Raw genomic sequence first — 57,671 nt, 5'->3', positions numbered from 1 at the left:
CTACTTCGGACGTGACAAAGCCATCCTGAAACAACGGGAAAGGATCAAACGAAAGACGCTCGAAACGCGACGCTTGCATCACAGACAATGCGCCGCATAATGAAACAAACCAGATGAGCCGGACACTCTCCTAATTTAAGCTGCCATTGGTTCCAAAAACCCTGACGACGAACACTCACAAAGAAATCGGGGCTTGTTCAGGCAGAACTCGCTCGCCGCGCAGGTTTGAGTTGGAACACTTTCAACAGATAACACGGCGGCCGCATTCGCCGCCCCGCTGACAAACTCAATGCGCTTGCCGAACTTTTCTCGGTACACCCAAATGATATCGACGAAGGGCGTCTCACTCTTTGAAAAAGATCAGATACCATCTCTGCTGAACCATATCGCATCAGAATATCGTCAAATGGGAATCAAGATTTTTGTACACCTGACACTCAGCGTAGGTGTCCGTATAAGCGACAAGTCGCGGATACTTGAGTATCGTGACAAAAGCACTGAAAAAATCAGCTCCCGAACCACGTGCAAAGGTTTTTTTCCGTATACTGCAAAAGTATTCTGGGATTCGAATATCTGACGCGCCAACAAATGGTAAGCTCGGCTTATAGTAGCCAGAGAAACCATTATAGTCCGCTAAAGGGCCACCGGTGCGCTGACTACAGTCAGCATAGCAGTTGTGAAAAGAATCCAGAGCACGAGACCCACCTCCCACCTGATGGACATTTGCAACCTGTCACGAGCATCGATATCACCGCGGAGCAAAGCGGGAGTGAGTTGCATTTTGTTCCACGCGGCGAGAGTGATGATTGCCAAAAAGGCGGTCAGCTTCAGAAGAAAAAACTGTCCGTAAGACGTAAATGCCGCGGTAATGGGATTGCCGATAAAGAGCCCAAGAGCGATGCCGCCTGCGACTGTAAGACTGGCCACGACATAAACTGCTTTGCGCCCGAACTCATGGGCGAGCCGCCCTCCGTGATCCATTCTAGCCGCGCGATATAAAGGCACAAACGCTCCGATCCAGAAGGCCAGCCCAAGCAGGTGTACGGTGATCAACGCACCCAGCAGAAGCCGCGGCTCTTGCAGTGCGTGGCCCCGCAGCACGAATGAGACGGCAACAAGGAGCACACCGAGACCCGCTGCGACCCTGCCTGTGCGGACGGATAAAAGCAGCATGAGGATCAATGCAAGACCGGTCAGACGCACCGCCATACTTGTTCCCAAGGGGCTCTGCGCCACCATGCCGAGGATCATCGGGTCTGTTGCCCCCTGCCATGTGCCGCCCATCAGGAAACCCGCGCGCAGGGGTATGCGGACAAGCGACAAAACCGCAGCGGCAAGTGCCAGCCATACTGCGAACCGTTTGAGCACAATCACCTCGGACGCTGGAAGAGCACGTAGGAAGATAATGCATAAGGCACTCCCCGCTGCTGTCAGCGAGGTTGCATAGACCAGCGCCTTAACGCAGATGGAAAGCCATGTGAGGGCATCAGCGGAGGCTATTTCGTTCAGCATGGCGGGTTACTCGGACACTTCAAAGCTGAACGCCCCCTGCATTGGATGCCCGTCATCCGCCAACCCGCGCCACGCTACAGAATAGTGACCTGCTGGTAACTTCGGAACGGCTGCACTGAATTCCGATATGGGTTGCATATTATCGGTGCGGATCACCTCGTGGGTTACGTTGTCCTGATCCGTAAGCATGATCAGCGTCACGCGCAGCGGCATATCAAATGTCATCGCAATCGTTTCGGGCGACGCCTCAAGGACGGCACCATTCAGAGGCTGCGTCATCTCTTTTTTCGAATGCGCCGCAGCTTGGCCAATCCCAAGCGCCAGCGTGAAGAGTGCAACCCAGATCATTTTCCTGTTCATATTAGATACCCCTTAATTGATGCCATTGGCACGCTGGATTGCGCGGACGTAGGCTGTGATGTTTGTGATGTCAGAGGGGGTGACCCCCTCGACGGCAGGCATGTTCCCAAAGGGCCAGTGGTGCGCGCGCACGCCGTTCATCGCGGCCAGTTGAAACGACATGTCGCCGTGATGGCTCGGCTCGTAGATTTTGTGGATCAGGGGTGGCGCTATACCGTCCTGACCTGCGCCATTGATACCATGACAGGCTGCGCATTTTGCGTTGAAGGCAGTCTCGCCCATCTGTTCCTGCGGGGTAAAACTGGCGGGAAGGACGACCTCAACCATCGCGGCACCTTCCGTAGTGTTCGATTGCTCAGCAACGTCCTGAGGCTTCAGGAAGATCCACCAACCGCCGATGATCAACAGGCTGATGGCCGCGAGAGATATTATTTTACGCATCGTTATGGCTCCTTCTGTGCTGCCGCGTGATGTCCGGGCCAGAGACGCCGCCTCCGGCCCCATTCACTGCTTATTCAGGCATGATCGCGCCAATTGCATACATGCCGTCGTCGCCCTTGATCAGCATGAGGGTGACGGCATCCCCTTGTGCAACTTCGCCCATCATCTTGGCGTCTGGCAGCAGAGTCAGGTCCATCGTCATCGCAGGCCAGCCGATGTCGGGGATAGGTTCATGGCTGACATTTGCGGTGCCGCCGCCAAAGCTGTTTACGATAGCTTTGGTATGCACAGCGCCTTCCATCTTCTCTGCGCTCATCGTCATGTTTGAATGGTCCATCGTTGAATGGTCCGTGCTGGAGTGGGTCGTCTGTGCCATGGTGAGCGGTGCGTTAAGAGCCAGAACACAGAGTGCAAGGGAGAGAGTTTTCATAAGTCGTCCTTTAAGGTTGGGTTGATTATTCGGCAGGCTGTGGCGCTGCGCCCCCCTCTTCGGGGTGCAGCATGGCGCGGTTGACCCTTTTGAGGGCGAGCCGCTTCCAGATCACGAAGATCGATGGAATAACAAAAAGTGTGAGCAGGGTCGCAGTGGCCATTCCGCCCACCATAGGGGCGGCGATCCGTTGCATGATTTCGGAGCCAGTTCCGGTGCCGTACATGATGGGGATGAGGCCCGCGAAGATGGTGGCGACAGTCATAACCTTAGGCCGCACGCGCAGCAGAGCACCCACAAAGACGACCTCTTCCACATCCAGCGGCGTCATCTCCCGCCGCTCGGCAGCAGCCTGTTTGCGGCGCTTGTCCCATGCGAGGTTGAGGTAGAGCAGCATGACAATCGCCGTCTCGACCGCCACACCCGCAAGGGCGATAAACCCCACCAGCACAGCCACGGAGATATCAAAGCTGAGATACCACAAGAACCAAACGCCCCCTGCCAATGCCACAGGCAGTGCGGCAAGGATGATGCCCACTTCAATCACACGGTTGAACGCCATGAACAGCATCAACGTGATGATAAGCAGTGTCGCAGGAGCCACCAGTTTAAGCCGCTCCTGCATCCGCTGGATATATTCATATTGTCCCGACCATGTGATCGAATAACCCGCAGGCAAAACCACTTGTTCCGCCACAGCCGCGCGTGCCTCCTCGACATAGCCGCCCAGATCGCGGCCTGCGATATCGATGAACACGAACCCCGTGCGCCGTGCATTCTCGGAGCGGATCATGCCCGGTCCGTCGACCACCTTGATCTCGGCCAGCGTGCCCAGCGGAATATGTGCGCCAGAGGGCGTCACCACAGGCAGATCGCGCAGTCGTTCGGGGCTGTCGCGCCAATCCTGTGGATAGCGCAAGTTGATCGGGAACCGCTCGAGACCTTCGACGGATTCCGAGACTTGCATGCCGCCGATGGCCGTCTGCACCACATCCTGAATGTCGCGCACGCTCATCATATACCGCGCAGCGGCCTCGCGGTCTGGATTGATCTCGATAAACCGCCCGCCAATGGGGCGTTCGGCATAGGCGGAGGTCGTGCCCTCAATCCCGCCTGCAATCCGCTCCACCTCAATGCCGATTTGTTCAATCACGCGCAGGTCAGCGCCAGATATTTTGACCCCCACAGGCGTTTTGATACCCGTGGCCAGCATATCGATGCGGTTCTTGATCGGTTGGATCCAGACGTTCGTGACACCGGGGATTTGCACCACACGGTCAAGCTCTGCGCGGATGTCGTCCATGGTCATCCCCTCGCGCCAGTCGGCCTCGGGTTTGAGTTGGATCGTCGTCTCGATCATCGTGAGCGGTGCGGGATCCGTCGCCGTATCGGCACGCCCCAGCTTGCCGTGCACCGTCAGCACTTCGGGCACTGTGGCGATCAGACGGTCAGTCTGTTGCAACACTTCACGCGCTTTGCCGATGGACACGCCAGGATAGAGCGACGGCATATATAGGAAGTCGCCCTCGTTCAGCTCCGGCATGAACTCGCTTCCGATGCGTTGCAGCGGCCACCACATTGAGGCAACCAGCAAGCCCGCGAGCATCGTGGTGGCCCAAGGCCATGCGACGGCAGCGTCAAGGAACGGGCGGTAGATAAAGATCACCAAGCGGTTGAGCGGGTTGCGATGCTCCGGCACGATGCGGCCGCGCACGAAATAGCCCATGAGCACAGGCACCAGCGTGATCGACAGGATCGCAGCGGCGGCCATGGCATAGGTCTTGGTGAAGGCGAGCGGTTTAAACAACCGGCCCTCCTGACTTTCCAGCACAAACACAGGCAGGAAACTCACCGCGATAATTGCGAGGGAGAAGAAGAGCGCAGGGCCCACCTCCAAACAACATTCCGTGACAATTCGCCAACGGTTCTTGTTGGTGAGAGTTTCCTTCTCCAGCCTTCGGTGCATCGCCTCGATCATCACAATCGCCGCATCCACCATTGCGCCAATGGCAATGGCGATGCCGCCCAGCGACATGATATTGGCGTTCACGCCTTGCAGCTTCATGATGATAAACGCCGCGAAGATACCTAGCGGCAGCGACAGCAGGATCACCAACGAAGAGCGGACGTGCAGCAAGAACGCGGCACAAACCAGAATGACGACGATAAATTCTTCGGTCAGCTTCTTTTGAAGGTTGTCGATGGCCCGCTCGATCACGCCCGCGCGGTTATAGGTCGTCACGATCTCGACGCCCTCGGGCAGGCTCTGGCGCAGCTCGTCGATCCGCGTCTCGATCGCCTTGATCGTCGACAACGCATTGCCGCCCCAGCGCAGGATAACCACGCCGCCTACGGCATCACCCTCGCCATCAAGTTCACCAACGCCACGCCGCATTTCCGGCCCCAGCCGGATGTCGGCCACATCGCCAAGCGTAATCGCTGCACCACGCTCGTTGACCATCAGCGGCGCTTTCGCCAGATCGGCGATCTCGTCCACATAACCTGTCGAGCGGACCATAAACTCGGCCTCGCCCATCTCGATCACACTGCCGCCTGTCTCGCGGTTGGCGCCCTGAATGGCGGCCTGAATTTGCGCCAGCGTGATGTCATAAGCGCGCAATTTGTTGGGATCGACCACGACCTGATACTGTTTGACCATGCCGCCGATCGTGGCGACCTCGGACACACCATCGACGGTCTGCAATTCGTATTTAAGAAACCAGTCTTGGATCGTGCGCAGCTGCGCCAGATCATGACCACCCGTGCGGTCGATCAGGGCATATTGGTAAATCCAGCCGACGCCAGTCGCGTCCGGCCCAAGCTGAGGAGAAACACCTTCAGGCAAGTTCGCCGTGATCTGTCCAAGGTATTCCAGCACCCGCGTTCGCGCCCAATAAAGATCAGTGCCATCCTCAAAAACCACATAGACATAGCTATCCCCAAAAAAGGAAAAACCACGCACATCACTGGCGCCCGGCACGGCCAGCATTGCGGTAGCGATAGGATAGGTGACCTGATCCTCGACGACCTGCGGCGCTTGGCCTGCATAGGGCGTGCGCACGATCACCTGCACATCCGACAGATCGGGGATCGCATCTACTGGCGTTGTGCGGATCGCCCAGATGCCCGTCACCGCCATCATCATCGCCAGCGCAAGAATGATGATCCGGTTGGCAATCGAGCCGCGAATAATGGCAGCGATCATTGTCCGACCTCCGCCGCTTTTGCGGTCCCGACCAGCGTCATTGAGAAGTCGGGGTTGCGGTGCAGTTGAAGCACAACCTCCTCACCCACAGGCAAAGATTTAGGATCTATTGTGGGGTCAACCGCGAAATCCATCGTCATCCCCGGCATCCCGATCTCCATCATCGGGCCATGGGTGATATTGGCCATACCCGTTTCAGGGTCGATTGCGTTGATCGTGCCGGACACTTCCATTGGAGGAACCACAGGCTCAGCCACCGCAAGCAGCATCGTCATCCCGTCAGGGCGCGCAAAGGTCAGCATCATCTCTTCACCCATGATGAGCGTTTCGGGATCCAAAGTATCCTGCAGAGCAAAGCCCATCGTCATTCCGGGCATACCAATCTCCATCATCGGACCATGGGTGATCGTGGCTATGCCTGTCGCAACGTCCAGAGCATCAATAGTGCCTGACACGATGATTGGCGGGATGATGGCGTTAGATTCTGGAGCCATCGGTTCGGCGGCAGGCATCTCTGCCTTCACACCTTCACCGCGCAAAGCGACGATGGTGAACAAGCCGTCCTCCCCCTTGGTCAGGTCAAACTCCAAGGGCTGGTCCAATGCCACATCGGCTACGTCAATACCGGCTACATCCATGTCCATCTGCATCGCAGGCCAGCCGAGTTCAGGGATCGGGTCATGTTCCATGGTGAGCTTGCCGTCTGCGGTGACTGCTAGAACCTTGCCTTTGCCCGTCGCGGCGATCCCGTCGTCAGAACCAAGTTCAATCAGGCTCAGCAAACCGTCCGCGCCGCGCGAAGCACGAAATGCGACCTGCTGGCCAATCTCCAACCGTTTCAGCGCGATATCGCGGCGCAGCGCAAAGCGGGATGTCATCGCAGGCCAGTCCAGCGTCTCAAGCGCTGCATGCCGGATCGTGGCCATGCGCGTTTCGGGATCGAGCGCCAACAGCTCACCTGTTCCGCGTGCTGGTGCCTCATCAGTCGGGGCCATCCGCATCAAACCAGCGCTCAGCGCACTCTCGCTATCGATCAGAAACTGTGCGGAGGCCACAACTTCCTCGCCCGGAGCAAGACCTTGAACGACTTCAGTGCGCCCACCGCCGCCAAAACTATCGCGCAGGCCTGTGGTGATCAGGCGCGGTTTGAAAGTGCCCTCACCTGTCTTGAGAATAATCCGCTCTGCCGTGCCGGTGCGAATGATCGCCTCAGTTGGCACGGTAAGCGCCATCCGTGTCTGGTTTGGGATCAGGCTGACGTTGCCGAACATATTGGGGCGCAAAAGCCCATCACTGTTATCAAACCGCAATCGCACGGGCAGCGTTCGCGTCTGCGCATCCAATGCGGGATAGACGTAGTCGATGACGCCCTCAAAAGTATGTCCATTCAGATGCTCGAACGTTGCGACCGCGCGCATGTCATCGGTCATGCGTGCAATATCACGCTCGAACACATCAACGATAAGCCAGACAGCGCTGAGATCAGTCAGCGAGACGGCCCGCACACCAGGCTGAAGAAACATACCATCGGCGGCTTCAAGCGCTGTGACAACACCGTTTTGCGGGGCAATTACTTCGATGTTGCGGGCGATCTTGCCGCTTTTCTCTATGCGGGTAATCTGTGCGTCGGACATGCCGTGGCTGCGCAGCTTGCCCCGTGCGGCATCGATGATCCGTTTATCCCCTGCCTCAATGGCGCGCAGCAAATCAAACGAGGATGAGCCGATCACTTGGCTGAACATCTCGAACAGGACATCGCCCTTGCGCACGGGGTCCCCAACCGCACGTACATTCAGCTCTTCAATCCATCCATCGACGCGGGTGTGGACATGACTTGTCAGATGCTCGTCATAACCGACAAAACCTACCGTCTCGATCCGACCCGATATCTCGGCGGTTTGTGCAATCGCCGTGCGCACACCAATGGCGTTGATCTCTGCGGCCGAGAGCATGACTTCGGACGGATCACCTGAGGGTTCTTGACCCGCCATGACAGGGATCAGGTCCATCCCCATCGGTGATTTCCCCGGTCCGGGCTGGCGAAAATTCGCATCCATCGGGGCCACCCAATAGAGGATTTCAGGTCCGTTATTTGCTGTCATATCCGACGGATTGAGATACAACCGCTCCAGAAAAACACCGCCACCAACGCCCGCGCAGAGTGCAAGCACACTCAGGGCTGAATATCGTCCACGCATGGTCACCTCGACCCCGACTGCGCAACGCGCACAGCCGTTTCCAATCAATAACAATCACGCAACCCCAATGAGGGGCGCGCACCGACAATCGATCAGATGTATTGTGGAGGGCGGTCTTTTGATATGCGCAGGTGCGATGGCAGGATCAGTGCCTGTTCAATGCCTCTGTCACTGGGAAGCAAAACGTCCGAGGCAATCAGCTTGAAAGGCGCTGAATTCTCGTGAAAGCAGCACATGAAGGCCAAGCAATGCGCAGCACCTTGGTGTTGCGCATCCATTGTAGCCATATCGTGATCCATCTCACCAGCGCCGGCATGCGCCATATCGCTGTGATCCATAGTCATGTGATGCTCAGTCGTGGAAGCAGCGACGGGCGCTGCAACCGCGGGAGCAACAAACTGAAACACCATAACGCAAATCAAGAGCACAAAGCCCAGCGGCCGAAAGGCCGTTCTGATATGCGAATGATGGATTGCGTTGCTCATGAAAAAGTCATGCAACCGATCAGCCACACTTTCAAGTCAGAAATTCGTGAGGTCCGGATCAAAGCAACAGTTCGCTATCTCACCAGTTGAACCCGCCCACGTGCAGGCCGAATGACACGCCCGTCCTTTTCAAGCTGCGTCAAAGCACGGTAGAGTGCGGGGCCCGTCACGCCCAGATCATCGGCCAAAGACAGCAGCGTCACCTCTTTTGGCAGTGCGCCATCCGCTTTCACCACTTCCGCCAACCGTGCCAGCATCCCCTCGCCCAGCGGCCTCATGGCGCGCAATTCCAGCATGCGTCGCGTCGCCATCAACGATTGCGCCAGATACGCAGAAAACCGGTTTGACAGGTCCGGCTCTGACGCAAACGCCGCCAAGACTTCCACTTTCGGCAAAATGCAGACCCCGGAAGCAACCCTGGCGACAGCGTCACAATGGCAAGTCTCTGCAAAGAGAGATGCTTCGGCAAAGGTCTGGCCCTGTTTGGCAGTATGGATGCGCACCCCACCCCCGCGTTGCGTCCAGCGCACAAGCTCAAGCTCCCCGCTCTCGACAAGGATCAGCCCGATAGGCGCGTCGCCTTGGTGAAACAACGCCTCACCTGCCTGCAACGCCACCTGCTTTGCGGTGGCAGCCCCGCAGCGGGCCAGTAAATCGTTAAAGAAATTCAAGGATGACATGATCATGATCATATAGGTGACTTGCTTCGAATGCTATCCTCTGGATGAAATCCAAAAGGAACCCCCATGAAAATCATCCCGCATGTCTGCGCCGCCCTACTCCTCACATTCAGCATGACCAGCGCAGCGTTTGGCCAGCATGCCGGACATACGGGTCATGGCTCCACTCAATCTGGCTCGACACTGCCGACCGAGCGTGGCGATGCAACTTTTGCAGCAATCGCCGAGATTGTGCAGATACTCGGCCAAGATCCGGAGACCGATTGGAGCCGTGTCGACATCGATGCTTTGCGGACCCACCTAGTCGACATGAGCGTGTTGACCAGCAGTGCCACCGTATTGACGGACGTTACCCCGAACGGCATTGAAATGCAGGTGTCACGGAGCGGGCGCGCAGGCGAAGCTGCCTCTCGGATGGTACCTGCGCATGGTACCGTGCTGGCCGCTGAAACTGGTTGGACCTCAGAGGTCCATCTCAGCGATGAAGCAATTACATGGACCGTCACCGCACAGACCGAAGCGCAGGCGCAACAGATCAAAGCTCTCGGCTTTTTCGGCTTGATGGCTACAGGAGATCACCACCGCGCCCATCATATTGCCCTCGCCAAAGGTTCTCCCTCACATTGAACGACTTGTCTTTTGAAAAACCTTTCAAACTGGGGAAAAGGTATGCATCCAGATCGCCATACCAACCATCATGAGATTTTCGGTAAGGGACACAAAGCCAAGCGGCACTTTGCCGTCGTCACCGGCACAAGCGCATTTCAGGTCACGTTTGTCGGTATAGGCGGCTTTAAACACGCTGATCGCGTCAATGTTTGCAACGAACAGCGCGGCGGGAGCTGACGCCGTGTGACCACATCCTCGACACCCGCCATGATAACCTCACCGAATTTTTGAGGGGAGATGAGGCACTGACAGCATGGGAACTTGCGATCCCCTCCACAGAAGCTGGACGCATACTTTGTCTTTAAATGAAAAATTGTTGGTTGAAAGCTGCTGACCTGAGAAGCTGGATCAAAGGCCGAGGCAGAGATCGAAAATCGAGGCCTACAACCACAAGCACTCCTCACGTGCCGGTAGGCCACTTGTCGTGGTCCGGTTGCAGAGCATTATACTGCCAAGTACGAGCAGTAGATGCTTAGCGATAGCGTAAATCATTGCAGTTGAAGAAGATTTTACCACTCAATACCTGCGCTACGTCGTCTTTCGAGGAGATTCAGATCAGGCCGCGTTATCTGTCCGTCGGTCAATCAATAGTGACGGCTCATGATCCTGCCGAGGCATTGGGAATGACGTACCATGACGACAAGACCGCATCAAAACACTGAGTAGGTCCCGACCCTAAGCCAGTCCTCCAGCGCCATATTTAAGGATGACCGGGACGACGATCTCCTCTTCATCCACAAGATGGCGGTCAAGTGTTTTGTTCAATTCCAATAGGTTTTCATGCAACAAACCAATTGCAGGTTCCCCCGCCGCTTTCGCATAGAGCGCACCGTTTGCCCGCGTCACAAAGGCGCTAATGCGAACGTCAAGTGCATGATGATCGTGGTCAAGGAGTGCAAACCCACGTGCGATGCGGACGTCTTTACCGCTTAAGACCGGAAAGTAATGCGCGTCTTCAATTCCGTGATGACCGCGCAATTCCTGTACAAATGTGGACCCGAGTTCCGCGATTTGTTGGCGGAACAGACCGGGATCGATATGACCGTCCAACGTCCCCTCAGTCTGGGTTTGCATCCGCTCCAATATGCGGCGAAACATCATGTGACGGTCCAACCAGAACCGGATCAAACCATCATACCCCGCATGCGCCTCCCAGCCGGCACGTGGATATTCATCCAGCAAAACGCGCAGAGCATCAGGCAGACCAGTGCGCAGATCAAGGTCCAGTTTTTCGCCATTTAGAGCGCGGTTCATATTTGCTCAATTTCCATCTTTTAGGTAGGCGCTTCGCAATGCGTGACACTGATCAGTGTCGTTAGAAACGTAAGAGTCGGACACCGCTGGGATGCCCGACCCTTCATAATTCAGGCCCAAGTCAATTCGCGTTCGCCGCGATAAAGTCTTTTGCACTTTGAACCAGCGCGGCACCGTCTAGTCCCTTTGCATCCATTTCCACGATCCAGTCTGCAGTTACCTGATCGCCCACTTCGATCCAGCGATCCTTCTCCGCGTCGAGTTCTGTGATCGTGTTGCCTGCATCCGTTGCGACTTGACGGCCCACGATATCAGCAGCATCCATCGCTGCGCCAAATAGGGCTGAAACTTCGGGACCTGAGTTGGCATCCACGACGGCTTTCAAATCATCAGGCAGGGCGGCATAGCTGTCCTTGTTCATCGTCATAATAAAGGTGGCAGTATAGAGACCTGGCTGGGACGCAAAACCGGAATGAAACTCGGTCAGCTCGCTGATGCGTAGCGGCAGGGTGACTTCCCACGGGATGATGGCTCCATCAACAACACCTTTGGACAGCGATTCAGGTACAGCAGGAACTGGCATGCCAACAGCAGTCGCCCCCAATTTACCAAGGAACTGTGTGGTCACACGCGTCGGTCCGCGCAGCTTTTGCCCTTCCATATCGTCGAGGGTCTCGACGTTGATGTTGCTATGGATCCAGCCGGGGCCGTGGGTATGCAGGACAATCGGATGCGTGTCACTAAACTCTTCCATGCCGTTGGCGATGACGTATTCATGAAAAGCCTTGGACGAAGATGCGCTATCGCCAACCATAAAGGGCAGCTCAAACGCTTCAGTTTTGGGGAAACGACCGGGGGTATAGCCGATGACCGTCCATGTGATATCGGCAATCCCGTCTACAGCTTGATCATAAAGTTCTGGCGGTGCGCCCCCAAGTTGCATGGAGGGGAAGTGCTCAATCTTTATGCGTCCGCCCGATTCTTCTTGCACCTTCTTGATCCATGGCTCGATCGCTTTTGCAGGGATGGTCGCCTGCATGGGCAATAACTGGTGCAGTTTCAGCGTGACATCCTGCGCCCACGCCCCTGATGCCGACAGGGCCAAAAGCGATGTGAGCATCGCCGTCTTTTTCAATAGTCCAATCATATCAATCCTCCCAGATTGTTGGTGTTATTTAAGTGTTACAGGAAAATTCAGCGCCCCCCGAAAGCCAAAGCCACTGAAACGCACCAGCGAAGGCTCCTGCAAGGTCATGTCGGGAAAACGGTCAAACAGTCGTGGCAGCAAGATATCTGCCAGCATGCGCCGCGCGATATGTTTACCCTGACAAAAATGCGGCCCGTTGCCAAAGGCTTGATGGGGGCGTTTGCTGCGCGTGGCGTCAAACAGATGCCCGTCTGGCCAGATATCCTCGTCATGATTTGCGGATGCTTGTACCGTCATGACCGTCTCGCCCTTAGGGACTCTAAGGCCTCTGATCTCTGTGTCTTCGGTCACCAGACGTGAGCTGACCTGAATGGGTGCGACCCAACGCACCCCTTCGTCGAAGGCATCGCCCCATGCGCTCTCTCGCACCACATGGTCACGTTGCTCGGGGTTGGTCAGAAGACCGTAAAGGATCGTAAGCAGCGCATCGCGCGGCTCGTTCAATCCACCGCCAATCGCGATTTTGATGTTTGAGCGGATCTGGCTCAACGCGATGGGATCATCCGCCGTGACCATTGCACAAAGTGCGCTGGGGTTCGGCTCCGCGAGATGGCGGGGGATGACCTGATCCATGTAGGCGTCCATTTCGGCATTCGCGCGGTCACTGTCCTCGAACAAGGCGGGGTCCCAACCGAAATTACCCGCCCCGTCAATCAGGGTTTGCGACCAGCGCTGCATGTCATCGTCACTGGCGTCTGGCAGCCCCAACAGCTGTGCTAAACAGCGCGCCGCGAAGGGTCCCGCCAATGTTGGGAACAAGTCCACAGTCTCTCCCTTTGGCAGGCCTGCCACAAATTCATCCGCGATCTTTTCATAAAGCGGCATCCAGTATTGGGTGATGTTTTTGGCGCTGTAGGCGGAGGCCATCGCCATCCGCTCGCGCATATGCTCGGCCCCGTCTTTGCGCATCAGGGTATGGGCGAGGAAGGCCCGCTTCATCGGGGTGTTGGGATCATCGGAGCTGAAAATCTCGGGATCGTCCTTCACCCATTTTGTATCCTCGGCCTTGGTAAGCAGAATACGTCCTACGGATGCCACCTTGATCACAGGATGGTCGGCCCTCAACCGTTGATAGATTGGATAGGGATCACGCACCAAATCAGGAATGGTAATCTGGGTATCTACTGGCACAGCCGTCATTTCAGAATCCTATTCTCAATCCGACGCAACCAGCGCCAGCCCCGGAACATTACGCGTTAACATCGGGCGGCTCTTGTTCAGGTGGTTAAAGTTGATCAAGGCAAGACGCGCATGCTCGCGGGTGAGTGCTTCTGCTCGCGCGCCTTCTCCTGCGGTAACTGCCTCAAGGATGGCGCGGTGCTGGCGTTGGGCATAGCGAAGAGATTCCTGGAAATCTGGGATCATTGCCTGATCGCTAAGGAATGCCGAAGGCGAGGCAAGCGGCAGCAAGCTCATCCGCTGTATCTCCCGCGCGACGATGGGACTGTTGGGAAACTTTGCGAGCAAGTCGTGAAAGGCGGCGTTTTGGGTGACATAGCGGTCAAAATCCAAACCGTCAGGCGCTGCCAATGCTTGGTCAATTCTGTCCAGAATAGCACCGGCTTGCGCAAGCAAGGCGGCATCCACTCCTCGCTCTGCTGCAAGCCGCGCGGCCGTGCCTTCAATAACGCCGCGCATCTCGATAGCATCAGAAATATCATCCTTGGTGAAGGAGGCGACGCGGCACCCGCCCGTCTCGATCCGCTCCAACAGGCCTTCGGCCACTAAACGGTCCATCGCCTGCCTAAGCGGCGTGCGCGACAGGCCCAACTGTGCAGCCATCGCAACTTCGGACAAGCGCTGACCCCCCACATATTCTCCACTCAGAACGAGCGAGCGCAACCCCCTAAGGGCGCGGTCCAACTGGCTGAGGCTTCGGCTCGGCATAATATGTTCCAAAAGTTACACGAGAAAGGTACAGGCACGCTATCAATCCAGAATTGTATACAATATTACAAAAATCAAATGGAATCTTGGCCAATTTCCGCAAATATTTTGATGCAATGTATACACGCCTCATGAAATCCCCCGAATTCAAACCTTTGCACCGGTAAAATTTTCGCAAGACCTTACTGCGCTGCACAATTTTTCAAATTCTTTAACCTCATTTCTGACCTCAATATCTCGCTCAAGGTCAACCGTAAGGTTCGCGTAAGGTTGCCGTGGTGAAAGGCGCTGAAACAGTAGCAAAGAGCGTCGCGATGACCCGTTTTACCGATATTAAAAGCCGCTTCTATACTCTGCGGGAGGCCTATCCCCTCGCGCCAATCGGGTTAACTGCCCTCACGATCTTGTATATTTTCGCAACAATGAACGCCACGTTCTGGTCAATCGGAGCAGAAGTATTTGCAGGACATCCCTTGTCTTTTGCAAGTTATATTCTGGCCGTGTTTTTCCTCACGTTTGCCTTCTTCTCCACCTTCAGCTTTCCTTGTTTGGTCAAACCTTTTCTCATCTTCATGGTTATTCTGAGTTCGGTAACGTCTTACTATATGGATACACTGGGCGTGATCATAGACCGCGACATGATCCAGAATGTCATGGTCACAACAGTGACTGAGTCAAAACACCTTTTCACATCTGGTTTTATGACCCAAATCGTTGCCTTTGGCCTGCTTCCCGCGAGTACGATTGCCTGCATAAAGGTCAAAACACCGGGCAGACTTCGAACATTTGCGCTCCCCGTGCTCACAGTTGCAATGAGCCTCGCGCTCGCGGCGGGTTTGTTGATGTCAGACCTCAAATCCTACTCGTCCATCCTGCGCGAGCGCAAAGATTTCATGAGCAGCTTTCAACCCGGCGCACCCGTTGTCGGTGCAGTCCGCTATGCGAAGATGATGGCGGGCTCGGTAAATGTAGTCGTGGCACCCGTGGGTGAGGATGCCGTTCAGGGCATAGCTTACAGCGCAAACCGCAAGCCTGTTTTGACCATCATCGTTGCCGGAGAAACCGCACGCGCCCAGAACTTCAGCTTGAATGGCTATACAGTTGACACCAATCCTGAGCTGGCCAACTTGCCTGTCATCAGCTTTACAGATGTTACCTCCTGCGGGACTGCGACAGCCACATCGCTGCCCTGCATGTTCTCCAGTTTCACGCGGGAGGAGTACTCCTATCAGAAAGGGATTTCGCATCAGAGCGTTCTGGACGTGCTGGATCATGCGGGCCTTCACGTTGAATGGTGGGACAATAACACTGGCGACAAAGGCATTGCTGCGCGCGTGATCACTCGCTCCCTCACCCACACTGACGACCCCGAACTTTGCGCAGCGGGTGAATGTATGGATGGCGTCTTTATGCAGGCGCTGAAAGAATATGCTGGCGCGATTACTCAAGATACGGTTCTGGTCCTGCACCAGATCGGCAGCCACGGACCGACTTATTATTTACGCTATCCCGAAGAGTTCGAGAAATTCAAACCCGCCTGTCGCACGGCAGAGTTTAAGAACTGCACACAAGAAGAAATCACCAATGCCTATGACAACACCATCGCCTATACGGACGCGATACTGGCACAGACAATCGCCTTCCTCGAGGATCAAGACCAGCTTTCGACAGCACTTCTGTATATCTCTGATCATGGGGAATCTTTGGGCGAAGGGGGGCTCTATCTGCACGGCTCACCTTACTTTATGGCTCCCGAAAACCAGATCAAAGTACCGATGATCTTGTGGATGTCGCAGACTTTCCAAGACCAGTTTACGCTTAGCCAGAACTGCCTCACCGCAAAAGCGGACAGCCCATTGTCCCACGACAATCTATTCCACTCCCTGCTTGGTATGTTGGATATTCAAACTGATGTGCGCAACCCCGACCTTGATCTGTTTGCGTCCTGCCGAAACAACCAGAAGGTAGCCAGAAATTGAGCATTCCTCCCTTGGACATCCGCCAAAAACCTGCCCGCATCACCGGCATCGCCCATATTTTTGCCGCCGCAGGGTACTCCATTGGCGGGGTCCGGCGTCTGTGGCAGGAAACCGCGTTTCGCCATATCACAGTGGCCCTGCCAATCAGCATCGCCATTCTCGCTTTGGCCGGCGCCCGCATCGGTGATTACTGCATCTTGCTGATCTTGTTCTTGGTGCTGGTCGCAACCGAAGCGCTGAACACAGCGATTGAATGCATCGTCGATCACCTCGCTCCTGATTGGGAGGAATTTGCCCGCGATGCAAAAGACCTCGGCTCCCTGGCCACCATGTGTCTGCTTGGCGCGAACGCGTTGTTTATCGGCAGCGTGGTGTTTCGTGCGGTGGTGAATGGATGATTGCGCCCTGTGTCAATAGCCTACACCATAACAGCCGCGCATCGCGTATATCTGGCATCCCGCCGCATTTGTTATATGATGCTATTCAATTCCATCCAAAGGCTCCGACCCGCCCATGCGCATTTTGCTGATTGAAGACGAGGCAGGACTGGCCCGTCCCTTGCGCGAACATCTGGAGGCGGATCGCCATATTGTTGAGTGGTTTACAACGCTGGACGAAGCGCACAGCGCAATTGCCACGCTTGAATACGATGTGGTGTTGCTGGATCTGCAACTGCCTGATGGCGACGGCCTCACCTTCCTGAGCACGCTGCGCGACCAACATATCCGCACACCAGTGATCATTCTGACCGCGCGGGACAAAGTCTCAGACAGGATTGACGGCTTGAACCGCGGGGCGGATGATTACGTCATCAAACCCTTTGATCTGGACGAAGTGAAGGCACGTATCCACACAGTCTGCCGCCGCAGCGCGGACCAGATGACCCAGACAACAGTAGTGCGCGATCTGAGCATTAAGTTTGAAGACCATAGCGTGACCCGCGCAGGAAATCCTGTCCGCCTGACCGCAAAAGAGTGGAGCATTCTTGAAGTGCTCTTGCGCCGCAAATCCAAGATCGTTCCGAAAGAAAGCCTTGAGGCTGCTGTCTATGCCTTCGGGGACGAAGTCGAAAGCAATGCGATCGAGGCCCATATCAGCCGCCTGCGCGCCAAGCTCGGAAAAGATCTGATCGTCACCCATCGCGGCATCGGTTATATGCTGCACCCATGAGAAAACCCACCACCAGCCTGCTTAACACTCTGTTCAAGTCTCTGCTTTTGCCGGGGATTGTCGCGGCTGTCCTTGGGGTATTGATCGTCCATAGCCTCGTCAAAGAAGAATATGACGAGCTGCAAGACCTCAGCCTGATCAGTAAAGCCCATTTGTTGTTGCAAGTCTTCGAAGCCCGAAACCCGAATGCCAGTGCCTCGGCCCAACAAAGTACCATGAACCCGCTGGCGTTTGAACCTGCTCTGATGGAGCCTGACGAACAAAGCGCGTTCTGGATACTTGATGCGGATGATGATGTGATCGCGCGGTCAATCGGCGCGGATGATACGCTCTTGGCGGCGCGGGTTCAGGGCGGCATTATCACCGACCTTGGCTACCGCATCGCTGACGTGAGTAGAGCGGACACCCGATTGAGCGTCGTAACTGCCGTCCCCATGATAGAGCGGAACGAGGCGATCAGAGACGTGTTGATCGGTGTGAGCACAGGTTTTGTCCTACTTGGCCTGTTCGTGGCCTTTGCCGCATATCGCGCTGTGCGTCGGACTTCTGATGTGATTGTAGATCTGAGTGCAGAAATCGGAAGCAAAAACGCGCACGATCTGTCCCCCGTTGACCGCAAAAACACCTTTACCGAGATCGAGCCAGCGATAGACAAGATCGACGCACTGATGGGTCGGCTGGATGCCACGCTGATAGCAGAGCGGGCCTTTGCCACCAATGCCGCGCATGAGTTGCGCACGCCCGTCGCGATAAGTCTGGCACATGTCCAGCGGTTGCGGGCCAAACTGTCCGATCCCGTCACCTCCGAAAGCGCTTTGGAAATCGAACAAGGGCTCAAACGTCTGACCCGCCTCATCGAGAGATTGCTGCAAATGTCACGTGCGCAATCAGGACTGGGAACTGCCGCTACACCGGCCGACATCGCACCTGTGATCAACCTGCTGATGCGCGAGCTTCGCGACCGCGTACCCTCTCCTGAGAGGCTTGTCATGGCGGCGCCAGAAGGAGAGTGGAAAAGTGCAGTCGACCCTGATGCCATCGGTATCATGCTGAACAACCTGTTTGAAAATGCGCTTAAACACGCCACAGGGAACACACCAATGCAGGTGGATGCCAGCACGAAAGGCCGCATCGTAGTGTCAAACGACTGCGCCGCATTGGCTCCTGACGCACTGGAGAAGATCAAACAGCGGTTTGTCAGAAATGCTGCCAGCTCGGAGGGGTTCGGCCTTGGCCTCTCAATTGTTCGGGAACTTTGCAAGCAGTCAGGCAGCACGCTGGAGCTGGCCTCGCCCTGCGTTGGCAAGAAACGCGGTTTCAGCGCTACACTGACGTTACCGATTGCGCGCTAGGACCGCTGCCCGCCGCAGGCAGACCGCCTGTACGGGAGTAGCTACGGGCAGAGGTACCCCGCCCGCAGCAATACTTTCTTTGGCAGTTACTTCCAGCCAACTTCGTTGAAAATCTTTTGCGCGGCGGCCACGTTCTTGGCCACTTTACTCAGATCAACCGCGTCGGGACGAAACAGCCCCAATGACGCGACTGAGGGGCTGAGGGAGACACCGGGTACGGCGGGATATTCGTCGTTTCCTGCCGAAAAATACTGCTGGGCCTGATCGCCTGCGAGATATTCCATGAACAGGATGGCGTTCTCCTTGTTCGGGGCATGCGCTGCGACACCGCCACCTGACAAATTCATATGTGCGCCCTCTGCATTCTGGGCAGGGAAAACCCATCCGATGTTTGCCCGCGCGTCTTCGGGAAGGCCGCTCACTTCTGTCCGGACGGAACGGGCAAAGTAGTATGTGTTGGCAATCGAGATATCGCACTGACCCGATACAATACCCCGCAGCTGGTCAGTATCGCCACCTTCGGGATCACGTGCAAAGTTATCGACAACACCCTGCGCCCATGTCTTTGCCGCCTCTGCGCCGTGGTTTTCAATCACCGCAGCCAGAAGGGTCTGGGAGTAGACATTCGAAGACGAGCGGTGGCAAACCAAGCCCTTATAGACTGGATCAGCGAGGGAAACATAATCCTGCGGCGGGTTGGCCACATCGGTTTTGTCATAGAAGATGATCCGCGCACGCTGGCTAAAGCCGAACCATTGATTATCGGAATCCTGCAAGTTTGCTGGTATGCGCTCTTCGAGGATATCACTTTCGATCGACTGGAGGACCCCGACTTCTTTAGCACGCTCAAGGCGCGATGTGTCGACCGTCAACAAGATATCTGCGGGCGAGTTCGCCCCCTCGGCGCTCATCCGCGCGATCAACTCATCTGCTTTGCCTTCAATGCGGTTGATCTTGATGCCAGTGGCCTGCGTGAAGTCCGAATAAAGACGCTCATCCGTGTCATAGTGACGTGAAGAGTAGAGGTTCAGTTCGCCCTCAGCGAAAGCAGTCGCAGGCCCAATTGCGACTAATGCAGTGGTCATCGTAGCGGTCAAAATGGTCAAAGAACGTTTCATAGTTTTACCTATCAGAGTTGTTTACAGAAACACTCAGATACTATTTCAAAACAAGATGCAATGTTTCCGACAAAAATTGTCAGATATATTTTGACCGCGCAAATTCGCCGTTATCTAGTCCTGCGCGGGGCATAAAAACCCACCCCCGCACAGAATTCAGACATCTATCACGGCCACTCTGCGCAGCCCTGCATCCCTTGTGACACAAGGACGAATACACCCCCCAAGCCGCGACCTACTCTGCTGCCTCCAGATACTCGTCCATCGGTGGGCAGGTACAGGCAAGGTTCCGGTCCCCCCAAACATTGTCCACGCGGTTCACAGGCGGCCAGTATTTGTCCACGCGGAACGCACCGCGCGGGAAGCAGCCCTGCTCGCGCGTGTAGGGGCGATCCCAGTCTTTCACCAGATCCTCCATCGTATGAGGGGCGTTCTTGAGCGGGTTGTTCTCCGCATCGATCGTGCCATTTTCGATATCCATAATCTCGCCGCGAATGGCGATCATCGCATCGCAGAAACGGTCCAACTCGGCTTTCGTTTCGGACTCCGTTGGCTCGATCATAAGTGTGCCTGCCACAGGCCAACTCATCGTCGGCGCATGAAACCCGCAGTCCATCAGCCGCTTGGCAATATCATCCACCGTCACATGCGCTGAATCGGCAAAGGGGCGCGTGTCGATGATACACTCATGGGCAATCCGCCCTGTCGGCCCTTTGTAAAGAACCTCGAACGATCCTTCCAAGCGTTTGGCGATATAGTTGGCGTTCAAGATCGCCACCCGCGTCGCTTGAGTCAGGCCATCCCCGCCCATCATCAGGCAATAGGCCCACGAGATCGGGAGCAAGGAAGGTGAGCCAAAGGGCGCGGCTGACACTGCACCCTCCCCAGAAGTCGGATCACCGGGCAAATGCTCGATCAGATGCGCCTTCACTCCAATCGGCCCCATGCCGGGTCCACCACCACCATGCGGAATGCAAAACGTCTTGTGCAGGTTCAGGTGGCTCACATCACCGCCCAGATCACCGGGCCGCGACAGGCCAACCATGGCATTCATGTTCGCCCCGTCGATATAGACCTGCCCGCCGTTGGCATGGGTGATGTCGCAAACATCGTTCACCGTCTCCTCAAACACCCCATGCGTCGAAGGATAGGTGATCATACACGCGGCCAAGTTATCCTTATGCTCCGCGACCTTGGCGTTAAAGTCCTCCAGATCAATATCGCCATTCTCGGCTGACTTGATCGGTACAACTTTCCACCCCACCATTTGCGCAGACGCAGGATTGGTGCCATGCGCACTCATCGGGATCAGACAAATATTGCGATGCCCCTGCCCGTTCGCACGGTGGTACCCCGCGATGCTCAACAGCCCCGCATACTCCCCCTGTGCGCCCGAATTGGGTTGCATCGAAATCGCGTCATAGCCTGTCACATCACACAGCTTGGCAGACAGATCATCAATCATCTGGGTATACCCCGCCGCCTGATCCGCAGGAATATAAGGGTGCAACAACGCAAACTCATCCCAGCTCACAGGCATCATTTCCGCAGCCGAGTTCAGCTTCATCGTGCAAGACCCCAGCGGGATCATCGCACGATCCAGCGCCAGATCACGGTCCGCAAGGCGGCGCATGTAGCGCATCATTTCCGTCTCCGCGCGGTTCATATGAAATACAGGATGCGTGAGGTATTCAGATGTACGGATCAGCTTGTCAGGCATGTGGTAATGCGGTGTGTAATCCTTGTCCTCCCGCTCAATCCCGAAGGCCCGCCAAACCGCCTCGATCGTCGCAGAGCGTGAGCGCTCGTCTAGCGTAATCCCAACTTGAGTGCTGCCCAACTTGCGCAGGTTGATTCCCTCATCCACCGCCGATTTCATCACCGCATTTTGCAACGGCCCGACCTCAACCGTGATCGTGTCAAAGAACGCCGCAGGACGCACATCAAAGCCCGCAGTTTTCAGCCCCTCGGCCAAACGCGCCGTCTTGCGGTGTATCCGCTGCGCAATCGCCTTGAGCCCCTCAGGCCCATGGAACACCGCATAAAACCCCGCCATCACGGCCAGCAATGCCTGCGCCGTACAGACGTTGGAGTTCGCCTTCTCACGGCGAATATGCTGCTCGCGTGTTTGCAGCGACAGGCGGTAGGCGCGGTTTCCGTGACTGTCAATCGACACGCCGACAATCCGGCCGGGCATGGACCGCGCATAAGCTGTCTTTGTCGCCATATAAGCTGCGTGCGGACCACCGTATCCCACAGGCACCCCAAACCGCTGGGTCGAGCCGACAGCAATATCCGCCCCCATCGCACCGGGTTCCTTAAGCAACGTCAGCGACAAAGGATCAGCCGCAATAACGCCTACGGCCTTGTGTTCATGCAGCGCCGCAATCTCCGCCGTGAAATCCCGCAAATGTCCAAACGTACCTGGAAACTGGAAAATCGCCCCAAACACAGCGGAGGCGTCCAGATCATCAGGATTACCTACAATCACTTCAATGCCCAGCGGTGCGGCCCGCGTCTTCATCACATTTATGTTCTGCGGATGGCAATTCTCGTCAATAAAGAACCCCATGACTTTGGTCTTGGCCACGCGCTTTGCCATGGTCATGGCTTCCGCACAGGCCGTCGCCTCATCCAGCAACGACGCATTGGAGATATCCAGCCCCGTGAGGTCTGTTATCATCGTCTGGAAGTTCAGCAGCGCCTCAAGCCGCCCTTGGGATATCTCGGGCTGATAAGGCGTATAAGCTGTATACCACGCGGGGTTTTCAAAGATATTCCGCTGGATCGCTGGTGGCGTGACCGTCCCGTGATATCCCTGTCCGATGAGCGACGTCAGCACCTTATTCTTGCCCGCCACCTCTTTCATATGCCGCAGCAATTCCTGCTCCGACAGTGGCTTGCCAAAATCGAGCGGCTCCGCCTGACGGATCTTCGCAGGCAGCGTATCGTCAATGAGCGCATCAAGGTCCTTTGTCCCCACAACGTCCAACATATCCGCCATCTCGGACACGGACGGCCCGATGTGTCGGCGGTTGGCGAAATCATAAGGCAGGTAATCTGTGGGCGTAAAAGTCATGATGCTCTCCGAAAGGTCAGGCAATAAGGGCGTTGTAGGCGGCTTCATCCATATAGGCGTCCATCTGCGCAGGGTCCGATGGTCTGATCTTCATGAACCAGCCCTCGCCCATTGCATCGTCATTGGCCAGCGACGGCGTATCGCCCAATGCCTCGTTGATCTCGACAATCTCGCCGTCAATCGGCGCAAGGATATCAGAGGCGGCTTTCACACTCTCGATCACCACAACTTCGTCGTCTTTGGCGACCACGGTGCCCACGTCAGGCAGCTCCACAAAAACGATATCGCCCAACTGGGCGCTGGCGTGGGAAGTGATCCCCACCACAACCAGATCACCCTCGGCGCGCAGCCATTCATGCTCTTCAGTAAATTTCATCTCATCGTCTCCGTTTGGTTAACGTTTAAAATTCGCAGGTACAAAAGGCAGCGCCGTCACGGTCAGCGGCAAGCGCTTGCCCCGCAACGCGCCAAACACAATTGTTCCATTTGTGGTAAATTCCGCAGCGACCATCCCCATCGCAATAGGCCCACCGACTGTGGGTCCAAAGCTGCCCGACGCGATTGTGCCAATCGGCGCATCACTCTCGGCATCGCTATACAAAACAACACCCTCGCGCATCGGCGCAGGCCCGTCAGGCAACAACCCCACACGCTTGCGCACAGCGCCATTGGCCAGCTCTCCCAGAATGATGTCGGCACCCGGGAAGCCGCCAGCACGCGCACCGCCCGTGCGCCGCACTTTTTGGATCGCCCAGTTCAGCGCAGCCTCAGTCGGGGTCGTTTCCACATCAATGTCATTGCCATACAGACATAAGCCCGCTTCGAGCCGCAGGCTGTTGCGCGCCGCGAGGCCAATCGCCTCCACATCATCATGCGCCAGTAGCGACCGCGTCAATTCCTCCGCCTGTGCCGCAGGAACAGAAATTTCATACCCGTCCTCGCCCGTGTACCCAGAGCGCGAAACCCAACACTCCGCACCGTTCAAGGTCAGCGTCGCCACATCCATAAACCGCATCTCGGCCGCACGAGGGTCAAACGCTGCCAGCACCGCCTCCGCCGCCGGCCCCTGTAGGGCGAGCAACGCGCGGTCCGTTACTTCTGTGACACTCACCCCGTCCAGATTGGCAGTCATATGGGCAATATCCGCCGCCTTACACGCCGCATTCACTACCACAAAGATATGATCACCACGGTTGGCCAGCATTAGATCGTCCATGATACCGCCCGCGTCATTAGTGAAAAAACCGTAGCGCTGCCGCCCCTCGGCCAGCCCCAGAACATCCACAGGCACGAGCGTCTCCAGCGCCAAGGCAGTCGCCTCAAAATCGGTGCCTTCAAGTAAGACCTGCCCCATGTGGCTCACATCAAACAGACCCACCTTCTCCCGCGTATGCGTATGCTCTTTCATCACACCCAGCGGATATTGCAGCGGCATGGCATAGCCTGCATAGGGCACCATCTTGGCCCCCAGCTTCGCGTGTAAATCAAAAAGTGGCGTGTGCAGCAGATCAGACATCAACAGCTCCTCAAAAGGTGCGCAGATTTTCCGAAATCATGCGGCACCACGTGAACACACAGGCTGGTGCCTGCACGCGTGATGCCCCCTCTGTCCTTGCACCTGAGATTGCTATCCCTTCGGTGTGCGCTCTGTGCGCCGCTCTCCAGAGTCTTCTTACCCAAGTCGGTCCGTTTGCCTGAGAGTTTCCGAGGCGGTTGCTCCTTCGGCACCAGTATCACTGGTTCTCCCGACTTGGGGTATTTGGTAAAGATGGCGCATTTAGAATTTGGACGCAAGCCATCTTGTCAGCCTCGCCCCCCGCTATCTGGCGGGAAGCATAAAGCCCGCGAAAAACGCGTCCACCGCTTCAACTGCCGTGAAAGGAAGCACTTGGGCCACATATTGGTCAGGACGCACCACCACCAACGCGCCCTGGGCGCGATCAATGCCGCGGTGATCGAAGATATCAGGACCGCTCTTGAGATCGGGACAAAAGACCTTTTCATAATCGGTCAACCCGTGTCGACCTTTGCGCGGGACCAACAGCGGTGGCACCTCGCCCAGCGCCATGTCGCGGTGGGCCGTCTGGAACACGACGCGCATATCAAACACCGCGTCGATATCCGCACCCACAGGGGTGTAACGCGCAATCACCCCCTCGCCCAGCGCATCACACAAAGTGGCAATGCTCCCCTGCCCTTGATCTCCCGCGCCAGCAAATGCAATCAAGCGCCAGCGGCCGTCCGCCTTTAGCGTATGACCCAACTGCATCGGCCGTGCATCGGCCAAGCGGATCACAGGGGCGGAATGGAAACGCATGCCCACGGGGTAGCCTGTCGCCAGACCCTGATGGTCATTGCCGCCGACAAGCACCGAAGGGTCATACCGCGTCTCGACACCTGCGGTATAGCGACCATGCTTTTTGAAATATTGCTGGAACTGGGCGGCTTCTGCGGCATCCTTTGGCTTGGCGCTGAACAGACGTGCCATATCCTTGTCGAAATCAATCAGCTCTTTGGCCTTCGCGCGTCGCTCCTCAGAATAGGTATCGAGCAGCTTTGCATCCGCCTTTCCATGCAGCACGGCGGCCAGCTTCCAGCCCAGATTGAACGTATCTGCCATGGAGACATTCATCCCCTGACCCGCCTTGGGGCTGTGGGTATGACATGCATCCCCCGCAATAAAAATGCGCGGCATCTGCGTCCCACGTGCGTCAGCGGGCACATTGTCGAAGGCATCGCAAACCCGTTGCCCAATCTCATAGGCAGACCACCATGCAACTTCCTTCACGTCCAGAGTGTAGGGCGACAGAATGGTGCAGGCCCTGTCAATCAACATCTCGGCAGTCACATTACGGTCTGCCGCGCGCTCGTCCCCCTCAAGGTCGTCCAGCTCGATATACATGCGCACCAGATAGCCGCCTTCGCGCGGGATGATCAGGATGCTGCCATCATGGGCCGACTGGATCGCCGCCTTTAGTCTGATGTCGGGGAAATCGGTTACAGCCAGCACATCCATCACCCCCCAAAGCTGACGCGCCGCCTCCCCTTTGAGAGCATAGCCCATCTCGCGGCGCACGGCACTGCGTGCACCGTCACAGCCGACCACGTATTTTGCACGCACAGCATGGGTCGCGCCTGTGCCATCTGTCGCTTTGAAAGTTGCGGTCACGGGATAATCGGGATCGTCCGTTGTGGTCAGATCAACCAGTTCACGGTAGTACTCCGGCACCAAACGGCGGGGGCCATTTTTCATCACATCAAGGTAGAAATCATGCACACGCGCTTGGCTCAAGATAACATGGGGCATCTCCGACAGGTCATCCTCTACGTCCTGAATACGGTCTGCCCGCATGAGGCCTTTGCCCTGCGCGTCAGGTCGCCAAAAACCAACCTCATTCACAAAATAGCTTTCCTTCAGCACCCGCTCGGCAAAGCCGAAAGCCTCGAACATCTCCAGCGACCGACACGCAAGCCCATCCGCCTGCCCCACTTCGAGCGGTCCCTCCTTGCGCTCTGTGATCATGGTTTTGATATCGGGAAATGCTGCAAGCTGCGCGGCAAGCGTCAGCCCCGCAGGTCCACAGCCCACAATCAGAACATCGACAGTATCATCCGACCCATGGATATCAGCAGCCGCAGGGGCAACCAAAGGGTCGCCAGACCGAAAACCGTCAAGGTGATATTGCATGTGCTGTCATCCTATATGATAAGTATACATATTAATTAAACGGTTTCATTTTACCCGTCAAGATCATATGTATACTTACAATAAACGGAGCCTGCAGATGCAACGCGATACCCCCCTTGTTCAGATGCCCGGACACCTGATCCGCAGGTTCCAACAACACGCCACAGCGACTTTCCAGAACGGTCTAAGATCAACGGGGCATGACATAACCCCTGTGCAATTCGCCGCTCTGACCACGCTTGCCCAACACTCCGAGCTTGATCAGGCCACTCTTGCGGGGCTGATCGCTTATGATCGTGCAACCATCGGCGGTGTGGTCAAACGCCTTGAGCAAAAAGGGCTTATCTCGCGCACCCCCAGTGAAAAAGACCGCAGAGCGTTCCGGCTGGCACTGACGCCCCTCGGCCAGACCGTCCTAGACGAGGTCAGCCCGATTGTATCGGCCCTCCAGTCGGACATCCTCGGCGGCTTGTCAGAGGATGAGGCCGGCACCCTCACCCGCCTGATGCACAAAGCGTTACAGATGGACCCCGCCCCAGATCCTCGGTAGCGTGCCGCGAAAATACCTGAGCCTTCACATTACTGGAGCCATCTGATGAGCCGCACCAAAGCCGTTGAAAACGCCGCCGCCTATGCCGATCACGGCTTTTTGCAGGCGGAGCTTGCCGCACTGGTCGCTTATCGCAGCGAGAGCCAGAACCCTGCACAAGCCCCTGTCCTGCACCAATACCTGACCCAAGCCATTCAGCCGCGCCTTGAGGCGATGGGGTTCGACTGCGCCCTACATGCCAATCCCTTGGAGGGTGGCCCTTTCCTGTTTGCGACACGGATCGAGGATACCACCCTGCCCACGGTTTTGATCTATGGCCACGGGGATGTGATCTGGGGGCAGGACGATCAATGGCGCGACGGCCTCTCCCCGTTCGGGCTGACCGAGGAGGGCGACCGCCTTTATGGTCGTGGCTCCGCTGACAACAAAGTGCAGCATTTGATCAATATCGCCGCGCTCGAGACGGTCCTCGCGCTGCGCGGCGCGCTGGGATTTAACGTGAAAATCGTGATGGAGACGAGCGAGGAAATCGGCTCTCCCGGCCTCAAGGAAATGATGGCGCTACACCGCGATGCACTGCGTGCGGACGTGCTGATCGCCTCTGACGGGCCACGTCTGAGCGCCACACGGCCCACGATGTTTATGGGCTCACGGGGCGGGGTCAGCTTTGATCTGGTGGTTGATCTGCGCGAGGGGGCGCATCATTCGGGCAACTGGGGCGGGTTGCTGGCTGATCCAGCGATCCTGCTGTCCCATGCTTTGGCCAGCATCACAGACGGGCGCGGTCAGTTGCAAATTCCCGAATGGCGCCCCGACAGCCTAACCCAGACCATCCGCGATGCCCTGCGCGATCTTCCTGTGGGTGCAGGGGGTGATCTTGCCGTCGATATGGACTGGGGCGAAACTGACCTGTCCCCTGCGGAGCGGGCCTATGGCTGGAACAGCTTTTCCATCCTCGCGATGAAGTCGGGCGTGCCAGAGGCGCCTGTGAATGCCATTGCACCCCGTGCATGGGCGCGATGTGCCCTGCGCTATGTGGTGGGGACGGATGCGGATGATATTCTACCCGCGCTGCGCCGTCATCTTGATACCCATGGCCACAGCGCCGTTCAGGTCGTGCCCGTGGACAAAGGCATCTTCGGTGCGACACGTCTGGACCCTGACCATCCCTGGGTGGACTATGTGCGCACCTCCCTCACCCTCACGACGGGTGATGTGCCCCATGTGCTGCCCAATCTGGCGGGCTCCCTGCCCAATGACTGCTTTGCCGATGTGCTGGGCGTGCCAACCATCTGGATACCTCACAGCTATCTGGGCTGTAACCAGCACGCACCGAACGAGCATGTCCTGAAATCCGTCTGCCGCGAGGGGATGCAGGTCATGGCGGGGCTGTTTTGGGATATCGGCGGCGGTGTCCCTACGCCCTAGCGTTTGCCGCGCAGATTGACGCAGTGGTGAGTGTTCCCGCCAGCGCATCATCAATCGCTTTGCGCCCCAGATGCAGGCCAATCTCGTAACGCCCGAATAGGAAATGCGTGTTGGCCCCCGTGGCCAGACCCTTCTGAATATTCTCGCCGATTTCGAAATCCTCATTAAACACGGTACGGATCACGTCATAGTTCTTGGCCCAATAGCGCTCTGCCTTTTCGGTCTTGGGCGCTTCGGGGATCAGCATCATGCATTTAAAGATGCAGGTACCCACCCCCGTTGGGATGATCGTGTGGATGTAGATGTGGTCGGTCTGGACCTGCACATAGTTGCATGGAAAGACATAGTTCTGCGTCAGGAAGTTGCCGCGATGGTCCCATGCGTCCTCGGGCTGGTCCTTGAGCGCCACCACAGTCGGCAGCGGCACCGCATGGCGCACATGCGGGTATTTGTCCAAAAATACCGACTGGTTGTCGAGGTAAGCTGCACAGGCCGTATGCTCATGCGCGCCGCAGAAGTGATAGGATTCCTGAAACCCCTCAAGAGCCAGCCGCCAGTTCATTTTGCGCGGCAGCGACCATTCCTTATAGACCACATGGGTGTCGATGCTCAGATCGATAAACTGTTCTTCCATCGGCGCAATCCACGCCGCCAGATCGAAAGGCTCATCACTCACCGAGGGGCGTACCCAGATCAGGCCGAACCGCTCGAAAGCGGGCAATTCGACCAAGCCAAGTTCGGACTTATCAATATCACCAAATCCAGCCGCATGGGGCAGACCGCGCAGGCGGCCCTCAAGGTCATACGTCCATTTGTGATAGGGGCACGAGAACGTCTTGGACTTCCCGCAGGGCTTGTCTGTGAGGCGCGCGCCACGGTGGCGGCAAACGTTCATGAACGCCTTTACCTCCCCCGCATTGGTGCGCGTCACCAGAATTGGGATGCCCGTGTCATCATTGGTAAAGAAATCGCCCGCCTCGGCCAGTTGCGCGGCATGGCCCATGATAATCGGAAATTTGCGGAACAAGACGTCCACTTCACGCTGGAGATTTTCGGGATCCATGTAGTTGGACACAGGGTTTTCCATCACTTCGGGCTGCATGTCCGTTGTGCCGTTCTCTACATGACGCAGAACGGATTTGATGATCTGAGATTCTTCTGCGCTGATGCTCATCTGTTGGCCTCTCCAGGGTCGCGATTTATTCCAGTGTGTTTCAGGTCTTGAGGTATCGGCTGCCGCGCGCCTGCTCTTCCACAGCGGCCTTATACTGGACGCTTAGAGCACTGACAATTTCACCAATCGTTTCACGCCCAGTAACGCCGCCCACGCCCTGCCCCGCGCTCCACACATGTTTCCATGCTTTTGAACCCGCGTGCATATCCCCCGAGAAATCCAGTGTGGCAGCGGTCTGCATATCCTCCAGCGATATCCCCGCCGCCTCGACACTCGCACGCATCCAGTTGCCGAGCGCGCCAGTGATGGCTTTTGACGTTATCAGGTCTTCCATACGGCTTTGCCAGACCATCTCGCGGTAGGCATCGGGGATCATCGTTTCTTGCGCTGCCAGAAAACGCGTGCCGACATAGGCGAAATCAGCGCCAAGGTTCTCGACCGCGCGGATCGCTTTACCTGTGCCAATGCCACCCCCCACAATCAGAGGGCCGTCAAAAAAGCTGCGCACTTCCTCAATGAAGGGGATCATGGCGTATTGCCCTGTATGACCACCCGCCCCTGCACAAACAAGCACGAGGCCAACCGCCCCCTTGTCCAATGCCTTGCGTGCAAAGGTGGGTGAGGTGACATCTGCAAAGACCATGCCGCCATAACCATGTACCCGCTCTGTTACGCGGTGCGGGCCACCAAGCGCCGTAATCACAAGTGCCGGTTTAAACTCCTCCACCAGCGCCAGTTCCTCGTCAAAACGACCATAGCTGGAATGGGTGATCATGTTCATCGCCCATGGGGCATCATCCTCTGTAACACTTGTTGTGATCTCGGTGAGCCAGTCGCGCAAATCCGCCACGGTGCGCGCATTAGGACCCGGAAACGATCCCATAACCCCTGCCTTGCAGGCAGAGATTACAGTTTGCGGGCCAGACACCAGAAACATCGGCGCTGCAATCGCAGGCAGTGTCATCCTTGATTTGATATGATCCAGATTGCCTGTCATCTTTGATCCTTTGGTCGTTGTGTTGATCCGGTTTGCACCATCTCAGTAAGCATTGAATTCCAGCAACATGCGCGTGCGCTCTGCGGTGAGTTTGCTCAAGCAGGTGCTTTGGATCAGCGGCTGGAGCGATCCACCCTCAAAAGGGCTGGCATGCACATCACAGGCCGCATCGCGGTAGGTCAGCCACGCCCGCTGCGCTTCTAGCAGTGCTTTATTCCGCCCAATCGCATCGGCAAATGCCTTGGCCGACTTCCACGCGGTGTTGAGCGCGGCATCAGCCTCCCGGTATTCCTTGGCCGCGCAAGCGTTCATTAATTGCTGCACTTGCGGGGCAATGCATTCTGCCTCGGACTGGGCATGTGCCATACTTCCAAAGGCAAGCGCTGTGCACGCAATTCCCCATGCCGCGCAAAAACGCAGAACACCAAAACGTTCAATTAGTGAGTTGCTGGTCTGTCTCATATATACGCGTCCTCCTAGCCTGACGGGCCGCTCGTTGATGTGTATCGTGGCTCAATAAAGCGGGTGTTTCCAGACGTTTCTTCTGCCCAAAGCACCCATCACTTACCTGTCCTGAACCACATCTACTTGCGGGCGCACACCGCCCAAACCCGCAAAAGCCATCTGGCGGCAGGAAAACACAATCACCTGCTGGTCAGCGGCGACACGGTGCAATGCGGTAAACATCGCCATGATCCGCGTGTCGTCTGAATATACAAGGGCGTCATCAAGGATGATCGGCATCGGTTTGCCCTGTCGCGCAAACAGGCGCGCAAATGCGAGGCGCGTGAGGATGGCAATCTGCTCTTGGGTGCCCCCGCTGAGCATCTCCATCTGCTCCTCCGCACCGCCGCGCGCCAAGCCTTGAGGCAGCATGGAAGTCGGATCAAAGCTCAGCGCCGCATCGTCATGCAGCAGCGCCAACAGGGGGGCAAGCTCTTCCTGAACGGGGCCGAAATACGCCTCTTGGGCGGCGCCCCGCTTCGCACGCAACGCTTCGACCAGCAGGCTTAGACCCGCCGCCTCATGGGCGAACCGTGCTGCACGTTCTTGGGCGGATTGCAGCAGACCTGCAACTTCATCGCGTTTCTCCTCGACACCGTCTTCGGCGCGGGCGCGGATCGTCGCACTCAAATCCGCGCTGCGAGTGCGCAACTCGCTACGCTCCTCGCGGGCGTTCTCGGCGACCGTTTTGGCGCGGGTCAGATCCGCCTGCGCCGTAATCAGGTCAGGGGCCGCGCGGCGGATCTCTGCCACAGTGGCATGGGCGTCTTGCGCTGTAACCTGTGCAGACGAGTGCGCACGCGCGGCATCTGCCTGCCGCTGCGCAAATGTAGCGGGATCACCATAGGCGGCAGCGGCTGTGTCAAATGCGTTTTGGGCAGCACCGCGTTCCGCCTCGGTTTGTGCAAGCTTTGTTCGGGCTCCATCACGGGTGTCGCGCAGTCTGTCATAAGCTCGGCGTGCCGCCTGCTCTGCTTCCTGCGCCGTCTCAAAGGTTTTCTCCAGCACCGCCATATCTTCTACAACTGGCGCTGCGCCGCCCTGCAAAACGGCGAGGGCCGCTTTCGCTTGGTCCAGTTCCGCTTGAGCCGCCTCGATCCCCCGCGGGGCCAGTGTCTCGATCAGGCGGGTGAGTAGCGCAATCTCCGAAGCCACTTCCAAGCGTTGGGCCGCGGCGGCCCGCGCCGCAGCAACATCCGGCATATCCACCGCGCCAAGCGCTGCCGCAGCCTTCAACGATGCCTGCTCGACCGCAGCCATATCTAAAGCGGCAGCCCCCGGATCAATGGTCATCCGCCCGATCCCGTCGAGGTCAAAGACCTGCCGCTGGGCTATTGTGTGAAGGCCGCTCTCAAGTACCACGCCAGAGGCCGCGACCCGCTCCACGCCGTCATAGGATAGCTCTATCGTAACACCACCCGCACTGGCTTCATGTTTGGCACGCGTGTAGGTCGCTTGGGTCTGCTCGATCAACGACAGCGCATCAGGGGTCACCTGAAGACCTTTAAAGATTGAATGTGCCGCCTCAAGGGCGCGGCGTTTTCCGCCGATCTGTGCCACAAGATCGGCCAACTGGTCATGCTTTTCGGCGGCATTGCGGTGCAAGGCCTGCTGCTGCGCCGTCTCCTTTGCATCCGCTGCCGCTTTCAATGCTATCCCTGCGTGCGTCAGGTCGGCTTCCGCTTTCTCCATCACGGCCTGTGCAGAGTCTGCACGCGTTTTGGCTTCTCTGTGGGCGTTGGTAGCAAGCTCCAGCACAGTCCGGGCCGCGTCGAATGTCTGGGCCGTCGCAATCAGCCCGTCTAGCTTTGCCTGTGCGCCGTCCAGTTCCAACTGGCGTAGTTTGGCCTGTGCCTCCGCTTGAGCCACTTTGTCCGCATGGGCCTGTGCCGCATCATAGGCCGCCTGTGCCTGCTCGAGCGCAAGGGTCAATGCCTCTTGCGCGCCCCGCGCTTCAAGCTGGGACAGACGCGCGGTCACCTCGCGGCGCTGCGCAAGAGCGGAAGTCAAATCACGGCAGGCGCGGTCCAATTCCGCATGGCGCAACGCATGCGCCTCCGCCTCCAACTCCGCCTCTTTCCACGGCCCCTTTACCACAGGTTTTCCCGTCGCTGTGGCCAAACGTGCCAAGGCCTGCGTTGCCGCTTCGATAACGCGGTCCATGCGCCTGCCGCCCGTGATCATGTCGATCTCGCCTGCGACCGAGGACAGCAGATTGCGCCGCGCGCCCAGAAGGCTGTCTTTTTCAGTTTTGGAGCTGCCAGCAGGCTCAAGAGCCGTGATCCCCTGACGCACCCAAAGCAGGCCCGCAGGCCCCTCAAGGCCACTGCCCATTAGCTGCGAGATCCAGTTCTCGGCCTCGTCATCAAGAGCGATTATGGTCCCGTTTGCATCCTTAACCGAGGCGCGCTTTTGCGCCAAAAATGACTTCTCAAGGGTGAAACGCCCTTTGGGTAATTCGATTTCGGCACTCACCCGCACCGCACCCCCTGCGCGGGGTTGCAGGGCTTTCACCTCGCGGGTGGTGGAGCCATATTTGAGAAAAAACAGCGCATGCAACGCGTCAAAGAAAGTTGATTTGCCAAACTCGTTTGCTTGGGCCACCACGCTCACCCCGTCGCTGATGCCACTGATGGTTGCCGTCTGGCCCGCAAATTTGCGCACATTGCTCAGAGAAATGCTGCGGAGTTTCATGCATCCTGCTCCGCGACAAAGAAAAAGAGCTGCGACAGGGCCGACGCTGCAATCTGGCGATCTGCTGCGGAAAGATCAACGTCCTGCGCCCTCAGGGCCAGCGCTTCGGCGGCTTGGCGCAGCGCACCACCCGACGGGTCAATCGCATCCAGATCATTGGTGTTATGCTCAAGGCGCACAGCACCCAGATCATAGGTCAGGTTGAGGAAATCAGGGGCCGCGCGTTCCAGCCCCAGACGCAATTGCTGGACCTGTTGCACGCCCAAACGCCCCTGCACATCCATATGAAAAAGCGTATCACGGCGCAGATCAAGCGGTGGCAACCTGCCTGCAACAAGCTCGATCACATCGTCTTGCGGCATTAAGTCAAGGGCCAGCCGCTGCCAATGGATCGCACCTGTGCGCACCGGTTTTACGTCGGGCACGGACCCCACTCCCGCCAGCGAGACCGCGAGGGCCGTTCCAGCATGGGCGTGTTTGAAACTGTCAGGCTCTGGCGTGCCGGAATACCATGTGTTGGCGCTCACCCTGATTTGGCCGTGCCAGTCGCCGAGGCCGAGGTAATCCAGCCCTGCCAATGCCGCACGGTCAGGGGCGATGGTCCCGCTTGGTCCTTCAGCTGCGACAGAGCCGAGGCTGGCAAAATCGTGGATACCACCGTGGCCCAATCCTATGCGCAGAGCGCCTTCGGGGGTTGGGCGCGCCATATCCACCGTGAGATCACGACCCGGATTGCGGGTGGTACAAGGGGCAGGCAAGATATGCGCCGCGCCCAAAACAATCGGTTCAGCATCAAGCGCAAGCACAAGATTGTCGGGCTTGTCCCGCGTGATGGTCTGCCAAAGCTCGCTCGCCACAAGGCTGTCGTGGTTTCCGGGCATCAGGACCCACGTAATATCCTCCGCCTGCCGCATGGCATTGAGCGCTTGGCGCGTGATCGTGGGTGCAGGGGTTTCCTGATCGAAGGTATCGCCAGCAAGCAGGATTGTTCCTGCCCCTTGGTCCCGCGCAGCAGCGGCCAAACGGTCCAAAACGCCATGGCGCGCTTGGCGCAAACGCCCCCGCACGTCCTCGGTGTGGCGGCCAAACGGCTTGCCCAGATGCAGGTCGGAGGTGTGGATAAAACGGAACATGGCAGCTTTACACTTGGGTCACACGCCGTCCCGATGGAGCGGCATGTGAGGTTCTATTGGGTCGCCAATGTGGGTAGCCACAAAACGATGGCAGGGAAGGCAACAAGCAGTGCAATTGTCACCGCATCCGCAAGGAAGAAGGGGGTCACACCTTTGAACACATCCTGCACGGTCAGATCATCGCGCACGCCTGCGACAACAAAACAGTTGAGGCCAATTGGCGGCGTAATCAGACAGAACTCTGCCATCTTCACCACCAATATCCCGAACCAGATCGCACACATCGGACCCGACATGCCAAAGGCACTGTCCGCAGCGGAGACAAGCTCACCGCCGTTAAGCGCCATCACCGCAGGGTAGACCACAGGCAGCGTGAGCAACAGCATCCCAATCGCGTCCATGAACATCCCCAGCACCGCATAGGCCAGCAGGATACAGATCAAGATTACAATCGGCGCAAGCTCAAGCGACGTAATCCATTCAGAGAAGGCGTCGGGCAACTCTGCAAAGCCCAAGAACCGCACATAGATCAACACGCCCCAAATGATGGTAAAGATCATCACGGTGAGTTTGGCTGTCTCCAGCAGCGCTTCCTTGAGCTGGCCCCAGCGCATGCCGCGGTAGAGCGCCATCATAAACACGATGAACGCGCCCACGGCACCGCCTTCTGTGGGGGTGCCCCAAGCATCGCCAAACGGATTATAGACGAAGAAGATGATGATCACGACCACAGCCACAATGGGCAGCGCGGGTGGCAGGCTCTCAAAGCGTTCCTTCCATGTGAAGCCTGTTACAGGGGGCCCTACATTCTTCCAGATCAGCGCAATGCCAATGATAAGCGTGGCATAGACGATGGCCGAGAACATACCGGGGATGAACCCAGCAAGAAGCAACATGCCCACGTCCTGCTCCACGATAATCGCATAGATCACAAGGATTGCAGAGGGCGGGATCAGAGATGCCAGCGTGCCACCAGCGGCAACAACCCCTGCCGCGAACTGTTTGTTATAGCCGATCTTGAGCATTTCAGGGATGGCAATGCGCGCAAAGACCGCCGCTGTTGCCACAGATGCACCCGAGACAGCGGCAAAACCCGCAGTGGCGAAAACGGTGGAGACGGCCAAGCCACCTGGCACCCATGCGAACCAGCGCTTGCATGCCTCGAACAAAGCAGTCGTCAGCTTGGCATAGTAGGCCAGATAACCGATCATAATGAACACGGGGATCAGGCTGAGCACCTGTGCGGACACTTTGGAGTGGGGCGTCAGGCCTGCAATCTTGGTGCTTATTTCGACGGCTTTCCAAAAACGATCCGGATCATAGTCAAATCCATTCCAGCGAAGCCAGACCAGCCCGACATACCCTGCCAGACCAGCCGCGAAAGCCACGCGCATGCCCAGCAGCACCATAACAAGCATGCCCGCAGAGACGTATATACCGATTTCAATAGGTTCCATCAGTCAGCCCCTTCGAGAATTTTGGCTTCGGCCATGGCCTGCTCTTCAATGGTGAGCGAGAGCGGCACAGCGACAGGGTTTTCAAGCCCTAGCACCAGCGCACGACCATAGCCCCATGCTTGGAGCAGTAACCGAAGCGTCAGAACGCCAAATGCAACCGGCACAACCAGTTTGCTAGGCCAGATTGGCAGGCTCACGTCAATCGAGCTGTCGCGTGAGCACCAAGGACGTGCGCAATCAAACGAGCGGTCAAAATGCTCCCATGCGCCATAGGTCAAGCCGATGATCAAGACCAGCATGAGCAGAACGGAGATCAACTCAAACAGCCAGAGGATACGCCCCTTGAGCGCATTCACCAACATGTCCATGCGGATATGCGTGCCGTCACGCGCCACGAAAGACACCCCCATGATCGCGATGACAGGCATCGCCGCTTCGATATAGTCGACATACCCCATCAGCGGACTGCCAAAGAATTTCCGTGCTGTGACAGAATAGGCCGCTAGAAACATCAGTGAGAAAATCGCAAGGCCACTCAGGAGCGCGCAAAAGCGCTCAACAGGTAGCAGCATGCGGTCGAGTTTGCTCAATAGGCTGGAATCTTCCAGCACTGCGGCTGAACCTGCCATGGTCATGCCCCCCAAATTTATAGACGAAAAGGCTGCGCAGTACCTGTGCATCAGGACTGCGCAGCCCGCTGGTTTTTGGTCAGAAGTGCCTAAGCACCCCTGCCCTTAGATCAGCTTCCGCTTTTTGCGTCGGCGAGTGTTTTAACCACCAGATCATACAGCTCTTGGCCCGGAATGCCTTGGGCTTCCATATCTGCAATCCACTGATCGCGGATCGGGTCAGCCGCCTTGGAGCGGAACTCGGCCAGAACTTCAGGCGCGATTTCGACTTTCTGCACGCCCTTCTCTTCGAGCACGGCATCCCAGCGCTTCAGCAACTCACCATAGTTGGTAAGGTAGTGCTCGAGCGCTTCATCAACAGATGAGTCCAGCGCTTCACGCTCGGCGTCAGACAGGCTCTCGTAGGCGTCGATGTTCACAACAACAGGACAGTTCACAGTGCCGGGGTTGAGGTTGGCAGTCCACCAGTCGGCCTCGTTGATTGTGCCAAAGGACAGGTGCGCGTGCTGGGCAAATGCAACTGTGTCAACAACGCCCGATTCCATCGCTTGGAACGCTTCGGAGGATGTTACGGAGGTTGGTACACCGCCCACCGCTTCGAACGCTTGGCCGATGCCACCTGTTGCACGCACACGCATGCCTTTGAAATCTTCCAGCGTGGCGCGTGGCGTGCCTGTGCCCACAAGGTTGTACTGTGGCATCGGTGACGTCATCAGCAGCTTTGCATTCCACTGTGCCATTTCCTCTGCAGCGGCAGGGTGGGCATAGACAGCTTTGGAAACGGCCAGTTCTTGGTCAAGGTTTTCAACGCCCAAGAACGGCAGCTCAAGCACGGTCACAACACGGTTTTTATCACGGTGGTAGCCCGCGCAGAACTGCGCCATCTCGAAAGCACCAATAGAGATACCATCAAGGTTCTCACGGTTTTTGGACAGGCCGCCATAGCTCACGTTCATGGTAAACTCGCCGTTGGTTTTCTCCGATACCAGCTCGGCCAGCTTCTCGACATGCTCGGTAAAGGCGCGGCGCTTGCCCCAGACGGATACATTCCACTCGGTCGCGGCTGCTTCGGATACAAATGCAAAGCTGAGTGCGGCAACAGCGGCACCTGACATATATTTATTAAGTTTCATTGATGGTTCTCCCCATGGTTTCATTCGGTTTTGCAAATTCTTTAGATCATCAAGGGGCGCCTTACATGGCAAACACCCTTCCGTCCGATTGTCGTTTGATTGCGGGGGCGTTTCCCCATTATCAACGTACCGTACAAAAGCCCACAGACCGACGGGTTGCAATAACATATTGCACCGTGTTGTGCGCTTCCCAGTAATTACGCTATATATCAGCCGCATAAGCCCTGTGCCCAAACTCAAATTAAGCGGCCCCTAAATCAATATGTGTGAAAATCCGCACAAGAACAAACTGCACTGGTGCGGCGGGGCTGAATTATGCCTTCTTCCAGAGCCACCACTTAGAATTTACAACACCAGCCAGTGATCTGTAAATTCTTTACAGCGGGATGCTTCACATGTGTCTTGTTTGTTTCCTTCCCCTACCACCGCGTTATGATCTGCTCGACCACGACAGGATGGCATGCAACGACACGCCGCCCTGTCAGGCATGCATTCGGGAGGAAACATCATGTCCAGCACAGCCGCAAAAACCTATCCGCCATCACAACAGATGGCAGACGCCGCACACGTCAACGCCGCGAAATACACCACGATGTATGAGGCGTCGATCAGCGACCCTGACGGTTTCTGGCGTGAGCAAGGGGCGCGTGTAGAATGGATGAAACCATTTACCCAAGTGTCGGATGTCGACTTCACCCTCGGACAAGTCAAGATCAACTGGTACGCAGACGGCGAGCTGAATGTGGCTGCCAATTGTATCGACCGCCACCTCGAGACGCGCGGCGACCAAACTGCCATCATATGGGAGCCTGACAGCCCCGAAGAAGCGGCCCAGCACATAACTTATAAGGACCTGCATGCAGGCACCTGCAAGATGGCAAATATCCTCAAGGATTTGGGCGTCACACGCGGCGACCGCGTCATCATCTATCTGCCAATGATCCCCGAGGCGGCTTATGCCATGCTTGCTTGTGCACGCATCGGCGCAATCCATTCCATCGTTTTTGCAGGCTTTTCGCCTGATGCCCTCGCGTCCCGCGTCAACGGCTCTGAAGCCAAGGTTGTGATAACGGCAGATTATGCGCCGCGCGGTGGCCGTGCGACCCCGCTTAAAACCAATGCGGATCAGGCACTGCTGCACTGCAAGGACAGCGTGAAATGTCTGGTAGTCAAGCGCACAGGCGGTCAGACCACATGGACCGAAGGGCGTGATTTCGATTATAACGCTCTGGCAAGCGAGGCGGCTGACACCTGCCCCGCAGAGCCGATGAATGCCGAAGACCCGCTGTTCATCCTCTACACTTCAGGTTCCACAGGCCAACCAAAGGGTGTTGTGCACTCGACGGGTGGGTATCTCGTTTATGCGGCCATGACCCACGAGACGACTTTCGACTATAAGGACGGCGACATCTTCTGGTGTACTGCCGACGTAGGCTGGGTCACGGGCCACAGCTATATCGTTTATGGCCCTCTGGCCAATGGTGCGACGACTGTGATGTTTGAAGGGGTTCCAACCTATCCTGACGCCAGCCGCTTTTGGCAGGTCTGCGAAAAACACAAGGTCAACCAGTTCTACACCGCCCCCACAGCGCTGCGCGCGCTAATGGGTAAAGGCAACAGTTTTGTCGAGGGGAGCGATCTGTCGTCGCTGCGCGTCCTTGGCACCGTAGGTGAGCCGATCAACCCCGAAGCGTGGAATTGGTACAATGAAGTGATCGGCGGTGGCAAATGCCCCATCGTGGACACATGGTGGCAGACTGAAACCGGCGGTCATCTGATGACGCCCCTGCCCGGTGCCCATGCGATGAAGCCCGGCTCTGCGATGAAGCCGTTTTTCGGCATCAAACCTGTCATCCTTGAGCCGACGACAGCTGAGGAAATTAAGGGCAATCCCGCCGAGGGTGTCTTGTGCATCGCAAACAGCTGGCCCGGTCAGATGCGCACCGTTTGGGGCGATCACGAGCGGTTCGAAAAGACATACTTTTCTGATTATCCCGGCTACTATTTTACCGGTGACGGCTGTAAGCGCGACGAAGATGGTGATTATTGGATCACGGGCCGTGTTGATGATGTGATCAACGTATCTGGTCACCGTATGGGCACAGCCGAAGTCGAATCAGCACTGGTCGCACACCCAAAAGTTGCAGAGGCAGCCGTGGTTGGCTACCCCCACCCCATCAAAGGACAGGGCATCTATTGCTATGTCACGCTCATGGGGGGGGAAGAGCCCACCGAGGATCTCCGCACCGAGTTACGCACATGGGTTCGCACCGAGATCGGGCCCATCGCATCCCCCGACCTGATCCAGTGGGCTCCGGGACTGCCCAAGACACGCTCGGGCAAAATCATGCGCCGCATCTTGCGCAAGATTGCCGAGAACGATCATGCGACTTTGGGCGACACCTCAACACTGGCCGACCCGTCCGTTGTGGATGACCTGATCGAAAATCGCATGAACACCTGATTGACTGTAAGTTACGATCTGCGCGGGCGTCCCTTTGGGGCGCCCGCTCTTGTTTGATCTAGACCAATTTGGCAAAGGCAAGCAGCGCAGTACTAGCCTGCGTGTCGATTTCGCTTTTGGTCAGGGCATTCTGAACTCCGATCACCCTCTTGATCTGTAAATCGCCCACCAGTAGCCCCAGAAAATGCGCCGTCAGCTGCGCAGCCTGTGCGCCCTGAGTTCCTGTCGCCTGTGCGATCAAATTGCCGAATAGAGGTTGCACGATTTCACGACCGCCTGCTGACAAAGCAGAACCCAATTCGCCCGAAGGCTCAGCCGCAGCAGCGCGGTTAAGCAGCACAGCGCGATCCCCCAGTAACATGCCCAAGAACAGCGGTGCGATCTCTTGCAGGCTTTTCATCGGGTCGGTGTCACCCTCAATCGCTTCTTTCAACACCTGCTCTGTTTGCGCTGCATTGTCGCGTACCAATGCCTGAAATAGCCCCTGTTTATCCCCGTACCATTTATAGAGCGTCTCGTTTGAAGCTTTGGCCGCTTTGGCAATGCTCAGCATTGAGGCGCCGTCATAACCCTTTTGCGCCAAAAGTTCATATGCCGCTGCGGCGATCGCAGTATGGCGGCGCTGTCTGGTTTCTTCCCGCATGGTTTTCCTCAAAATATATCTTGATAAAAACCGTACACATAGTTACAGATACTTGCAATGTGTACACTAATGTACGGTTATGGGAGGCAAAGATGCCAAATAAATTTACCCGTCTACTTATTTTCACCTCTATGTTATCCAGCGCAGCAATCTTCGGCTTTTTCTATGCTTGGACATGCTCAACCATGTGGGGGCTGGACTCCACCGATCCACGCGTCGCAATCGAAGCGATGCAGGCAATGAACACTTCTGTTCGAAACGCGGTATTTGCGCCCGCATTCTTTGGCACTCCTATTCTACTGGCCGCCGCAGCTGTGGCTTTGTGGCATGGCGGTTTTGGAAGAAGTGCTTCCCTGTTCGGGTTCAGTGCACTTACCTATTTCGGGGGCGGCCTTTTGCTCACCGTATTCATTAACGTGCCAATGAATGAGGCATTAGGTGCCCTGAATGTACCGGATGATATGGCACAAGCGGGCGAGATTTGGAGCGCATATTCCCCCACGTGGCAGTTCTGGAACCAGACTCGCACCATTGCATCTGCAGCTGCTTTCCTGCTTGCCCTTTCCGGTGTATTTGCACTGACACACAATAGAAACATCTGACGCCTTTCCTTTCCATATGCGGCGCTATCTGACTGTGACAGAGCAGTCTCGTGCATTACACAAAGGTTCGTCCGCGCTGTCGGCGCACTGGACAAACATTGGCCCGCGTGACACCGCTGCCGCATATGGAGACTAACATGCACCGCTTTGTACCAGACCCGACCCGCACCACCGACCTGCGCCGCGCGTTGGGTCAGTTCGGGACAGGTGTAGCTTTGATCACGGCCCAAACCGATGCAGGTCCATTGGGCATGACGGCGAACTCCTTTTCGTCAGTCTCCCTTGATCCACCTCTGGTTTTATGGTCGGCCGCGCGCAGCTCGAAACGGCATGATCCGTTTGCCAATGCTGCTGCCTTCTGCATCCATGTTCTGAGTGCTGAGCAGACAGATGTGGCGATGCATTTCGCGGCACAAGGACATGACTTCAGCCCTTATGCTTATGATGTAGGGCCAAATGGTGCGCCTACGCTACACGGCTGTCTCGCTACGTTTCATTGCGACACCTATGCGGTGCACCTTGCCGGAGACCACTCGATTATTCTGGGGCGGATCACCACCGCCGCAATCCAACCCGAAGAACGCGACGGCCTGCTGTTCAAACGCGGTGGTTTTGGCAGGTTTAAACCAGCCCCTTAATAGTTCTCAGTAATCCTTCTCAAAGAATAACCCGAGCGATGAATTTCCGTCAGATCCGAGCGTAGCCTTGCCTTTGAGATTTGGTGTGATGTCGATGTTTAGCGACACTTCACCCGTGCCGTCGGATGCTGCTGTCACGTCTGTATAGACGTTATCAGTTAGATACTTGCCTACCCGTAGAGCCGTTTCACCGCTGTCTGTTGTAGTCACATCCAAATCATCAAGGCCAAAGCGGTCGCGCAGGTTGCCCACCACACCGTTACCTCCTCGCCCTGCGAGAGTTGCCACTGCATTGGCCAATTGCAACGCCTGAAAGGCTGATATCTCGGACAGGTTACGGCCAAACAGGAGTTGGGCCAATACTTCGTCTTGGGGTCCTGCAGGAGAACTCTCGAACGAGACTTCGGGCGCATCAGCGGGTCCTTCGACGATTATGCTGGCGGTGCCTGTTGGTGTCGAGGTCGTTGTGACGAAGCGGATGAAGGGGATCAGGCTACCCTGAAACCGCGCCGAGCCTTCGGAGAGATCAAAGCGTTTCCCCAAGATATCCAAACGGCCCCGCGCAAGATCAAACCGGCCTGCGGAGATGATGTTATTGGTCGTTCCGGTGATTTGCAGCCGCCCACCTAGCTCTGCATCCAAACCACGACCGCGCACAAAGATGCGACCCGGCGCATCGAGCGTCACGTTAAGGCCAAAACCCGGACCGCTGCTGCCGCTTTGTGCAGGGTCGGTAGCTGCGCCCTCCTCCAATAGACCCGCACGGCGACGGGTTTCCAGATTGGCAGCACTGGCACCCACATGGGTGATTGGCGGGATATCCCCGATGCTCGTCAGTCCAGTGGACGGGACGGTAACAAATGTCTCACCAATGGTCACGTTTCCCGCAATCCTCGCGCCGCCTGACAGGGGGCCAGCCACACGCAGCGCCCCCGAAAGCGAGGTGCGGTAGAGGCGCGGATCGATCAAAACCACTTCGTTAAGGGTTATGGCCAAATCAGCAGGCAGATCACCAATAAGGCTGACATCACCGTTCACTGCCAGTGTGCCGCCGCCACTCGCACTGGCAGTGACGTCAATCGCGGCACGGCTGTTGGCAAGTGCGATGTCAGCGTTGATTCCCTCAAGCGCCACGCGCAAATTCGGCGCGGTGAGCGTCGCATCTGAGGTCTGTATTGTACCGCTAAGTGAGCCAAGCTCCGCCGGACCATTCAGCGCCAGATCGAACCGCGCCTGACCTTGCAAACTCCGCGGGGCAATGAATGGTCCAGACAGACCAAGCGGTACATTCCCGTTAATATCAAGGTTGAGTTGTCCATCATTCCCGACCAACCCTGCAACCTGCGCCTGCGTCCCCGCTGGCCCTTGGGCCGACGTCTCAATCTGCCATCCCGATGGGGTCATCGCGGCATTTCCGTTCACATTCAAGGGGCCGTTCAATTTTGGAACAATGGCAGCCATATTCGGCAAGGAAACATTAAAATCCACGGCCGCATCCGGTCCTGACACAACACCGCTCAGCGTCGCACGGCTGCTGTAGGGACCACTCGCATTCGTATCGACCGCTAATCCATTGAGGGTCTGGCGCAGGTTACCTGTGGCCGAAAAGGGCCCGTTCACACCGGGGGCGAGTGGCGCCACATTGGGAACTGACACATTGAAATCGAGGGCCATATCAGGACCAGTGGCCAGTCCTTCGACAACGGCACGTGCACCGTAGGGGCCATTCGCTGTTGTGTTTATGACAAAGCCACGGTCGGTCTGGCGCAACTGCCCCGTTGCCCTCAGAGGGCCGTTCACTTGGGGCGCCAAAGGCCGCACGTTGGGAAGCGACAAATCAAACATCACGTCAATCGCGGGAGTCAGCGCACCTTTAACCGACACATCAGCATCATAAGGGCCAGAGGCATCCGTCAAAATCTCGAAACCCGTTTCTGTCTGGCGCAAGCGGCCCGTAGCGCTAACAGGTCCATTTACTTGCGGAGCAATCACAGAAATTTCGGGCATCGACACATCAAAGCCAAGGTCGAGCGTGGGAGTAACAAGTCCGTTTAGCCGCGCAGAAGCGTCATAAGGACCGGAGGCATCAGTCTGCAGAAGCCAGCCCTGAAGCGTTTGCCGCAGCGTGCCTTCCGCATCCAGCGGCCCTTGGACACCCTCTGCAAAGTTCGAGAGCTCAGGCACAGAAGCAGTAAACGCCAGCTCTGCATCTGGTCCAGTGGCCAAACCGTCAACGCGCAAAGCGACGTCGTAAGGACCATCGCCATCTACATCCACACGCCAGCCGGCAGCGTTTTGGATCGCAGTTCCCTTGAGCGTCACGCGCCCTTCGTACTGCGGCAGAACAGTCGCGATATCACGCAATACGATGTCCGCATCGACGCGGCTGGAGGACGAGGCCAGTTCAGCCGAGCCTGTAAACAGCATCGCAGCATTGTTCAGCTCAAGACCACGCAGAAAGGTACCGTTTTCGTTGCGGATTGCGGTCATCTGAAGGTCGGTCCGCCCTGACAGAAGAGCGTCGGCTTGGGTGATGCCTGTCTTGATGTCATCCGCCGTACCCGACGCTTTCAAATTAAACGCGCCACTAAGGGGTGTCACTGTACCGCTCAGCGTCAGGGCGGTTGCGCCGTCAAGTTCACGCCCTGCAAGGGCAGAAAAGCGACTAATATCTGTCGCTGCAAGGGTGGCATCCAGAGCTGTCTCAAGACCTTCACCTACGCCGTCAAATGCGACGTTGCCTTTCAAGCTATAGTCGCTCCCGTTTAGATCGAGATTGCTGATGCGGAAGGGCTGCCCCTCGATAAAGTTGATCTCGGTCGTGCCTCTTATCTCTTGACCCACAGCTTCTGCCAATGCTGCATCCAACAGCGCTAGTCCATCCGCTGCAAATTGGACTGTGCCGCGCAGTTGCCCTATGTTCCCTTCCGCACCTGTGATGGTCCCTGTTGAGCGTAATGTTGTCTGTGCCACCGAGGCTGCATCGGTCTTTAATCCCGTTATATCGAACACAGCCTCATAGGCGTCACCGTCTTGCAGGTTGTAATCCACGTTCAGCGCAATGCGCTCCACTGTGGTGCTACCGCCCCCTCCTGGAACCAAAACCGCTTCTCCATCCGCACGTGCAACAGTGCCTTCAATGTCGATGAACTCGGGCCACTTCTCATTGGAGAGGCGTACTTGCCCCGTGAGGTCCACAGACGCCGCTTTCAAATCAAAAGTATCCACGGCAATCGCACCGCTTGCTTCGATCAGGGCATCGGCCTGAAGGCTGACTTTGGGGCCGAAAAAATCTTGGTATTCAGGCAGAATGACAGCGGTGATATCGCCGCCTATGGTCGCAAGAACGCGGCGATCTGGATCCGAGGTCCGCCCTTGCGTGATGAGCTGTACCTCACCCGCAAGACGCTCTTCACCATTGGTATCGAGCTTGAGTTCAGTCAGCAAATCGCTCAGTTGGCCGCTCGTTCTTACGGTCATGTCAACGGACGGATTGTCGGGAATGTTGAGTAATGCAGAAACAATGCCACCCTCCTCCTCACTCAGAGTGAGCAAAGTGCTGAGCATGTCCTGCTCACGCGACAGGGTTGTTTTGAGATCAAAAACGCCCCGTTTTCCGTCTGTCCGGTTCGCCTCGAACGCCACGTCGAGCCCTTCATCATTCAGTCGGGCACTTGCCGTCATCTGCAAGGCAACCGTTTGACCGACGAGCGTCTCGCCGAGCGTCAGTTGTGCGACATTGAGAGTATTGATATCGATTGAAACAGGCAGATCGGGCAATTTGGGGAACGTGAAAGGTTTCGCCTCTGCGTCAGGCAGCTTGTCTTCTTCTCCTGCAGGAAGACGTGCAACGTCAATGCGCTGCGCACTGAGTTCTTGCACCTCCAGTCGCCCCCGCAACAGCGCAGAGCGGTTCCAGTCAAGAACAACATCCTCCATGGTGAGCCAGATGCCGTCGTCGTCGGCGATCGTCATACGCTCGAACGACGCAGATGAGCTCAGTGCACCCGCAAAGCCTACGATATTCACATCGCGCCCTGCACCGCTTAGCAGCTCTTGAATTTTGGTGGTCAGAAACCCCTTATCCTCTTCCTCCTGCGCGGCGGCAGGAACAGAGAAAAGAATAGAAAACGCCAGCAATGCAAAACGGATCATGCGCATTAGAATGACTGCCCTATACCGATGTACACTTGGAAATTCTCGTCCGTTTCGGGCCCCGATGTGGGCACCGCTACGTCAAAGCGGATAGGGCCAATTGCAGTCTTATACCGCAGCCCCAAACCTGCGCCTGAGTGCCATGTGCCTGAGCCGTCATAAAACTCCTCCTCACCAACGTAGCCCGCATCGGCAAAGCCTACGAGGCCAAGGCTGTCGGTGATGCCCACGCGCACTTCGGCGGAGAGGCCTACAAAACTGCGCCCCCCTGTCTGGTCTGACCCGACAGGTACACCAAGGGATTGATATTCCTGCCCGCGCACGGTGCCTCCGCCGCCTGAATAAAAGAGGTAGTCGGCAGGGGCTGTGGACAGGTCTGGTCCGTAGACCGAGCCAAACTGACCCCGAAGTGCAAGTGTTACAGGTCGCGCCGCGCCAAAAGTTTTGTACCCGCGCGCGTCGACAAAGCTGCGTACGCCATTATCCGCTCCCGAGATCGCCACGAAAGGAGTCACATCCGCTTTGATATAATACCCATTTTTGGCATCAAGGCGATCATCACGATAATCAAACTTTGCGCTGAGCGGCAGTGTCAGCAAGGTATAGCTGTTCTCACCAAAGGCATCTCGCGTCTTTGCCGTGCGCAGACCAAGACCAAGGGTGTATGTACGCTCGAGCGATGCGATCCGCTCAATCCCCGCCTCCAGATCGAATTGGCGTGAGAAATATGACACTTCGTCAAGTTGTTCTAGCAGCGCCAAAGCATAAAAGTCAGTGTCCTCGTTGAACGTTGCCGGCCGCTCGAACCGCGCACCCAACGTATAATCGGTGCCGCCGGAACTGCCGCCAATACCGCTCACTTCGGCGTCCAGACGCAGACGCTCCGCCCCGCCGAGCAGATTACGGTGCAACCAGAACGCACTCACAGTCAAACCCTCAAGCGTAGAGATTTCCGCACCAAAACCCAGCCGACGCTTTGCGGCATCGGTGGTTTGTGCGTTGATGGCAAGGGTGTCACCGGGTCCGATCTCTTCGGCCTCAGAGAGGGCCACCGCGCTGAACGCACCGGTGCGCCGTAGACGTTCGGTCGCGAGGCGGATTTCCTCTGGTGAGAATACTTCTCCCTCGGGCAGACCTGCAATGTCGAGAATACGCTGGCGGCGTACATCGCTCTCGTTCACCACCACGAGCGGCCCAAACCGCAGGCGCGGTCCAGGCTCAAGCGTTAGATCTGCACGGATGCGGCGCGAGGGGTGGTCGGCCAAAAGCTCCTGACGCGTAAGAGCGGCCTTGGCATGCCCCTGCTCGCGCCACCCGGAAATTCCGGCAGATACTGTATTTTTCAATACACTCAGGCTCGCCGTTTGACCTTCTGCAAAACCTTCGGGCAGCGTGGTTCCTTGTGCGATTGGAGCGATGCGCGTTCTGCCAAAGGCGAACTTTGGTCCTGCCTCTACATCAATCTGCACGCGGGAAATACTGCTGGGCGGATCTACTTGCGGGATTGACGCAGCCTCACGTCCGTCCACAGAAATCCGAATAACGCCTCCGAAGTGGCCATTGTCATACAAAATCGCCAGCAGACGTTTGTAATCTGCCTGTGCAGCACCAAGAATTTCGGCAGTGGACGGTTGGTTTTCGTCCAGAAGGGTCTGTTCAACCAGCAGCGATCCGCCGCGCAAGGCATCACGCAAATCATCATTTGTGACACCCCTCAGGTCGACCTCAGCCGCATTCGCCGCAAAAGTTGACAAACAAAGGACAGCTGCAGTCACGGCAGCACGCCGCACTCTCATCAGAGCAATTGATTTCACACTCGGACCCTCAAAGATAACAAACTGCTCTAAGGTCGGATTTGTTCCGTACTCTTGAAAGAACAGCTTTCACACACGCGCTTTTCTTTTAGCTTAACCGCTTTTACCCCCTACGTGCAAACGGCTTCCGCATCGCACACAACTTAATGATCATGCAGGACTGGACGGTTGAAAGGGATGGCGGCCTCTGAATCACTTAGTGCGTTTCCACACCGATTTTCCAGATTGCTACAATATAAGGCTGGCGCGTCTATAGAAGCTGTCATTGACCCGACCCGTCGACAGGGTAAACACAAACAGTGACACAAAACTATAACTGCGCGGGGGCACGCATATGACGGTATTGATTGCAGGCGGCGGTATTTCGGGGTTAGCGCTTGCGCTCAGCTGTCATCAGGTCGGCATCCCGTTTCAGGTTTATGAAGCGGCCAGCCAGATGCGCCCGTTAGGTGTCGGAATCAACTTACAACCCTCTGCTGTGCGCGAGTTGTTCGACCTCGGCCTTAAGGACCGCTTCGACGAAGTTGGCATCCCACTCAAGGACTACGGCCTATATACCAAGCGGGGCTTGCACGTCTGGACAGAGCCCCGCGGCCTTGACGCGGGCTATGACTGGCCTGCCTATTCGGTCCATCGTGGCCGTTTGCATATGCTGCTTTACGAAGAGGTAATCCAGCGTGCGGGGCCCGATGCGGTGCAGACAGGATGGCGCGCAACAGGATTTGACAATACCAAAGGCGCTGCGACCCTTCATTTGGAAAACCGCGCAGGCGAGTCTCGTAGTGTGACAGGCGATGTGCTTGTCGGTGCAGATGGTATCCACTCGGCGATCCGCCGCCAAATGCAGCCCCTTGAGGATGAACCACAATGGGGCGGTGCCATGCTGTGGCGCGGGATCACGCAGGCAAAACCCTTCCTGTCTGGTGCGTCAATGGCGCTGATAGGGCATGACGGCTTGCGTTTTGTCACATATCCAATTTCCCCTCCCGACCCTGACACAGGCCTCGCCACCATCAACTGGATTTGCAATTTGCAATTTGATCCTGCTGAGAGCTTTCGCAAAGAGGACTATAGCCGCGCCGCAAATATAGATGACTTTTTGCCAGCGTTTGAGCAAATTCGCTTCGACTGGCTCGATGCCCCTGCGCTCATTCGCGGTGCAAATGAAGTATTTGAATATCCGATGGTCGACCGCGACCCATTAGAGAGCTGGACTGTCGGTCGCACCACGCTGATGGGGGATGCAGCACATGCGGCCTATCCTGTCGGTTCCAACGGTGCAGGCGCAGGGATCACTGATGCGCGCAAATTGGTCGCGGGCTTCCTCACGCACGGTCTTACATCCGGGGCACTGCTCGCCTATGAGGCTGAAATGTTGCCTATCACATCAAAAATCATCCTGATGAACCGCTCTGCCGGCCCCGACAAAATCCTCGATCTGGTAGAGCAACGCTGTGGCGGACAGTTCGACAGAATAGAAGATGTGATCCCACATGCAGAGATGGCCGAACACGCAGCAACCTATAAGCGGATAGCAGGTTTCGGCATTGAGGAAACGAATGCAAGACCGCCGATCATCGCCGCAGGCAGGCGATTCAACTGAGGCGGTCGCTTCAAAATCAAGATTGAAGCAACTATTCTGTAAGGCTTACATTGATGGACAACCAAAGCCGCGAATGTCGCTCGTCAATGTGAGCGCACGCGGTTTAGGAGCTGCTAGACCAAAGCTGCTATGCCAACCAGCGGGATAGATCGGGAGCTCTATTTTCTCCGCCGAGTGAGCCGCCCCAAATGAGAAAAAGTCGAATCCAGGATTTTCTCAAAAATCCTTTACTAGTTCGATATCGTACTTTATATAGTTCTATGTAGAACCAAATGGAGATCGATATGAACCGCAGAAAATTCCTCAAACTTGCTAGTGGTGGTGTTATCATTGCAGCTGGCGGCCTTGGCCTTTTTGCCACCACTCGCACACCGACTGCAGCGCTGGCACCATGGGACCGCGCTGGTAGCTATGGAGATCCGCGCAAGAACGCCCTTTCGCACGCCATTCTTGCGCCAAACCCGCATAATCGACAGCCGTGGGTTGTACGGCTTGATGCTGATGACACTGTCACGCTGTTTTTCGATACAGAAAAACAATTACCTTACACTGATCCTTTTGATCGACAACTCACAATTGGATTGGGTTGTTTTCTTGAATTGATGCGGATGGCCGCAAAGGCAGATGGCTTTGATCTGGATATCTCATTGTTCCCGCAGGGCGAGGATGTGAACGGACTCGACACCCGCCCTGTCGCCACAGCCAAGTTCGTCAAAGGGTCCACCCTGCGCGATCCACTTTTTGATCATGTGCCTGCCCGACGCTCCAACAAGGAGCCATATGACATCTCGCGTCCCGTGCCGCCAGAAGCTTTTGCCCAAATTCTCGCAGCTGCGCGTCAGACCCGATTGGGCGGCAGTATCGACCCGAACGATGTTACCTACTGGCGGCAACTCACAACAAAAGCCCTTATGGTCGAGATTGAGACGCCCCGCACCTACAAGGAAAGCGTCGATTTGATGCGCATTGGAAAAGTAGAGATTAACGCAAATCCCGATGGTATCGATTTCAGCGGCCCCCTATTCGAGGCTATGGCCCTCGCCGGTGTCATGACGCGTGACGGGCTGTTGGATCGCTCCTCAACGGGTTATAAAGAGGGATTAAAGGCAGTCATGGCGAACACCCGAACAGCCATGGGGCATGTATGGATGGTCACGCAGGGTAACACACGATCAGATCAAATTGCGGCGGGTGCAGATTGGCTGCGCGTCAACCTTGCTTGCACGGCGCACGGCCTGAGTTTCCAACCGCTGAGCCAACCGCTTCAGGAATATGCCGAAATGGAAGAGATATACCTCGAAACACATCAACACCTTGCTCCGGACGGCGGAACGGTTCAAATGTTGGCGCGGATCGGCTATGGTCCGGATGTTGCGGTCAGCCCTCGCTGGCCGATAGAGGCCAAGATCGGAACAGTGTGAACAAAAACAGTGGCAATCCTGATGAAGTCTTTGGCTTCTTCAATGAAATCGGCATCATCAACCAGTTGTCCACTGCCATGTTCGCAAAAAGCCTTCCTGACGGAGTTCATCCCTCCCACTTCTCAATTCTGAACCATCTAGCACGCACGGGCGATGGAAAACCGCCCCTGCGCATTGCCTCGGCAATGCAAGTCACAAAGAACACGATGTCCCACTCATTGAAAACGCTACAGGATCGAGGGTTTATCAATGTCAAACCAGACCCAAATGACGGGCGAGGCAAGCTGGTCTACCTCACCGACAAAGGGCGCACATTCCGCGACGAGGCGATCATCCTTGTGAGTCAAACGTTTGCCCATGTCATTGGAGAGGAGCAAATCGAAATCATGCGCCGCATCCGCAGTGATCTGGAACAGATGCGAAAGCACCTCGACAGCCAGCGATGAAATTTTCGCCGTGCAGATTACAGGGTCGCGAATATCCCGCTTGAAACAGGCCAATTCTAGACGGCTCTGTGCGACAAGGTCACTTGCTTGCTGCGCCAGTCTGGGCCACGTTACGTTTTATGAAACTTAAATTACATCATATAAATCTGTGCTCAGCCAATGTCGCGCAGATGGACCGCTTTTACCGCGATGTTCTGACGCTTGGGGATGAAGATCCCGCCAAGTTGCCCCCTTTGAACACAGATAAGGGTTTGGTTGGCGAGGTGTCGTTTGTGACCGACGGCGATATCCAGATGCACCTCACACCGCGCGATGTGTTGAACTCATTCCGCTCTGGACAAGTAGTGAACCCGTTAGAGCGTGGGCATATCGCCTATCGTACAGACGATATCGTTGCCTTCATGGCCCATTTGGACGCGCAAGGGGTACCTTATTCCGACTGGGGCAGCGACGCCGTTAAGGGATGGCATCAGGTTTTCTTTTATGACCCAGATGGCAATGTCATTGAAGTTCACCAGCTTGTCGCGGTGAAATAACGTGGCGACTTGAGCCTGTGAGCCAAAGGTTTGCGCCGCCCGCCTATCCAGACCAAAGTTTAATTGAGATGAATTGCGGAAATACATGACAAAATCCGGCAATGTATCTCATGGCGCAGAAAGCGCCTTTGTTCCCCTTTGGAAAACGCTTGTTCCATGGACTGTGGCAGTTGTTATTTTGGTATTTCTGCCTCACGTCTTGGCCGCAAACTCCACCATCACAATTATGAGCCAGATGGCGATCACCATCATATTCGCGCTGTCCTACAACATGTTACTGGGACAGGCCGGTATGCTGAGTTTCGGGCATGCCATATATCTGGGATTTGGTGGCTTCATGTGCATTCATGTCATGAACCATTTGCAAGCTGCTGGTATACCTATCCCGTTGCCTTTTCTGCCCTTATTTGCAGGCTTGTTCTCTATGGCAATGGCGATGGTCATCGGCTCATTTTCCACTCGCCGCTCTGGCGTCGTTTTTGCGATGATATCGCTCGGCGTGGTGGAGTTGGTTACGACCTATTCAATCATCGGCTATTCGTTTTTTCAGGGCGGCGGCGTTGGCGGCGACCGGACCCTTGGCGTGCCATTCTTTGGCGTCGAGTTTTTGCGCCAGATTGAGATCTATTACCTGATTTCCTTCTGGTTGGTCCTCTGCGTCGGCCTCATGTATTTGTTCACTCAGACCCCTATGGGACGCATGGCAAATGCCGTGCGTGACAATCCTGAACGCGCAGAGTTTCTAGGCTATTCCGCACGTTGGGTGCGGTTCATTTCCTTTTGCGCGGCGGGTTTCTTTGCTGGTGTCGCGGGGGGCTTGTTTGCGCTCAACTATGAACTGGCGACCGCCGAAAATCTCAGCGTGCAGGCCTCGGGAACAATCCTGATGATTGCATTTCTTGGCGGGGTCGGCTTTTTCTATGGGCCAATTTTGGGCGCGATCGTCTTCACCCTGCTCCAAACTGTGCTGAGCTTGCACACAGATTTGTGGCAGCTCTACGTCGGTGTCTTGTTTCTGGCCACAGTAATGTTTTTCCCCTCTGGTCTGGCTGGCGTTTTGATGATGCATATCTCGGCCGTTCGTACACACGGAGTTAATTCCCTGCGCGGTCCCTACCTCAAAACTGTTGGTCCCGCAGTGATCGGCACATTGGGTGTTTGCGCGTTGGTCGAGTTGATCTTTCACAGCCGTCACATCGCACGTGGAGGGCAGGAAATGACACTGTTCTGGATCACATTCCAGACCGCGACCCCTGCTCCATGGCTAATTGCAGCGGTCATCGCAATCGGTGGCATATGGACTGCAAAACGCACCGCGCCTGACCTCCTGCAAAGGTGGCAAGCCAAGCAACATTGATGACGCGCACATCTGACCCAAAATCGCGCTTATTGCTCGAACGAAATGTCCGACAACATAATGTCCGGGCTTTTTCGGTCGGTGGACCGTAAGCGCAGCGTGCCATCTGACACGCGCCATTCGACATTTTGCGCAACATCGCGGCCTGTTTCGGGATCTTTTGCACTAAAGGTAAAGGCGACAATCCCCTCTTTCTGAATACCCGTTATGCGGACGCTGCCAATTCCGTCAGGATTTGACCACCGCCCCACGATTTTTTCAGAAGTATCTGATCCCTGTAGCATGCCAGACATATTCAATCGACGCCCAGGCACAACACACTGCCCTGCCAAAGTCAGCGTGCCGCTGGCGTAATCATATGTGTTTCGTATTTGACACCTCACCGTCTCTTTCTGGCCTTGCACCGTTTCTTTGGCCCAGCCTGCACCGCGCCACGTGCCGTCCATGTCAGCCAGCGGGGTCGCAGCAACGGCCCCTGCCGTTAGAACTATTATCATCGCAGATCTAAGCAACATAATCTTTGAATCCTTTCCTTGTGAGCAACGCAGGCAGCAAAAGCAAATCTACTAAGAGAGCGGCCCAGAGTGTGACAATCATCATACCACCAAACAGGCGGATCGGCGTGAAGCCACTGGCCAGCGTCACACAAAGCCCGAAGGTGAGCAGTAGCGTCGTCAACACCATTACCTGCCCCGCAGTCTTGGCTGCAACACCGACAGCTTCGTGCGGCGTATTACCAGCCTCCAGCGCCGCTGAGTACCGGCTCAGAAAATGAACTGTGTCATCAATCGCAATTCCAAACGCAATTGTCAGAGCAAGAACCGCAGTCGGGCTAAGCTGCCCTTGCGCCCACATGTGCAAAGATGCACCAGTCAGCATAAGCGGCAGAATATTCGGCACCAGAAGTATCGGAATGAGCCTTACAGACCGGAACGCCACCGCCACCAAAAACGTCCCCCCAAGAGCAGCGGCAATCAAACCAAACGAGAGTTGATTTATCAAGCTGATCGCTTCGTATCGCATTACAGTCGGCAGACCGATGATGCGCTCTGCACCCGCTGAAATGGCTGTATCATGAAGTGCATCAAATGCCTCTAGCGTTCGCTCATTTCGCATAGGTTCAGGGACCGAGACAAAAACGCGGGACGTGCCAGCGCGCGTACGCAACTGCGCGACCAAAGCTTGCGGTAGCGTGTCAAGTTCTTCTGGGGTTGGCGGCATATCCGGGTGGCCCAACCACCGCGCAAACCCAACTTCGGAAAGTACCGACGCTGATCCACTCGCTGCTTCCAGTTGCTCGACCAAGTCATGGGTCTGTTGCCAATCGCCATCTGTTTCCACAATCATCTGGAACACGCCGCCAAACTCTTTTGCAATTGCGTCATTAGTGGCGAGCGTTGCGCTGTTATCTGGTAAGTTCTGGTAGAGGGGGAACCATGATTGTGTCTGGCTGAACCCCCAGACCGAAACGATCAGCATTACAGCAGACGATAGGATTGTGACGCGTGGAAACGACACACCAAGGGCAGTCAACCGTAATGACGCAGTACTCGTAAACTGTGGCAGTGGATTTGCGGAAAGCCGTAGCATCCGCCCCAATAGGGCGAAGGTCACGATAACCAATATGAATGACAGCATCGTGCCAAGAGCGCCCAAAACACCGAACTCAAACAACTGTGCGTTTCCAGTGAGTGTGACACTCGCAAAAGCCACAGCAGTCGTTAGAGCAGTTAACGCGCACGCAGGTCCGACCTTTTCTACCGCCGAACGAACCGTGCCGCCATGTTTGACATGCCCCGCCAGATGCACACCATCAGCAACACCAAGCACCAAAAGCAGGATCGGGATCACATTGCTTAAAACCGTGATCGGGTAACCCAGCCATACGGAAAGCGCCAATGCACCCGCCGCACCAATAAGCGCCGGAATAACGGCCAGAATTGCCATCCGCAAATCGCGCAACAATGCAAATGCCGCCAAGATTACGATCAATGCACCCCAGAGGTTGAGCGCTATCAGATCCCCTTTCAGGCCTAGAACAATCTCGGCGCTGATCACATCCTCGCCTGTAAGCTGCGCCTCCATTGCTGCGGGTAACGCACGTTCCAGCTCGGATGAAAGGTTTGCAATTGCATTAGCGATAGTTGTTTGTTCCGTATCTATCGAAACTGTTATCAACATCGCGGTTAATTCGGTGTTCAAAAACACAGGAAGGCCGGTTTTCAGATTGCGAAAGGCGGCAACGTCCACCGGAAAATCTGCCGTGATTTCCTGATTAAACAAAGGTCTTCCAGAAGGAGCACCTTCTTCGGGCGGCCATCGTAACACAAACGGCGATGCTATCGCAGTCACCCCGTCCAAAAACTCTAAATCTAGCGAGAAATCACGTAAGGCAGTCAAATCATCAACGTCCATCGGCGTTTCTGAGGTTACATGGATCAAGATAGTGCTGAGTGTAACTGCCTGCTCTTGCTCATAAGCGCGTTGCGCAACCGATAGCGCGGACTCAGACAGGAATACGCGATGAATATTATCGTCAAAACTGACTTTTGGCAGGCTAAGCCCGATCAATACCACCACTGCAATCAGAAAGAGCGTTGCAATTTTCGGAAACTTGCAGGCCGCAACTCCGATGCGGTGCGCCCCGAAACCGATCCCAGAAAACAAGATTACTGTGCCCGCAGCGGCGCAAGCGCTTTGTGCTCAACGCCGATCCGAACCCACAACATTGCAGCATTCAACACCGTAAACACCACTGCTACCCACCAAAGGCCTAGTACCATAGGGGCGACAACAATCTCCGCTACCACCAGCATATAATTGGGGTGCGAGACGTATTTGAACGGACCGCGCACAACCAGCGGCTCTTCAAGGATAATGATACGGGTTGTCCATCGGCTGCCAAGACTGCCAAGAACCCAAACCCGCATCACTTGGAGAACTCCGAAAATGGCAAGCCAGCCGTAAGCTACCTTTTCATCAAAGCCAAAAATCACCAAGCAGGCAATCCACGTACTGTGCATGGCGACCATCACAGGATAATGATTGGCCCCGACTTCATACGCGCCTCTCGCCATTAGCTTTGCAGTGTTGCGTTTTGCGATCACCAATTCACTAAGGCGTTGAACGATAATAAATCCGAGGAAAAGAATTGTTGCTGTTTCCATTACGCGACCTGACTGCTGACATAAAAGGGTAAGAACGACGCCGTAAATCCCGGCCCAAGAGCACAAGACATCATTTGCCCTGTACTGCCAGCGTCAAGCACCGCTTTCATAACAAACATTACAGTAGGTGCCGACATATTCCCCGCGTTCCGCAGGGTTTCTCGCTCTGCGTCCAATGATCCTTGCTCCAGATGCAATGCGCCCTCAATGGCCTCAACAACCTTGGCGCCGCCCGGATGACAAACGTAACGGTCAATATGGGCATGATCCAATTTTGCAGCTTTCAACGCGCCAGCCGCAGCATCCGCAAATTCCTGCGTCACAAACGCTGGAATCGAGCGGTCAAAGACGACTCCAAAACCCTTCTCGTCAACATCCCACCCCATAATATCAAGAGTATCTGGCCACATCT

Annotated in this window: 47 protein-coding genes, 2 pseudogenes and 1 riboswitch (2 of these 50 only partly in view); of the genes and pseudogenes, 16 read left to right on the top strand and 33 right to left on the bottom strand. The window is 56.3% G+C overall.

Annotated elements, in window-relative coordinates; all coding sequences use genetic code 11:
* A pseudogene (locus Q0775_RS13495) lies at positions 1-100 on the top strand (helix-turn-helix domain-containing protein); it begins 1,110 nt to the left of the window's first position.
* 533 nt (positions 101-633) lie between these two features.
* On the opposite strand, the gene Q0775_RS13490 reads toward Q0775_RS13495, so the two are convergent.
* The 8 genes from Q0775_RS13490 to Q0775_RS13455 form a co-directional block, all read right to left on the bottom strand.
* Positions 634-1,512, bottom strand: coding sequence for a CopD family protein (locus Q0775_RS13490; RefSeq protein WP_298861707.1), 879 nt, complete (start codon positions 1,510-1,512; stop codon positions 634-636).
* A gap of 6 nt (positions 1,513-1,518) precedes the next feature.
* A complete protein-coding gene (locus Q0775_RS13485) occupies positions 1,519-1,872 on the bottom strand; it encodes a copper resistance CopC family protein (RefSeq protein ID WP_298861706.1) in 354 nt (117 codons plus the stop codon).
* Positions 1,873-1,884: 12 nt separating this feature from the next.
* Positions 1,885-2,313, bottom strand: a complete 429-nt coding sequence (locus tag Q0775_RS13480) for a cytochrome c (protein WP_298861703.1) — start codon at positions 2,311-2,313, stop codon at positions 1,885-1,887.
* Between the two features lie 70 nt (positions 2,314-2,383).
* Positions 2,384-2,743 carry a copper-binding protein gene (locus Q0775_RS13475; protein ID WP_298861700.1) on the bottom strand — a complete coding sequence of 120 codons (360 nt, stop codon included), beginning with the start codon at positions 2,741-2,743 and terminating at the stop codon, positions 2,384-2,386.
* 25 nt (positions 2,744-2,768) lie between these two features.
* Entirely contained in the window at positions 2,769-5,948 is a 3,180-nt protein-coding gene (locus tag Q0775_RS13470) for a CusA/CzcA family heavy metal efflux RND transporter (protein WP_298861697.1), read from the bottom strand.
* Positions 5,945-8,146, bottom strand: a complete 2,202-nt coding sequence (locus Q0775_RS13465; RefSeq protein ID WP_298861694.1) for an efflux RND transporter periplasmic adaptor subunit — start codon at positions 8,144-8,146, stop codon at positions 5,945-5,947. Before Q0775_RS13465 ends, Q0775_RS13470 begins: the two co-directional genes overlap by 4 nt.
* 92 nt (positions 8,147-8,238) lie before the next feature.
* Complete coding sequence (locus tag Q0775_RS19990) at positions 8,239-8,556, bottom strand: hypothetical protein (protein ID WP_366863642.1); 318 nt, start codon at positions 8,554-8,556, stop codon at positions 8,239-8,241.
* Between the two features lie 149 nt (positions 8,557-8,705).
* Positions 8,706-9,311: a Crp/Fnr family transcriptional regulator gene (locus tag Q0775_RS13455; RefSeq protein WP_298861688.1), complete on the bottom strand. Its 606-nt coding sequence runs from the start codon at positions 9,309-9,311 to the stop codon at positions 8,706-8,708.
* Positions 9,312-9,377: 66 nt separating this feature from the next.
* Between Q0775_RS13455 and Q0775_RS13450 the strand changes: the two genes are divergently transcribed.
* Entirely contained in the window at positions 9,378-9,938 is a 561-nt protein-coding gene (locus Q0775_RS13450) for a hypothetical protein (RefSeq protein ID WP_298861685.1), read from the top strand.
* A 24-nt stretch (positions 9,939-9,962) separates the two neighbouring features.
* Here the strand turns inward: Q0775_RS13450 and Q0775_RS13445 are convergent.
* The 5 genes and pseudogenes from Q0775_RS13445 to Q0775_RS13425 form a co-directional block, all read right to left on the bottom strand.
* A pseudogene (locus Q0775_RS13445) lies at positions 9,963-10,157 on the bottom strand (glutaredoxin); the annotation flags it as partial.
* A 498-nt stretch (positions 10,158-10,655) separates the two neighbouring features.
* The gene (locus Q0775_RS13440; protein ID WP_298861682.1) at positions 10,656-11,234 is read right to left on the bottom strand and encodes a hemerythrin domain-containing protein; all 579 of its coding nucleotides are present in this window, start codon (positions 11,232-11,234) and stop codon (positions 10,656-10,658) included.
* Positions 11,235-11,355: 121 nt separating this feature from the next.
* Positions 11,356-12,381, bottom strand: a complete 1,026-nt coding sequence (locus Q0775_RS13435) for a TRAP transporter substrate-binding protein (protein ID WP_298861678.1) — start codon at positions 12,379-12,381, stop codon at positions 11,356-11,358.
* 24 nt (positions 12,382-12,405) lie between these two features.
* Complete coding sequence (locus Q0775_RS13430; protein WP_298861675.1) at positions 12,406-13,581, bottom strand: cytochrome P450; 1,176 nt, start codon at positions 13,579-13,581, stop codon at positions 12,406-12,408.
* 15 nt (positions 13,582-13,596) lie between these two features.
* Positions 13,597-14,328: a GntR family transcriptional regulator gene (locus Q0775_RS13425; protein WP_298861672.1), complete on the bottom strand. Its 732-nt coding sequence runs from the start codon at positions 14,326-14,328 to the stop codon at positions 13,597-13,599.
* A 314-nt stretch (positions 14,329-14,642) separates the two neighbouring features.
* Here Q0775_RS13425 and Q0775_RS13420 point away from each other — a divergent pair, with 314 nt between their 5' ends.
* The 4 genes from Q0775_RS13420 to Q0775_RS13405 all read left to right on the top strand — a co-directional run bounded on the left by Q0775_RS13420 (position 14,643) and on the right by Q0775_RS13405 (position 18,829).
* Positions 14,643-16,307, top strand: a complete 1,665-nt coding sequence (locus Q0775_RS13420; RefSeq protein WP_298861669.1) for a phosphoethanolamine--lipid A transferase — start codon at positions 14,643-14,645, stop codon at positions 16,305-16,307.
* Positions 16,304-16,705: a diacylglycerol kinase gene (locus tag Q0775_RS13415; protein ID WP_298861666.1), complete on the top strand. Its 402-nt coding sequence runs from the start codon at positions 16,304-16,306 to the stop codon at positions 16,703-16,705. Before Q0775_RS13420 ends, Q0775_RS13415 begins: the two co-directional genes overlap by 4 nt.
* A 115-nt stretch (positions 16,706-16,820) precedes the next feature.
* On the top strand, positions 16,821-17,477 hold the full coding sequence (locus tag Q0775_RS13410) for a response regulator transcription factor (RefSeq protein WP_298861662.1): 657 nt from the start codon (positions 16,821-16,823) through the stop codon (positions 17,475-17,477).
* Entirely contained in the window at positions 17,474-18,829 is a 1,356-nt protein-coding gene (locus tag Q0775_RS13405; protein WP_298861660.1) for a HAMP domain-containing sensor histidine kinase, read from the top strand. Before Q0775_RS13410 ends, Q0775_RS13405 begins: the two co-directional genes overlap by 4 nt.
* An 86-nt stretch (positions 18,830-18,915) precedes the next feature.
* On the opposite strand, the gene Q0775_RS13400 is transcribed toward Q0775_RS13405, so the two are convergent.
* The 5 genes from Q0775_RS13400 to Q0775_RS13380 all read right to left on the bottom strand — a co-directional run bounded on the left by Q0775_RS13400 (position 18,916) and on the right by Q0775_RS13380 (position 26,714).
* Entirely contained in the window at positions 18,916-19,914 is a 999-nt protein-coding gene (locus Q0775_RS13400) for an extracellular solute-binding protein (RefSeq protein WP_298861823.1), read from the bottom strand.
* A gap of 268 nt (positions 19,915-20,182) precedes the next feature.
* On the bottom strand, positions 20,183-23,026 hold the full coding sequence (gcvP, locus tag Q0775_RS13395) for an aminomethyl-transferring glycine dehydrogenase (protein WP_298861657.1): 2,844 nt from the start codon (positions 23,024-23,026) through the stop codon (positions 20,183-20,185).
* 16 nt (positions 23,027-23,042) lie between these two features.
* Entirely contained in the window at positions 23,043-23,402 is a 360-nt protein-coding gene (gcvH, locus tag Q0775_RS13390; protein ID WP_298861655.1) for a glycine cleavage system protein GcvH, read from the bottom strand.
* An 18-nt stretch (positions 23,403-23,420) separates the two neighbouring features.
* Positions 23,421-24,542, bottom strand: coding sequence for a glycine cleavage system aminomethyltransferase GcvT (gene gcvT / locus Q0775_RS13385; RefSeq protein ID WP_298861653.1), 1,122 nt, complete (start codon positions 24,540-24,542; stop codon positions 23,421-23,423).
* Between the two features lie 156 nt (positions 24,543-24,698).
* A riboswitch (glycine riboswitch) is annotated at positions 24,699-24,784 on the bottom strand.
* A gap of 61 nt (positions 24,785-24,845) precedes the next feature.
* Positions 24,846-26,714, bottom strand: coding sequence for an FAD-dependent monooxygenase (locus Q0775_RS13380; RefSeq protein WP_298861650.1), 1,869 nt, complete (start codon positions 26,712-26,714; stop codon positions 24,846-24,848).
* A 97-nt stretch (positions 26,715-26,811) separates the two neighbouring features.
* Here Q0775_RS13380 and Q0775_RS13375 point away from each other — a divergent pair, with 97 nt between their 5' ends.
* Positions 26,812-27,264, top strand: coding sequence for a MarR family transcriptional regulator (locus Q0775_RS13375; protein WP_298861648.1), 453 nt, complete (start codon positions 26,812-26,814; stop codon positions 27,262-27,264).
* A 45-nt stretch (positions 27,265-27,309) separates the two neighbouring features.
* The gene (locus Q0775_RS13370) at positions 27,310-28,692 is read left to right on the top strand and encodes a M20 family metallopeptidase (RefSeq protein WP_298861645.1); all 1,383 of its coding nucleotides are present in this window, start codon (positions 27,310-27,312) and stop codon (positions 28,690-28,692) included.
* On the opposite strand, the gene Q0775_RS13365 is transcribed toward Q0775_RS13370, so the two are convergent.
* The 8 genes from Q0775_RS13365 to Q0775_RS13330 form a co-directional block, all read right to left on the bottom strand.
* Positions 28,682-29,866: an SRPBCC family protein gene (locus Q0775_RS13365; RefSeq protein WP_298861643.1), complete on the bottom strand. Its 1,185-nt coding sequence runs from the start codon at positions 29,864-29,866 to the stop codon at positions 28,682-28,684. The two genes, Q0775_RS13370 and Q0775_RS13365, sit on opposite strands and share 11 nt — an antisense overlap.
* 40 nt (positions 29,867-29,906) lie before the next feature.
* Positions 29,907-30,863, bottom strand: coding sequence for a nitronate monooxygenase (locus Q0775_RS13360; protein WP_298861641.1), 957 nt, complete (start codon positions 30,861-30,863; stop codon positions 29,907-29,909).
* A gap of 42 nt (positions 30,864-30,905) precedes the next feature.
* Positions 30,906-31,325, bottom strand: a complete 420-nt coding sequence (locus tag Q0775_RS13355; protein ID WP_298861638.1) for a lysozyme inhibitor LprI family protein — start codon at positions 31,323-31,325, stop codon at positions 30,906-30,908.
* A gap of 102 nt (positions 31,326-31,427) precedes the next feature.
* Positions 31,428-34,061, bottom strand: a complete 2,634-nt coding sequence (locus Q0775_RS13350) for an AAA family ATPase (RefSeq protein WP_298861635.1) — start codon at positions 34,059-34,061, stop codon at positions 31,428-31,430.
* Positions 34,058-35,194, bottom strand: a complete 1,137-nt coding sequence (locus Q0775_RS13345) for a DNA repair exonuclease (RefSeq protein WP_298861632.1) — start codon at positions 35,192-35,194, stop codon at positions 34,058-34,060. Before Q0775_RS13345 ends, Q0775_RS13350 begins: the two co-directional genes overlap by 4 nt.
* 53 nt (positions 35,195-35,247) lie before the next feature.
* Complete coding sequence (locus tag Q0775_RS13340; protein ID WP_298861629.1) at positions 35,248-36,651, bottom strand: TRAP transporter large permease; 1,404 nt, start codon at positions 36,649-36,651, stop codon at positions 35,248-35,250.
* Positions 36,651-37,280, bottom strand: a complete 630-nt coding sequence (locus Q0775_RS13335) for a TRAP transporter small permease (protein ID WP_298861626.1) — start codon at positions 37,278-37,280, stop codon at positions 36,651-36,653. Before Q0775_RS13335 ends, Q0775_RS13340 begins: the two co-directional genes overlap by 1 nt.
* Positions 37,281-37,390: 110 nt before the next feature.
* On the bottom strand, positions 37,391-38,413 hold the full coding sequence (locus tag Q0775_RS13330; protein WP_298861623.1) for a C4-dicarboxylate TRAP transporter substrate-binding protein: 1,023 nt from the start codon (positions 38,411-38,413) through the stop codon (positions 37,391-37,393).
* 508 nt (positions 38,414-38,921) lie between these two features.
* Here Q0775_RS13330 and acs point away from each other — a divergent pair.
* Entirely contained in the window at positions 38,922-40,877 is a 1,956-nt protein-coding gene (acs, locus tag Q0775_RS13325; RefSeq protein WP_298861620.1) for an acetate--CoA ligase, read from the top strand.
* Between the two features lie 58 nt (positions 40,878-40,935).
* Here acs and Q0775_RS13320 read toward each other — a convergent pair whose 3' ends face one another.
* On the bottom strand, positions 40,936-41,520 hold the full coding sequence (locus Q0775_RS13320; protein WP_298861617.1) for a TetR/AcrR family transcriptional regulator: 585 nt from the start codon (positions 41,518-41,520) through the stop codon (positions 40,936-40,938).
* Positions 41,521-41,612: 92 nt separating this feature from the next.
* Between Q0775_RS13320 and Q0775_RS13315 the strand changes: the two genes are divergently transcribed.
* Both Q0775_RS13315 and Q0775_RS13310 read left to right on the top strand, forming a co-directional pair.
* Positions 41,613-42,122 (top strand): anthrone oxygenase family protein, encoded by a 510-nt coding sequence (locus Q0775_RS13315; RefSeq protein WP_298861614.1) that lies wholly within the window; start codon positions 41,613-41,615, stop codon positions 42,120-42,122.
* Positions 42,123-42,259: 137 nt separating this feature from the next.
* Complete coding sequence (locus Q0775_RS13310) at positions 42,260-42,760, top strand: flavin reductase family protein (RefSeq protein WP_298861611.1); 501 nt, start codon at positions 42,260-42,262, stop codon at positions 42,758-42,760.
* A gap of 6 nt (positions 42,761-42,766) precedes the next feature.
* Here Q0775_RS13310 and Q0775_RS13305 read toward each other — a convergent pair whose 3' ends face one another.
* Positions 42,767-46,915, bottom strand: a complete 4,149-nt coding sequence (locus Q0775_RS13305) for a translocation/assembly module TamB domain-containing protein (RefSeq protein WP_298861608.1) — start codon at positions 46,913-46,915, stop codon at positions 42,767-42,769.
* A gap of 5 nt (positions 46,916-46,920) precedes the next feature.
* Positions 46,921-48,729, bottom strand: a complete 1,809-nt coding sequence (locus Q0775_RS13300) for an autotransporter assembly complex family protein (protein WP_298861602.1) — start codon at positions 48,727-48,729, stop codon at positions 46,921-46,923.
* Between the two features lie 334 nt (positions 48,730-49,063).
* Here Q0775_RS13300 and Q0775_RS13295 point away from each other — a divergent pair, with 334 nt between their 5' ends.
* The 5 genes from Q0775_RS13295 (at position 49,064) to Q0775_RS13275 (ending at position 54,092) form a co-directional block, all read left to right on the top strand.
* A complete protein-coding gene (locus Q0775_RS13295; protein ID WP_298861599.1) occupies positions 49,064-50,332 on the top strand; it encodes a flavin-dependent oxidoreductase in 1,269 nt (422 codons plus the stop codon).
* 284 nt (positions 50,333-50,616) lie between these two features.
* On the top strand, positions 50,617-51,753 hold the full coding sequence (locus tag Q0775_RS13290; RefSeq protein ID WP_298861597.1) for a twin-arginine translocation pathway signal protein: 1,137 nt from the start codon (positions 50,617-50,619) through the stop codon (positions 51,751-51,753).
* On the top strand, positions 51,750-52,199 hold the full coding sequence (locus Q0775_RS13285) for a MarR family winged helix-turn-helix transcriptional regulator (RefSeq protein ID WP_298861594.1): 450 nt from the start codon (positions 51,750-51,752) through the stop codon (positions 52,197-52,199). The genes Q0775_RS13290 and Q0775_RS13285 overlap by 4 nt, the downstream gene beginning before the upstream one ends.
* A gap of 119 nt (positions 52,200-52,318) precedes the next feature.
* The gene (locus Q0775_RS13280) at positions 52,319-52,735 is read left to right on the top strand and encodes a VOC family protein (RefSeq protein WP_298861591.1); all 417 of its coding nucleotides are present in this window, start codon (positions 52,319-52,321) and stop codon (positions 52,733-52,735) included.
* An 85-nt stretch (positions 52,736-52,820) separates the two neighbouring features.
* Positions 52,821-54,092 (top strand): branched-chain amino acid ABC transporter permease, encoded by a 1,272-nt coding sequence (locus tag Q0775_RS13275; RefSeq protein WP_298861589.1) that lies wholly within the window; start codon positions 52,821-52,823, stop codon positions 54,090-54,092.
* A gap of 29 nt (positions 54,093-54,121) precedes the next feature.
* On the opposite strand, the gene Q0775_RS13270 is transcribed toward Q0775_RS13275, so the two are convergent.
* The 4 genes in view from Q0775_RS13270 to Q0775_RS13255 are tightly spaced (at most 2 nt apart) and all read right to left on the bottom strand, a layout consistent with a single transcriptional unit that may run on beyond the window.
* The gene (locus tag Q0775_RS13270) at positions 54,122-54,607 is read right to left on the bottom strand and encodes a hypothetical protein (RefSeq protein ID WP_298861587.1); all 486 of its coding nucleotides are present in this window, start codon (positions 54,605-54,607) and stop codon (positions 54,122-54,124) included.
* A complete protein-coding gene (locus Q0775_RS13265) occupies positions 54,597-56,759 on the bottom strand; it encodes an MMPL family transporter (protein ID WP_298861584.1) in 2,163 nt (720 codons plus the stop codon). The genes Q0775_RS13270 and Q0775_RS13265 overlap by 11 nt, the downstream gene beginning before the upstream one ends.
* A gap of 2 nt (positions 56,760-56,761) precedes the next feature.
* Entirely contained in the window at positions 56,762-57,259 is a 498-nt protein-coding gene (locus Q0775_RS13260) for an isoprenylcysteine carboxylmethyltransferase family protein (RefSeq protein WP_298861579.1), read from the bottom strand.
* On the bottom strand, positions 57,259-57,671 hold the end of the coding sequence (locus Q0775_RS13255; RefSeq protein WP_298861576.1) for a type III polyketide synthase. 652 nt of this gene lie beyond the right edge of the window; only the last 413 of its 1,065 coding nucleotides appear in the window; the start codon falls outside the window, past its right edge; it ends in the stop codon at positions 57,259-57,261. Before Q0775_RS13255 ends, Q0775_RS13260 begins: the two co-directional genes overlap by 1 nt.

Source organism: uncultured Sulfitobacter sp., from assembly GCF_947499945.1.
Lineage (GTDB): Bacteria > Pseudomonadota > Alphaproteobacteria > Rhodobacterales > Rhodobacteraceae > Sulfitobacter.
This window is presented reverse-complemented; position numbering and strand designations above follow the sequence as displayed.

What these genes read in the sequence shown, in the direction of transcription:
- Q0775_RS13340 (WP_298861629.1), bottom strand. Translation starts at nt 36,651, where the DNA reads ATGGAACCTATTGAAATCGGTATATACGTCTCTGCGGGCATGCTTGTT.
- gcvT (WP_298861653.1), bottom strand. Translation starts at nt 24,542, where the DNA reads ATGTCTGATCTGCTGCACACGCCACTTTTTGATTTACACGCGAAGCTG.
- gcvH (WP_298861655.1), bottom strand. Translation starts at nt 23,402, where the DNA reads ATGAAATTTACTGAAGAGCATGAATGGCTGCGCGCCGAGGGTGATCTG.
- Q0775_RS13470 (WP_298861697.1), bottom strand. Translation starts at nt 5,948, where the DNA reads ATGATCGCTGCCATTATTCGCGGCTCGATTGCCAACCGGATCATCATT.
- Q0775_RS13465 (WP_298861694.1), bottom strand. Translation starts at nt 8,146, where the DNA reads ATGCGTGGACGATATTCAGCCCTGAGTGTGCTTGCACTCTGCGCGGGC.
- Q0775_RS13275 (WP_298861589.1), top strand. Translation starts at nt 52,821, where the DNA reads ATGACAAAATCCGGCAATGTATCTCATGGCGCAGAAAGCGCCTTTGTT.
- Q0775_RS13380 (WP_298861650.1), bottom strand. Translation starts at nt 26,714, where the DNA reads ATGCAATATCACCTTGACGGTTTTCGGTCTGGCGACCCTTTGGTTGCC.
- Q0775_RS13455 (WP_298861688.1), bottom strand. Translation starts at nt 9,311, where the DNA reads ATGTCATCCTTGAATTTCTTTAACGATTTACTGGCCCGCTGCGGGGCT.
- Q0775_RS13350 (WP_298861635.1), bottom strand. Translation starts at nt 34,061, where the DNA reads ATGAAACTCCGCAGCATTTCTCTGAGCAATGTGCGCAAATTTGCGGGC.
- Q0775_RS13400 (WP_298861823.1), bottom strand. Translation starts at nt 19,914, where the DNA reads ATGACCACTGCATTAGTCGCAATTGGGCCTGCGACTGCTTTCGCTGAG.
- Q0775_RS13450 (WP_298861685.1), top strand. Translation starts at nt 9,378, where the DNA reads ATGAAAATCATCCCGCATGTCTGCGCCGCCCTACTCCTCACATTCAGC.
- Q0775_RS13435 (WP_298861678.1), bottom strand. Translation starts at nt 12,381, where the DNA reads ATGATTGGACTATTGAAAAAGACGGCGATGCTCACATCGCTTTTGGCC.
- Q0775_RS13370 (WP_298861645.1), top strand. Translation starts at nt 27,310, where the DNA reads ATGAGCCGCACCAAAGCCGTTGAAAACGCCGCCGCCTATGCCGATCAC.
- Q0775_RS13375 (WP_298861648.1), top strand. Translation starts at nt 26,812, where the DNA reads ATGCAACGCGATACCCCCCTTGTTCAGATGCCCGGACACCTGATCCGC.
- Q0775_RS13260 (WP_298861579.1), bottom strand. Translation starts at nt 57,259, where the DNA reads ATGGAAACAGCAACAATTCTTTTCCTCGGATTTATTATCGTTCAACGC.
- Q0775_RS13475 (WP_298861700.1), bottom strand. Translation starts at nt 2,743, where the DNA reads ATGAAAACTCTCTCCCTTGCACTCTGTGTTCTGGCTCTTAACGCACCG.
- Q0775_RS13295 (WP_298861599.1), top strand. Translation starts at nt 49,064, where the DNA reads ATGACGGTATTGATTGCAGGCGGCGGTATTTCGGGGTTAGCGCTTGCG.
- Q0775_RS13490 (WP_298861707.1), bottom strand. Translation starts at nt 1,512, where the DNA reads ATGCTGAACGAAATAGCCTCCGCTGATGCCCTCACATGGCTTTCCATC.
- acs (WP_298861620.1), top strand. Translation starts at nt 38,922, where the DNA reads ATGTCCAGCACAGCCGCAAAAACCTATCCGCCATCACAACAGATGGCA.
- Q0775_RS13290 (WP_298861597.1), top strand. Translation starts at nt 50,617, where the DNA reads ATGAACCGCAGAAAATTCCTCAAACTTGCTAGTGGTGGTGTTATCATT.
- Q0775_RS13310 (WP_298861611.1), top strand. Translation starts at nt 42,260, where the DNA reads ATGCACCGCTTTGTACCAGACCCGACCCGCACCACCGACCTGCGCCGC.
- Q0775_RS13280 (WP_298861591.1), top strand. Translation starts at nt 52,319, where the DNA reads ATGAAACTTAAATTACATCATATAAATCTGTGCTCAGCCAATGTCGCG.
- Q0775_RS13355 (WP_298861638.1), bottom strand. Translation starts at nt 31,325, where the DNA reads ATGAGACAGACCAGCAACTCACTAATTGAACGTTTTGGTGTTCTGCGT.
- Q0775_RS13430 (WP_298861675.1), bottom strand. Translation starts at nt 13,581, where the DNA reads ATGACGGCTGTGCCAGTAGATACCCAGATTACCATTCCTGATTTGGTG.
- Q0775_RS13335 (WP_298861626.1), bottom strand. Translation starts at nt 37,280, where the DNA reads ATGGCAGGTTCAGCCGCAGTGCTGGAAGATTCCAGCCTATTGAGCAAA.
- Q0775_RS19990 (WP_366863642.1), bottom strand. Translation starts at nt 8,556, where the DNA reads ATGGTGTTTCAGTTTGTTGCTCCCGCGGTTGCAGCGCCCGTCGCTGCT.
- Q0775_RS13345 (WP_298861632.1), bottom strand. Translation starts at nt 35,194, where the DNA reads ATGTTCCGTTTTATCCACACCTCCGACCTGCATCTGGGCAAGCCGTTT.
- Q0775_RS13480 (WP_298861703.1), bottom strand. Translation starts at nt 2,313, where the DNA reads ATGCGTAAAATAATATCTCTCGCGGCCATCAGCCTGTTGATCATCGGC.
- Q0775_RS13440 (WP_298861682.1), bottom strand. Translation starts at nt 11,234, where the DNA reads ATGAACCGCGCTCTAAATGGCGAAAAACTGGACCTTGATCTGCGCACT.
- Q0775_RS13315 (WP_298861614.1), top strand. Translation starts at nt 41,613, where the DNA reads ATGCCAAATAAATTTACCCGTCTACTTATTTTCACCTCTATGTTATCC.
- Q0775_RS13425 (WP_298861672.1), bottom strand. Translation starts at nt 14,328, where the DNA reads ATGCCGAGCCGAAGCCTCAGCCAGTTGGACCGCGCCCTTAGGGGGTTG.
- Q0775_RS13420 (WP_298861669.1), top strand. Translation starts at nt 14,643, where the DNA reads ATGACCCGTTTTACCGATATTAAAAGCCGCTTCTATACTCTGCGGGAG.
- gcvP (WP_298861657.1), bottom strand. Translation starts at nt 23,026, where the DNA reads ATGACTTTTACGCCCACAGATTACCTGCCTTATGATTTCGCCAACCGC.
- Q0775_RS13330 (WP_298861623.1), bottom strand. Translation starts at nt 38,413, where the DNA reads ATGAAACTTAATAAATATATGTCAGGTGCCGCTGTTGCCGCACTCAGC.
- Q0775_RS13485 (WP_298861706.1), bottom strand. Translation starts at nt 1,872, where the DNA reads ATGAACAGGAAAATGATCTGGGTTGCACTCTTCACGCTGGCGCTTGGG.
- Q0775_RS13320 (WP_298861617.1), bottom strand. Translation starts at nt 41,520, where the DNA reads ATGCGGGAAGAAACCAGACAGCGCCGCCATACTGCGATCGCCGCAGCG.
- Q0775_RS13405 (WP_298861660.1), top strand. Translation starts at nt 17,474, where the DNA reads ATGAGAAAACCCACCACCAGCCTGCTTAACACTCTGTTCAAGTCTCTG.
- Q0775_RS13305 (WP_298861608.1), bottom strand. Translation starts at nt 46,915, where the DNA reads ATGATCCGTTTTGCATTGCTGGCGTTTTCTATTCTTTTCTCTGTTCCT.
- Q0775_RS13270 (WP_298861587.1), bottom strand. Translation starts at nt 54,607, where the DNA reads ATGTTGCTTAGATCTGCGATGATAATAGTTCTAACGGCAGGGGCCGTT.
- Q0775_RS13365 (WP_298861643.1), bottom strand. Translation starts at nt 29,866, where the DNA reads ATGAGCATCAGCGCAGAAGAATCTCAGATCATCAAATCCGTTCTGCGT.
- Q0775_RS13360 (WP_298861641.1), bottom strand. Translation starts at nt 30,863, where the DNA reads ATGACAGGCAATCTGGATCATATCAAATCAAGGATGACACTGCCTGCG.
- Q0775_RS13410 (WP_298861662.1), top strand. Translation starts at nt 16,821, where the DNA reads ATGCGCATTTTGCTGATTGAAGACGAGGCAGGACTGGCCCGTCCCTTG.